Consider the following 57671-nt stretch of genomic DNA (forward strand, 5'->3'; position numbering starts at 1 on the left):
TATACTACCACATGTTTTTTTCTTTGTCAACACTTTTTTTTATTTTTGTAATGTTTATTATTCCCTTTGTACTGCTTTGTCTCTTCTCGCGTCGACAGCTATTTGATTATAACACCATAAATAAATAAAAGTCAATAGGTTTTTTAATTTTTTTTAATGGTTTTTGCTGGATAAACGCATATCCTAAGTGGTCACTGATATTTGGCTACCATTAGTACAGTTTAGAACTTCCACTACAATATATTTTTTAGCTTCTCCAAGTCTTCATAATAAATGCTTTTAAGTTTTCTATTATAAATAATACTTGCCGGATGGTAGAGCGGAAACAAATTATACTTTTTTTCTTCAATTAAAATATCTTTAAGGTTTCCATGAACCTGACCAATCTTAATTTGCATATCCCCTAAAACGGCTCTTAGAGGAACATTCCCAAGCGAAACAATAATTTCAGGCTGAATAATACTTATTTCATTAAGTAGATATTTTCTGTTTTCTCTAACATCCTTATTGGTAGATGGTTTATTAGATACCCTTCCTGTCTCTGGGTTTACCTTTGACAACCTATATTTTATTACATTAGTTATATATATGTCACTTCTATCAATACCTAATATATCTAAAAATTCACTTAGGTTCTTCCCTGCTGCACCCACAAATGGCTTTTTTTTAAGCACCTCATCTTTCCCAGGTGCTTCACCTATCAATAACAGCTTAGAATCAACACTGCCATCTCCCAAAACAATTTCCCTTTCATTAAATACACTTTTATATGTATCGTATAAAATATTTAACTGTTCTGATTTTGACATATGATATCCAACCTTTGTTTAACTTTTTTAAAATCTTCCCACATTAAAACCTTTTTAGACTCATCTCTTAAAAGTGCTGCCGGATGAAAAACAGGCATAATCCAGTACCCTTTTCTTTCAATCCAATTACCTCTAATCTTTGTTATCCTAGCATCTTTATCTATTATATGTCTCATAGCAGTAGCACCTAAACATACTATTATTTTAGGTTTTACCAAGAAAACTTGATTCCTTAAGTAAGGCAAACAGGTCCTTGCTTCATCATCATTGGGAACTCTGTTTCTAGGAGGTCTGCACTTCACTATATTGGTAACATAATACTGATCTTCCTTAATTCTTAATGCTTCCAACAGCAAATCAAAAAGCTTGCCTGCTCGTCCCACAAATGGTGTTCCCTGAATATCCTCCTGCTCTCCCGGCCCTTCACCAATAAACATTAAGGAAGCATTTCTGTTTCCCTTTTCTATTACTATGTTTTTTCTTGTATCACCTAAAATGCACTTCTTACAGTTAGTACATTCCATTATTAGTTCTTCCCAATTATACATAATCACTAAACCCCTGTCATGTCTGGTTCCCAAATAAGCTTGTGAAGCTGCAATTGAAATCGAACATTTAATCTGTCTTCAAGTATCCACCTTACTATTTTAGCATAATCAACTTTGCCAAAAACAGGCGAAAATGTTAAAACTCCTTTTTTATGATACTTGAAAATAATATCTTTAGACCATTCATAATCAGCTCTGTCTTCAATTACAAATTTTATTTCATCTTTTTCTTCAAGAAATTCAAAGTTATTTAACACCATTTTTTCACTACATCTTGAAGAAGGTGTTTTAATATCTAACACAAAGGAGTACTTTCTATTTAAAAGATCCAAACATTCAAGTTTAACAGAACCATTTGTTTCAATGGAAACAATATAACCCTCTAACATTTTTAAAAGTTTGTCTAAATCCTTTTGTAAAAGAGGTTCTCCCCCTGTCAAACATACTCTGTTATAATGAAACTTTTTTATTTTTTTCATTATACTCTCCGGTGTCATGTCTATTCCATCATTATATGAATATGTTGTATCACAGTAACTACATCTTAAATTACAACCTGTGAATCGAACAAAAATTGTTGGAAAACCAGAAGATAAACTCTCACCTTGAATGCTTAAAAAAATCTCATTTACTTTCACACTTTCCCACTCCCATTATTCCATATCTTTTCTGTCAATGGTTATAAAGGATGTGGGCGTTTCCCATAAAACAAGTTTTTCAAGAACAGGGTCTAGTTTTGATATCTTTTTTAAAATTTCATCCCACAACCATAGTCCAATCATTTCGCAAGTCGGATTAAACTCAAACAACTCATTTAGATATTTATGATCTATTTTTGAAAGAATTTCATCTTCTATAATGCTATCTAAATCATGAAAATCAATTACAAACCCCTTCTCGTCAGGTGTTCCCTTTAATGTGATTTCCAATTTATAAGTATGACCATGTATATTTTTACACTTTCCTTGATAATCTTTTAAATGATGAGCACTATCAAAGGTAAATACCTTGCTAATACCAATCTTACCAATTTTCATAAACATATTCCTTTCAACCTGTTAATCTATTATTAATAAACTTTTTTAGCATATTCAACAGTATCTACAATTCCAGCTTCCTTAAAACCCCTTAGTCTCAAAGAACAACTGTCACAAACTCCACAGGCTTTTTCGCCTCCCTTATAACAGCTTGTAGTCAAATGAATAGGTGCATTATTCTCACAGGCCAATTTTATTATTTCTGCTTTTGAAAGCTCAATAATAGGCGTTAGAATTTTTATCGGTTTCCCATTCACGCCTCCCTTTGTTCCAACTTTTATTACATTTCTAAAAGCTTCAATAAATTCCGGCCTGCAATCAGGATATCCACTATAATCAACAGCATTAACACCTATGTATATAGCCTCTGCACCAACAGCTTCAGCATAACCTACTGCATAACTTAAAAAAATAATATTTCTAGCTGGAACGTAAGTCACAGGAATATTGGGTAGACCCTGATAGTCAGGAACTTCTATATCCTGATCTGTCAATGCACTCCCGCCTACATTTCCAGTCTTTATAATCTTGTGTGGCTTTATCGAATAATATTCCACTACATTTTTAGCACTTAAAATTTCTTTATGGTGCTTTTGACCATAATCAAAAGATAAAGGATATGCCTCATAGCCTTCTTTTATTGCAACTGACAAACATGTTGTGCTATCCAATCCACCTGAAAGCAAAACTACAGCTCTACTCATATAATTCTCCCACCTATATTCGGATTTTTCAAAAAATTTACTATTACTCATAAATTTCCTCGTTTGTTGCAGCTATAAGTATATCATATAGCAACAACAGCTGCAATCAAGATAATAAGTTCTTTATGCCCACATCTTCATTTTTTTAAATAATAGTAACAACATCCAATAGCCCCATTTAATTGAGGAAAAGAAGGAACAACTACCCGTTTAAAGTCAAGCTCTGTTTTTATATATTTGACAAAAGCTTTATTCTTTGCAACTCCTCCCGTTATAACAATAGAGTCTTCTGGAAATCTTTCTATTAGTGGTCTTATCCTCTTAAAAAGAGAATAGTTGACACCCGCACCTAACTGCTCTATAGAATATCCTTCAGATATTTTCCCTATGAGTTCTGACTCACCAAAAACAGCACATGTTGAATTCAATTGAACTGGATCTTTAAAATACTCAACTAATTCCTCAACACTTATTTCCATAACAACAGCCATATTTTCAAGATACCTTCCACACGATGCGGCACACTTATCGTTTAACATCATATCCACCATTTTGCCGCCTTTTATAGACATAACTTTGCTATCTTGCCCACCAATATCTACTAAAGTAAAATCATGAAGTTTTGTTTGCCACATAGCACCGTATGCATGAGCCTTTAACTCTAAAATAACTTCTGCATTTTCTACATTAACGTTGTTTCTTCCATATCCAGTACTGATGATTTTATCAAACTCACCTAAATTCAAGCTGTCAAAGTCTATGGCAACTTTACCACCTTTAACAAAACAGCAATTTTTATAAAAAAAAGATGTACTAAATATTTTATTTTCAGCAATATTATTTCCTTCAAAAACTACAATTTTAACAGACCTACTACCTAAGTCTATACCTATAATTCTCATATTTCCACCCTTTTACTACTATTTAGCCAATCATGTCTATAAATGACTCTATTCTAAGTTTTGTCCTCGAATCTAAACTCCCAGGTCTGTCGCCTTCTAACGTTAGCACTGGAATGTCTAAGTTTTTTCTTATAACAATATCCTCAATTCCCCTAAAACAAAATGCCTGGGTATAATGTATAACGCCATCTATTTTCCTCTTTTTTATCTGGTTCTTTATATCTTCAAGCCTTGTATATATGTCATAAGGATAAGTAAAATTTTTATAGGTTTCAACAACATCATCTATACCAATAGAATCCGCCATGGTAAATTGTCTTTGAACCTCATTATAAACTATCCTTCCATCTAATGTCTCTACAAAATCATATAAATCAGAAATTATTGGTGGAACACCAATATAACCTATTCTCACCTTTTCATGAAATTCATCTCTTTTTTCAATTTGTAATATTTCAGCCTCTAATTTAGATTTAAATACATTGTAATCGCCATTAAAGTCGCTACTTGAAACCTGCCATATATGGTTTTCCAGTCCACTTGCCTTATTATATTTCCATGTTAACTCATCTAAATACACAAGTTTTTTTCTTATATTGTCTAACTTTTTCTTTATATGTACACACTGCTCTATATTTATTCCAAAATAATTGCACAAATTTAATATTTCAGATTTTAGTAAGTTATAGTCTCTTGAATTTGGATAAGAAAAAGGAACGCTTTTAACTCCATTTAATTCAAGCACCTCTCTAAGTGCCCTAGTATTTGAACAGTCCCCCTCAACAACACCTATTATCATATCAAGATCTGCACTGCTCATTATACACGAGTACATACCTTTTATCCATGCACATGAATTTCTGGGAAAGCCGATTTTTTCAGCATTTTCCAAAAGTTTTTCGGCATTACGTTCATTCACGAAAATATTGTTTATATCTACAGGCTTACAGTCTGCAGCAAATACCGTTTCCACAGGTATACTTGTTGTAAAACCTACTTTTTTCAAAAAAACACTCCTTAAAATTTCATCTTATTTTAAGTCTCCACTTCTATAATGCGAAGTTGCTCTTATAATTATAATACACAAATAAAAAGCTTTAAAGCTTTTTTATTAAAAAAATAACTGCTGCAAACTAACTTGTTTAGTATGCAACAGTACCAAATATATTATTTGCTTTTAAATATTTTTTAAACTCCTCTAAGCCTTGTGAAAAAATTATTTTTTGGGTTTTCAATTTCCTCAGGAATATCACTTGCTCTATTTATTGAATATGGATTAAAACTCGATGTTATAATGCGGCCGCTTTTATCCACCTCTAATATTGCATGATGAAGAAAATCATTACGCATGTAATATCTCATGTCAATAAATGTATATCGAGTTATTCCACCTATTAATTGTCTGTTTACATGAAATACAGGGGTAAACTCAGCAAAAAATTTACCAACACTTGAATCTGAAACTGTTTCTAAAAGTTCATCCTGTATCTTATTTAACTTTTCTATAATCTTTATATTTCGTCTAAAAATATTCTTTTCTCCAAATATACTGCATGTATCTTCTTCAAGTATAAAATGCCACCTAAATAATCCCGTCATTGCAGGAACTAGAAAAATTTCTTCAGAGCCTTTTTTAAACTTCTTTTTTAAATGTTTGAACACACACATTCTCATAACAACCCTAGACAAAAGGTAAACTAAAAAGCTAATAATAAACACCTTTTGAACAACTCCAGAAGTAAATATATATCCTAACATGGAAATTAAAAATATAGGGTCAAATACGAGAAGCAATCCAAAAGAATATTTTTTGTTAATAAATGGCCATAATAGTTTTGCACCATAAGAATTAAATAAGTCGAAAAAAGTGTGGGAAATTCCTCCCAACAAAGCCCAGAACACAAGACTCATAAAACTAGCATTTGAATAAAAAGAATTTAGTAAAAATGCTATAAATACTGAAGAAGTCAAAAGTCCTATTATCGAATGAGTAACACCTCTGTGATTTTTTAAATATGAACAATCTCCCCACTTTTGGAACACTATGTCAATATCTGGGAAAACTGAACCAACAACCACAGCTGCTGTAGCTGCATCAGTTACAGATATCTCATTACCTGTAACCTTCGATAAAGTCATACCAATGACTCCATGGGTAATCGGATCCATCAATCATCCTCCTGTTTACTACTTACATGTTTTTTTAAATACATCAAATATTATACCACTATTTTTTTCAAAAGTCATGAGAAATATATCTCAATTTAAGAAAATATATCCGGATTTAAGAAAATTAGTTATCCCCCATTAATGTTCCTGTTTTCAAATAGATTAATTAAAATTATTATTTATTATATCTCTAGTTTTTGATTCATCATTTATATAATAATATTGATTATTAATATATTCAGAATGCCCTGGTAGCGTAAAGACCTTTAACTCATCTATATTAATATCTTTTATTACATTTAAATAATAGTTAACATCAGCCAGCTCTATATTTGTAGTTACATTATTTTTAATAATAAAAAAAATATCATTTGCCTTATGAAAATACTTAAGTTTTAATTTTTGATTTATAAATTCACCTATAAACTTTTGCTGTGCTTTTATTCTCCCTATATCGCCATCCTCATAACCCTCTCCTGCTCTATTTCCTTTTCTATACCTTAAATATTTTTCTGCTTTTTCTCCATCTAAAATTTGCTTTCCTTTATCAATTCGAATATAAAGATTTTGATATGGATCATCATATTCCATATTAAATGGTACGTCTATTTCCACTCCTCCTAATAAATCAATTATCTCCCTAAAACCTTCAAAATTCATTGTCAAATAATAGTGAACAGGCATATCAGTTAGCTCTTCTACTTTTTCAATAATTTTTGACTCTCCCCCCAGCCCAATAAGAGCATTTATTTTTAATGTTCTTCCACTATTTAATTTAATCATAGTATCTCTTGCTATTGATAACATGTTAATATTTCCATTTTGGGGCTGGAAATTTATTAATGTAATTCCATCTGACCTTTTTTCAGATTCATCCAGCCCCATTAAGAGTAGATTTATGTACTCCGGGTAATCTTCTTTTTCTCCAAAAATATCTCGCATAATTTGTGTTTTTTCATAATTATTTGTTCTTTCTCTTTTGAAATTTGTTTTACTATTTTCATCAAAATTATAGAGTGTAAAAATTCCCTCAAAGAACAAAACAAAAGAAAACACTATACAAATATAAAAAATATTTCTTCTAAAACGCATATTTCCACCTATTTTTATTACCATCCATCTCCCATCGTCCAAAACCTTTTAAATTATCGAGATTTTGTCCTTAAGAAACAGACATATTAATAATAATTATCTTTTAGTTAGTATGTGTTTATTATTCTTTTTAATACGAGATAAGTGGATAAACTACATTTAAAGACTAAAGTTTTTGAAACCTCTCCACTGCTTCTTCAGTGTTTTCTCTGCTTCCAAAAGCAGTTAGTCTGAAATACCCTTCTCCGCTAGGTCCAAAACCCGAACCTGGAGTTCCAACAATATTAACCTCATTTAATAATTTGTCAAAAAACTGCCAAGAAGTTAAGTTATTTGGAGTTTTAAGCCATATATAAGGGGCATTTACACCTCCAAAAACTTTAAGCCCGGCTTTTTCTAAACCTTCCTTTATAATGCGAGCATTTGTCATATAATAATTAATGGTTTCCTTTATTTGCTTTTGTCCCTCCGGAGTATATAAAGCTTCTGCACCTTTTTGAATAACATATGGCACACCGTTAAACTTTGTTGTCTGCCTTCTGTTCCAGAATTTATTCACCTGATAAGGTTCTCCACTTTCAGTATATGCAACCAACTCTTTTGGAACAACGGTATATGCACACCTTGTTCCTGTAAATCCAGCCGTCTTTGAAAAGCTTTTAAATTCAATTGCAACTTCTTTTGCCCCTTCTATTTCATATACACTGTGAGGAACATCCTCTTCTCTGATAAATGCCTCATAAGCAGAATCATACAAAATTATTGACTTGTTTTTTCTTGCATAGTCAATCCATTTTTTCACTTCCCCTTTTGTAAGTGTCGTCCCTGTGGGGTTATTTGGTAAACACAAATATATTAAATCTACTTTTTTATCAGGAATTTTAGGGTTAAAATTATTTTCAGCATTACATACAAGATATGTTATTTTCTCAAAATGTCCAGTATCTTTAAAATCTCCTGTCCTCCCAGCCATAACATTGCTGTCTACATAAACAGGATATACTGGATCTGTAACAGCCACTATATTATCTACCCCAAATATTTCTTGTATATTTGAACTGTCACTTTTTGAACCATCACTTATAAATATTTCATCTGTTTCAAATTTTATGCCACGAGAACTATAATCATTCTCAATTATTTTTTCTGCTAAAAACTGATACCCTTGCTCAGGACCGTAGCCTTTAAATGTCTCAGCATCAGCCATCTCATCAACAGCCTGATGTAGTTTTTCAATAACAGCAGGGGCAAGTGGCTTTGTAACATCTCCTATACCTAACTTGATTATCCCCGCATCAGGATTTTCTTTTTTAAAATTGTTTACTCTCTTAGAAATTTCTGCAAATAAATAACTTCCTTGAAGTTTTAAATAATTCTCATTAATTTTTGCCATGTCTCATCTTCCTTCCTTTATATTATTCTAAGACTTCACCTGAAGCCTCGATGTTTAGCTTTATCTAAACGAGTTCACTCTTTTAAATATTCATCTTGTTCTAAAACCTCACCTCTTATAAGGTTAATCTTGTCCAAACACCCCATCAAACACTTTTGTCGCACCTCCAGTTAGGTAAATATGATTATCATCTTCATTCCACTCAACTATGAGCTCGCCTCCTAAGAGCCTTATGTTTGCTTTTCTTTCAGAAATATCGTTTAGTGCTGAGGCTACCAAAACAGCACAAGCTCCAGTACCACATGCTAAAGTTTCTCCAGCACCTCTTTCCCAAACTCTCATTTTAAGGGTAGATCGGTCGATTACTTCAACAAACTCTGCATTAATTCTATTTGGAAAAAGTTTATGCGTTTCTATCAAAGAACCAACTTTTTTAAGTGGAAAATTTTCAACATCATCAACATATGTTACTGCATGAGGATTCCCCATAGATACACATGTAATTTTATACTGGCTTCCATCAATATAAACAGGTTCCTGTACAAAGAGCTTTTTATCACTTGTAACAGGAATTTTAGAAGGTTCAAAAATTGGCTCACCCATATCAACTTTAACCAATTCAACTACATCATTCTTTGTCTTAAGTTCAAGCACTTTAATTCCTGCCAAAGTTTCAATACTTACAACTTCCTTGTCTGTCAAACGGTTGTCGTAAACATACTTACCCACACACCTTATTGCATTACCACACATTTCTGCTTCTGACCCATCTGAATTAAACATTCTCATTTTAAAATCCGCTATATCAGATGGCATTATAAGTACCAATCCATCTGACCCTATTCCAAAATTTCTGTCGCTAACTGTTTTGGCAATTTCCGAAGGATTATTTACCTTCTCCAAAAAGCAATTTACATATACATAATCATTTCCCAATCCGTGCATTTTTGTGAATTTCATATTTGCAACCTCCAAACTTAAAACTTGCACTTTTCTTATTTTTAATTATATCACACTCATCTCATATTACAACTAAAATAATTAATTTTTTTTAAAAAAATTGTTTTTATTAAATTTCCATTTTAACTACATGCCTATTTTCTCAACGCTTTTATCCAGTTTAATTTTTAGTTTTCCCCTTTAAATATATGCTTTTTCCATTTAATATTAAATTAATTAGCATATTAGTAAAGGAATTTTCTGTCTGCATTTTTTACAAGTTACTAATATTTAAGTTGCATTTTTCGTTTGACTCAATGCATATCAACCATTAAATGCAACTTAGGTTTTTCAATAACTAACATCCCTCATTATTAAATGGTGTATGCAATAAACTTGAAGAAAGATATTCCATAAAAGAAACACAAGTTACTTAGTTAAGATGTATTAAATGGGTGCATGTTATTTAAGTGAATGAAAATATGGAAGAAACATTGTTTTTTACCTTTAACATATACTAAATTATAAATTGCATTTACACACCATAACTGCTATAATAAATCTACAAACCAAGCAAATTCACCTTTAAAATGCTGGTTTTTTAGTTCTTTTTTGTAATTAATAGTAAATTGACTTGAAAGGAATGTGAAAGGTTTCAATGAATACAACATCTCATATGGAGTTTATTAGATCCAGCGGAATATCTTTTATGTATTTTTATGCATTAGTGTTTTTTATTGTTGGTTTATTCCTTTTTATGGCAATTAAAAAGGGTGCTTTAAAAGTTCATCCCGATAATACAAAAGTCCATCTATTTGCCCTTTTAACTATTGGATTTATATTGCGTCTAATATTGGCTCCTGTTATTGAGGGTTTTTCTTCAGATATATCTTGTTTTCAATCTTGGGCTCAGCATGCAGCAAATGATTTGCCCAATATATATAATTTAGATATTTTTATGGACTATCCACCATTTTATTTGTATATTCTTGCAATCATAGGTAAGGTTGTTGATATTTTTAATATCGATTATGGCTCTTCTGCACATATGCTTTTAATAAAACTTCCTTCTATTATTGCCGATGTTGTAACTGCTTACATAATATTTAAACTAGCATATAAAGAACTCAAACCAGAATTCAGCCTGCTTTTGTCAGGATTATTTTTGTTTAACCCTGCAATCCTTATTAATTCTACATTGTGGGGACAGGTTGATTCATTTTTCATGTTAATGGTTATAATATTCCTAATGTTTATAAAAGCTGAAAAAAAGCCAGAAGCCACTGCTGCTTTAGCAGCTGCAACTCTTATGAAGCCACATGGGGTTTTTTTCATCCCAATTCTTATATATGAGTTATGTATTGAATTGTTTAGAAGAAAAAATATAAAAAATTTTTTAATGTCTGTAGTATACGGACTAATAACATGTATAGTTATTCTTCTGCCATTTTCTTTTACCCAACATCCTCTGTGGATTTTTGACCTTTTCTTAGAAACCAGTGAAGGCTATAAACACGCATCATTAAATGCTTTTAATTTCTTTGCACTATTAGGTCAAAATCTCACAAAAGACACTGAAACTTTCTTTATATTTAGCTACAACATATGGGGGCATATATTCTTTGGGATAATATGCTTTGTCATAACTCCATTTTTTTACTTTAAATCCAAGAGCTCAAACGTCCTATATTTAGCTTCACTTATACAGACAATAGGTATTTTTGTATTCTGGTCTAGAATGCATGAAAGGTATATGTATCCTGCTGTTGCGTTGGCACTTATTGCTTTTATTTATATAAAAGATATAAGACTTATGGGGATTTTTGCCCTGTCGTCTTTGACAATATTTGTGAATTGTCAAATAGTTTTAGAGAGAATGATGGCAATCGGAAACCCTCATATTCCACCAGACAATACAATACTTCTTATAGTGTCTTTTCTAAATGTTATGCTTTTTGCATTTCTTCTTTGGACATCTATAGATATTGTATTGAGAAATAAATTGATTTTTGCAGATCTTAAATTTAATAAAAATAATAAATCATCAAAAAAGATAAAAAGGAATAAAAAACGCTGATTTATTACGATATAAAATATAGTATTAATTTTTTTAATATAGTTAAATTTTATTACAAACTATCGCGGGGGTGCTTAAAAGGTGTCAAAAAAAAATTTTAAATTTTTTTTAATAGCAATTGTATTTTGTATGTATATTGCATCTTCTAATGGGTTTGCCCAAACAGAAAATCTTTTAGAAAATCCAACTTTTGAACTATCAGAAAAAGATGCTGAATTTTGGGATATATATACTTGGTTTGATGGTTCTGAAACAACTGAATTTGGCCTTGATGAAACTGTAAATCATACTGATTCAAGAAGTGCTTACATTAAAAATATTTCTTCAAACGATGCAAGGTATATTCAACATATTCCTGTAAAAGGAAATACCCTTTACAAATTTTCCTGCTGGATTAAAACAGAAAATGTGTCTGATGATTCTATAGGAGCAAATCTCTCAATATTATATACTCACACTCATTCTCGCAGCATTACAGGAACAACCGAGGATTGGGAATATGTTGAGTTTTATGGTAAAACCAGCCCGAATCAAGAGACAGTGACTCTTTCACTTTCTTTAGGCGGGCACAATAATTTAAGCACAGGAAAAGCCTGGTTTGACAATGTGGAAATGGTTGAGATAGATGATTTGCCTTCTGGCAGCACCGCCTTGAATTTAGATCCAGATAATTTATCCCAGTCGGATGCTACAGACGAAAACGGTGATGGTGTTTTTTCTAAAATTCTTTTAATTATTTTAGCTTTTACAATACTGGGCTATATTGCTTTTATTATTTATCAATCAAAAAAATCTACTAAAGATGATAACAGTCAAAAAAATCTTTCAAAAACAAAAAAATCGAAAAAAAACACTAAAAAAACTGGTGTTCCAGATAAACTTGAAATTTTTAAAGTACAATTTGATATAAAAGACTTGATAATAATGGTTGTTATGACAGTTATTTATTTATTTATTGCCCTTTACAACCTTGGTGATTTAGAAGCTCCCACCACTTCTTGGAAGTCTTCTTCACCAGGAGAGAATTTCACCATTGACCTTGGAAAAGATGCAACTTTATCGAGAGTATATTATTTTACAGGTTTAGGCGGTGGCAATATTCATGTGGAGTATTTGGACGAAGACCAAACATTTTCCAGTCTTGTCACCATCGAAAAAGAACATCCTGGTGACACTTTTAAATGGGATTATGAGATTGTACAATCAGTCACTACCCGCAAACTTAGATTTACTTTTGAAAGCTCCAATATAACTTTAAATGAAATCGCAATAGTTGAAAGAGAAAGCGAGGAACCTTTGCCAAACATAACAATAGTGGACAAGGATGTTAACCCTCAAAATGAAGGCAACTTAGATAATCTTTTTGATGAGCAAGACAAATTTGTCTACAGACCCTCTTTTATGAACAGTATGTATTTAGATGAAATATACCATGGTCGAACAGCCTTTGAACACGTACACGCAATATATCCTTACGAAACAACTCATCCTCCTTTAGGAAAAGTATTTATGTCATTAGGTGTACTTATTTTTGGAATGGTGCCTTTTGGATGGAGAATCATGGGAACTCTTTTTGGTGCTGCTATGATTCCAGCTATGTATGCTTTTGGTAAAAAAGTTTTCCATAGCAGATTTTTTGCATTTTCCGCGGCTTTTCTTATAATGTTTGATTTAATGCATTTTGCACAAACCCGGATAGCAACTATAGATAGTTATGTTACATTCTTTGTAATACTCATGTACTATTATATGTATGATTATTTTGTAAACAAATCCTATGCATTAGGATTTAAAACCTCTTTAAAACCATTGTTTTTAAGTGGTCTATTTTTTGGGTTTGGAGCTGCAAGTAAGTGGATTGCTTTTTATGGTGCAGCTGGACTTGCACTGCTATTTTTCATCAACAAATCCATAGAATACAAAGACTACTGGCAACTATCTCAGAAAAAACAGAGAAAGCCTGACTGGTTTTACAAATACAAACCTTTGCATTTATATGGAACCATGGGGCTTTGTGTAATATTCTTTGTTATAATACCGGGAATAATATATTCACTTTCATATATTCCCCTTGTTCGAGTTCCTAGCGTAGATGGTTTTGGAATAGTCATAGATAATTTTAAAGAAATGCTAAGCTACCACTCCGGCTTAGAAGCTGATCACGTGTATGAATCTCCTTGGTGGGAATGGCCTTTTATGACAACCCCTATGGCCTTTTATTTTGGAAACGGTCTTCCTAGTGGAGTTGTATCTAGAATTTACACATTGGGGAATCCTGCTATTTGGTGGACTGGAATAGTGGCATTTGTGTCAATTACAGTTATGTCTCTTACAAAGGTTACAAAACCCATTATACTATTATTTATTCTCTCAGTATTTTCTTTTGGCTATATCTCTATACCGGAAGACTTTATTCCTTCAGCTATTTGGATTATGTTTTTTATATTATTAACATCATCAGTGCTTATATTTTCTAACTTTGGTAAAAAACTTGTTATTTCTTCCATAGCTTCTGCAGGTATATTCTCTACAATTGTATATACTTTTAGTGGTGTTGAAAAAACTCGAGACTACTACACAAGTTCTAATGTACAGACATTGATGTGGATGTTCATGCTCACAGCTATAGCCATTTTATTAATCGGACTGTTTAAATTTGACCGAAAATTTTTCCCAATAGTTGTAGCTATGATTTTTCAGTACGTTCCATGGGTAGGCGTTCCCAGATGTACATTTATATATCACTATTTTACCATAGTACCATTTTTAATATTATGTATTTTGTATGTAATTAAGAAAATTACAGATAAATGGCCCAATTTTAAATACTTTACCTATATTTATTTAACATTGGTTTTAATAACTTTCATACTGTTTTATCCAATTGTTTCAGGTATGCATATAAATGATTCTTATTTAAATCTTATAAATTGGGTTTGGAATTTTTAAAATAACTGCTTTGGAGGGAAAAACATGCATGATAAAATAATTTGCTCAGTAGTAGTTCCTCTTTACAATGAAGAAGAAGTTCTTCTAGAGACATATAAAAGACTAAAAAAAGTTATGGACTCGTTAAAAGATTCTTATGAAATTATATTTGTTAACGATGGCAGCAGGGACAAAACTGCACCTATGGCATATGAAATATGTGCTAATGACAAAAAGATTAAACTAATTGATTTTGCAAGAAACTTTGGACATCAAACTGCTATCACTGCGGGTATGGACTATTCTGAAGGACAGGCTATTGTGGTTATAGATGCAGATTTACAAGATCCTCCAGAACTAATTCCAAAAATGCTGAAAAAGTGGAAAGAAGGCTACGACGTTGTGTATGGAAAAAGACTCGCAAGAAAAGGCGAAACTTTTTTTAAAAAGTTTACAGCTAAACTATTCTATCGTTTTTTAAGGAGAATGACTGAAGTGGAAATACCTGTAGATACCGGAGATTTTAGATTAATTGATAGAAAAGTTGCAGAAGCTCTCAAGCTTGTTAATGAGCGTAGCAGATATATACGTGGAATAATAAGCTGGCTTGGTTTTAAACAAATAGGAATTGAATTTAACAGGGATAAACGTTTTGCTGGCGAAACCAAGTATCCTTTAAAAAAGATGTTCAAGTTTGCTTTCGATGCCATAACATCTTTTTCATATAAACCTTTAAAATTGGCATCATACACAGGCTTTCTATTATCTTTTTGTAGCTTTATATACCTTTTAGTTGTACTTTATACAAAACTTTTTTCATCTGAAATTACACAGCCTGGCTGGGCCTCTACGCTGGCTGTAAACCTGTTTTTTAACGGTATTACACTTATGATACTTGGTATAATCGGAGAGTATATAGGAAGAATCTATGACGAAGCAAAAGGCAGACCTTTATACATTATAAGACAGACTAAAAACTTCTCTGAAGATAAGTCAAATAAGATAACAATGAGATAAGCATTCATCCGTTACCTTAAAAGGATAACGGTTTTCTGCTAAGTCTTTATAAAAAAACTCCACCTTACGGGGTGGAGTTTTAAAGTGAATAAAAAAAGCCTTGTACACTACTTAATGCAGTTATACAAGGCTTTTTGGTGGAGGGAGATGGATTCGAACCATCGAAGTCGTTGACAACAGATTTACAGTCTGCTCCCTTTGGCCACTCGGGAACCCCTCCATATGGAGCTGGTGGACGGACTCGAACCCCCGACCTGCTGATTACAAGTCAGCTGCTCTACCAACTGAGCTACACCAGCTTATTAAGTTTTAATGGCGACCCGGAAGGGACTCGAACCCTCGACCTCCAGCGTGACAGGCTGGCATTCTAACCAACTGAACTACCGGGCCATATTAGACCTGCTAACTGATCTGTCAGCGATAATTTGCTTCTGACAGATCAGCTACTTATAACAGGTTATTCTGGTGACCCATAGGGGACTCGAACCCCTGTTACCGCCGTGAAAGGGCGGTGTCTTAACCGCTTGACCAATGGGCCATATTAAATATAAATAGCAACCTTTTCTCTGTCTCTATAAACATAATGTTTTTTTACCGACAAAATATATTGTAACTACATCTGCACAAAAAGTCAAGCAAAAAACCAAACTTTTTTAAAATTTTTTTTAAGTTCTTCAAAACCTACTAGTTAGAGGCTTTCCACCATAATAAAAAAAGACCCTGCATTAACATTGTCTGCAAAATCTTTTTTGGTGAGCCATGAAGGAATCGAACCTTCGACAGCTTGATTAAAAGTCAAGTGCTCTACCGACTGAGCTAATGGCCCACATGTTTTTGTCGCACAATTATGTATTCTACAGCAAGACACTTCCTCTTGTCAACTATTTTTTTAAAATTGGGTGCATAAATTAAAGGTCAAGGACAATCTTTCTTACATATTTTTTCACTTAAAAAACATACACCCTTTAAAAACTCAAAAGGGTGTATGTTTTTTTGACTCCTTGCGACTCGGCTCACTCTACGAGCTCTTAAGTTCAATAACTCCTGTTTCACCATTTACTTTGACTATCTGTCCATCTTTTAACATAGAAGTAGCCTCAGCAACTCCAACTACTGCTGGAACTCCATATTCTCTTGCTACAACAGAACCATGAGATATTGGACCTCCTGTTTCCATTATCAATGCTCCTATTTTTAAGAAAAGAGGTGTCCATGCAGGATTTGTTGCGGCAGTAACCAATATATCACCTTTCTCAAGTTTTTGTCCTTGCACCGGGCTATTTAAAACCTTTATCCTACCTTCATAAACTCCTGGTGATACTGCTACCCCTGCAAAAGCATTTTCTCCTGCCTTTTCAACCACTGAATATATACTTTCACCAGTGCTGGTAATAACCCTTGGAGGCATAGGTCTATTCGTTTCTCTAATATATTCTTCTTTATTTACTTTTACTATTTCCTTAAGATCTTTTTTTGATCTAATATCCTCTATGTTTACATAAAAGACATCCATTTTATCTTCTAACCTTCCTGCCTTTACAAGTTTTTCTCCTATGTCTATCAATACAAATCTAACAATACTTAAAACCTTTGTTAAATAATATTTTGGAAGTTCTCTTAATCCAAACATTTCTCTATAATGAGTTAAAATTTTTACAATCTTCTTAGCCTTTCTTTTTCCAGCTTCTTTCTCCATATTTTCTTTTATTCTTTCTATAGCTTTTTGAGCTTCTTCTCTGTCTTTGTGAAACTTTTCCATTTCTTCATTGTAGCTTTTATTTTCAATGAATGAATTAATTAAATCTAATACATATTCAGGTTCTTCACTCCATGTTGTACTGGCTACATCTGCTTCTACATAAGAACTTTTATCTCCATATTGTTTTAAAAATTTTCTTATGTCCTTGTCTTTTTCGCTAGCTTTCATACCTTTTCCATCTAGTTTTTTAGCTATATTAAGCATACTCATACCCATTTCTGTAGTCACATTATAAGGAACGGATTTTTCTATATACTGCAAATCAGAAACATCATCTAAGTACTTTTTCATTATTTTCTCTGCTTTGTCCATATAAGTTAGAGTGATAGCTGTATAAAATGTTGCGTCCCATGCAGCTATTATGCCTCCATGGCTGTTTTTTTCAACAAAACTTAATTTTTCTTCGAGTGTTTTAAGCTTTTCTTTTTCTTTTTTAAGTTCCTCTATTTTGTTATCTCCTGAACTAAATGATCTCCTTCTTGCCTCTTTGGGATTAATAGTTGCATATATAGACTTGTAGGATGCTTCTATTAATACCTTGAACAATCTTAAATTTAACTTACTTAAAACTTTTATTCCAGCCTTACTTTTGTCCATAATCTCATCTTTATTTCTTTCTATAACTTGGATCAATGCCTTAGTAGTTAGTGGATCTTTATCATTTCTTTTATTGTTTTTAAGTTTATCTACATTTTTTTTACTTCTTAAAAGATTGGTTACATCTGCATAGGCTCTTCCTCCAAAATTATGGAACCACCATAGTTTATCCCCTTTATAATTCTTTGTTCCAAATTTATTTAATAAGTTGGCATAGGCCTGTTTTACCAGATTAAAACCCATAGGAGTAAAGGGCTCTTTCATTGACTGTGAATATAAAAATAAATTTACATATATTCTAAAATCATCCTCATTTTTTTGAGTTTTATACATTGGATAAAGTGTAGTAACAGGTCTTGTTTGAACTAAGTAGAATTTGCCCGATTCAAATGCCCATTCTACATCTTGAGGGGAATTAAAGTATTCTTCTACTTTTACTGATAGTCTGGTGAGTTCCTGTATTTCCTCGTCATTTAATGTACTAATTTCTTGCTTTTCTTTTGGAACTGGTACAAGCTCAATCCCTTTTTCTCTTCTTACTGTCTTAACTTTTTTTGTAGTTATATCTTTATTTGTCACCTTAAAAGTTTTTTTGCTTATAACCCATTGATCTGGATTTACCTCACCACCAACTATTGCCTCACCTAATCCCCAAGATGAATTGATTAATACTTCATCCCTTTTTCCATTTACAGGATTTGCAGTAAATATGATTCCAGATTTTTCTGATTTTATTAGTTTTTGCACCACTATTCCATGAGCTAAATCAGAATTTACCATATTCTGCTTTGATCTGTAGGACACTGCCCTTTCATTCCATAAAGAAGCCCAGCATTTCTTTATATATTTATAAACATCTTCTAGTCCCTTTACATTTAGATAGGTACTATACTGACCTGCAAAGGACATGCCCGGCATGTCTTCTGCTGTAGCTGAGGAGCGAATAGCTACCGTTGGACTTCCTATTTTTTTGTAAGTTTCATCAATTTCTTTTTTAATATCTTCAGGTATTTCTCCCATTTCAAAAAGATTTTTTATTTTTTTGACTGCTTTATTTATATCAGAATCATTGCATTTAACTTTATTAATAAGAACTTTAATATCTTTTTCTAAATTGTTTTTTTCTAAAAATCTCTTATATGAGTCAGTTAATACTACAAAACCTCCTGGTACAGGAAAACCTGCATCAATCATTTCTCCTAAATTTGCTGCTTTGCCTCCTCCTTTTAAAACATCATCTTTACGAATTTCTGCTATGTTACATACATATTTACCCATTTTATTTTTCTCCTTTCATTGCTTTTTCAACTTGTAAAGACAGTAGATTTATGCCTGAATCCCTCAATTTTAGGATTAAACCATATACGGCTGATATATCTGCCCTTTCTCCTGTCAAAATAGAGCTGCCATCTTTTTTGTGACTGATACTAACTCCTCCAAAATAATCTTCAATCCACAAATCAACATGTCCTTCTATACATATCCGAATTTGCCACATACACTTTCCAGAAAATGTCTCACTATTTCTCATTTCTCTCTCCTCCTACTTACAAAGGTTTTATTTAAGTGAATTTCTCTTTATGTTATTATTATAACGGAAACTTTTTAGTAAGAAACTAGACTAAAGTTAGGTTTGGTATAAAAGCTTCTATTCTGAAAGTATTTTTGCAAATAGAAGGATTACACATATATAATATGGAATAATTACACCTGTAAGGAGGGTTTAATAATGGTTAATAATTTTCTTAAAATAAAAGTCAATATTCCACCTTTAAGGCCAGGAATATTTTCGCGAAAGCAGATTATAAAATAAGTACAGACACCCCTCTGTAGAAAATGGGATTCTTGAATACATAAGTAAAATTTATCACGAGATTTGTCCCAATAAAAGACATTTAAATAAAAAAGCTATAAATTCTACCAAAGAATCTTATCAAGTTTTGATTGAGGAACTAGGTCCTCGAGAACTTGAAATATTAGACTTAATCAGCAAAGGGTTATCTAATCAAGACATATGCGAAAAACTTTTTGTTTCTTTGGGAACTGTAAAGTGGCACACCATCAATATATACGGAAAGCTAGGAGTAAAGGGAAGGACTCAGGCTATAGCCCTATCTCGAAAATCAAATATTCTTTCCTTCTAAGACTATTAAATTGAATGTTGGAATCTTACAACAATATCCCTCATTGAGCAACTGCCAAATGAGGGATAAACATGTTTCAATATTCAAACTCTATTTAAAGCTATTTTTAAACAACTATAGTTTGCTCTCTTTCTTTTCCTACACCAATAAGCTTAATCTTTACTCCAACAATCTCTTCTATCCTTTTTAGGTACCTTTTTGCGTTAACAGGAAGGTCTTCAAATGTTTTTACATTTGAGATATCAACATCTCCCCATCCTTCAAACTCTTCATATACAGGAATACATTTTTCAAGTTTTTTTAGGCTGCATGGAAAACCACTTATTGTATTGCCATCTTTTTTGTAGGCTACACAAAGCTTGATGTTCTTTAACTTTCCAATTGTATCAACATGATTAATTGCAAGCCCTGTAAGTCCGTTTACCCTTGCAGCATACTTTATCATAACAGCATCCAGCCAGCCACAACGCCTTGGTCTTTTAGTTGTGGTACCATATTCAGCTCCAAGTTCTCTTATTGTATCACCAATATCATTGTCCTGTTCAGTAGGGAATGGTCCAGCTCCAACCCTTGATGTATAAGCTTTAAGCACTCCATATACTTCATCAATATAAACAGGCCCAATTCCTGCCCCTGTACAAACTCCACCTGCAATTGGATTTGAAGATGTAACATAAGGATAGGTTCCAAAATCAAGGTCAAGAAATGTGGCTTGAGCCCCTTCAAACAATATGTTCTTTTTGTTATCCATAGCATCAAAAATAACACTGTTTATATCACATACCTGATCTTTTAATAGCCTTCCATACTCTAAATACTCTGATATTATTTCTTCCTCACTAAGTTTCTGACCTTCGTATACTTTTTCAATAATTAAATTTTTAATCTCCAAATTCTCTTTTACTTTTTCAATAAAAGTTTCTTCATCTATAAGATCACACATCCTAATTCCTGATCTTTCAGTTTTATCAGAATAACATGGTCCAATCCCTCTTTTAGTTGTTCCAATAGAATTAGCACCTCTAAGCTTTTCCTGCAATTCATCTAGTAATTTATGATATGGCATTATAACATGAGCTCTGTCACTGATTAAAAGCTTGTCAGTACTTACACCCTTGTTGTTTAAATCCCTCATCTCTTTTAAAAGTACTTTTGGGTCAACCACAACTCCATTACCAATAATACAAGTTTTTCCTCCATGTAATATCCCTGATGGTATAAGATGTAATGAATACTTTGTACCATCTGCCACTATTGTGTGTCCAGCATTATTCCCTCCAGAAAATCTCGCCACTAAATCAGAGCTTTTAGCCAGCATATCAATATACTTACCTTTTCCTTCATCTCCCCACTGAGTACCCACCACTATTCTGGTAGCCATTTTACCAATCCCCCTATTCTCTAAAACAGACCAAAAAAATTCTCATTGCTCTGTATATTTTCACTTTACCATGTTTATTTAACGTTCTCCTCTCCCTAAAGAAAGAAGGTTTCTTGCTTTAGGGAGCTACTTAATGCAAACTTTCTAAAAGAGCACAGTCGGTATTCCCAACCGAATTCTTAATAAAACCTCGTCTTATATCACCCACTTTAAAGAAGGTGCTCTACGGCGAAGCTGATAATAAAATCACAAATGACACTAACTGTAAACAGCAAAATAAGACATCAATATTTCTTATTGCTGTCTATAACCAGATGTCTTATTTTTAAACAAAGTTAACATTTTTTATTATATAATTATTCACCTTTTTTAGCAAAGTAATCATTTAACTCTTCAACAAGCTTGTCAGCATCTATTCCATGAACTACACATGCCTGTGCAATGCTCTCTCCTGAAGCAGCTGGACAACCCAAGCAGTGCATTCCATTTTTGTTAAATATAGGTGCCGTACCTTTGTCTAACTTTAAAACATCTGAAATTATCATATCCTTATTAACTTTACTCATATATATCCCTCCAAATTTTATTTTCTTTTTTTCTAATACAACTTAAACTTTTATTGCACTTTAAGCCGACATGTACAATTAAATTGCAACAGTGTTTATTATACACTAATATGTAGAAAAAATATACCCCTTAATTTCAAATACAAAGTTCCATCTCTAAAGTAATATGCGTGCCTAGCTAACTGGTTTTGTTAAAACTAAAAACTTTTTTAAAATTATTCAATTATAAGTTCTATACTTTTTCTTTCCAATTTCATACATGTCATTTCCATTGCTATCAATTATAACAACTGCTGGGAAGTCTTTTACAGTCAATTTCCTTATGGCTTCAGCCCCTAATTCAGGAAAAGCAATTATTTCTTCTTTAATTATTGTTTGAGCAATTAAAGCCCCCGCTCCTCCTATTGCTCCTAAATATACTGCTCCATACCTTTTCATAGCATCTATTACCTTTTCACTTCTCAAACCCTTTCCAATCATCCCTTTAAGACCTAGCTTTATCAATTCTGGTGCATATGCATCCATTCTGCTACTGGTTGTTGGACCAGCTGAACCTATAATTTCACCAGGCTTTGCCGGGCAAGGGCCTACATAGTATATAACTTGATTTTTTATATCAAAGGGCAAGCTCTTTTTTTCATTTAGGAGAGTTATCATTTTTTTATGAGCAGCATCCCTTGCAGTATAAACAACTCCACTAATATTAATTATATCTCCTGCCTTTAATTTTTTTACAGTTTCCATGGTTAATGGGGTTTTTATAGAGTACTTCATAATTTCTCCCTTCATAAAAACACAATTTTTATCATTTAGAGTTCACTCACTGTGGTATGCACAAATACTTTCTAAATTGTAGCTTCTGCATGTCTTGTTGCATGACAGCTCATATTTACTGCCACTGGAAGACCTGCAATGTGAGTTGAAAAAACTTCTATATTAACTGCCAGTGCAGTGACAATGCCACCAAGACCTGATGGCCCAATTCCCAGTGAATTGATTTTATTTAATATATCCTTCTCAACACATCTTATATGTTCTAATTCACTACTCCTATTAACAGGGCGAAGCAAGGCTTTTTTGGCCAAAATAGCTGCTTTTTCCATAGTTCCTCCAATACCCACTCCTACAACAACAGGAGGACATGGATTTGGCCCTGCTTTATCAACTGTCTCAATTATAAATTTTTTTATTCCTTCTATGCCATCAGAAGGTTTTAGCATTTTTAAACTGCTCATATTTTCACTTCCAAAGCCCTTAGGAGCCATGGAAATTTTTATTTTATCACCATCAACAATATTATAGTAAATTATAGCTGGAGTATTGTCTCCAGTATTTATCCTTTCAACAGGATCTTTTACTACAGACTTTCTCAAAAAACCTTTTTCATATCCCCTTCTTACACCTTCATTTATCGAATTCTCCAAATTTCCTCCAACTATATGAACATCCTGACCGATATCCAAAAAAATCACAGCCATCCCTGTGTCTTGACATATGGCCATTTTTCTTTCTGCAGCCAGTTTAGCATTTTCAATAAGTTTTTTTAAAACATCAATACCTGTTTGAGATTTTTCAACCTTCAAAGAATTTTCAAACTCATTTATAACATCATCGTTTAAATAATAATTTGAATGGATACATAGTTTTTCTACTTCCTCAGCAATTTGATTAACATGAATAGTTCTCATCTTATCCTCCAGCCTTTTAAATACTTTAACTTTACTAACAACATTATTTTATTATATCAAGTCCAATTATGCAATATATAGGTGTATATATTAACGGCAAAGAACAGATGTGTAAATAATATTTATCCAATATACAATGTAATCTTATGTATTATTTAATAATCTTCATGCTAGTCAAGAGTTTTTTAACAAATGTTTTATATTTTAATTTTAATTGAGTTTATACAACTTTACTCTTTACAATAAATATGTTAATATTACTTTTGAGTTTTCACATTAATATTTTAATACATACTACGATTAGATTAGATGTTTCTCTTAAAAACTTGCTTTAAACTTTTTTTTAAGGGAAAATCTCTATATAGAAAGGGGTTTTAAAGTTGGGTTCTCCTCAAAACATAATGGTTTGTGTTACACAACAAATCACATGTGAACGATTAATTTTAAAAGCGGCAGATTTAAGAAATGAATTAAAGGGTGACCTTTTTGTAATACATGTTGCCAAAAATGAATGGAATTTTTTAGATAATAGCCAAGAAGGAGAGGCACTAGAATATCTTTTTAAAATTTCAAAATCAGTAGGTGCTAATCTCTCTGTCTTGAAATCTGATAGTATAACCGAGTCTATAGTGAATTTTGCAAAAGAAAATAAGATAACTTATATTGTAATGGGGGAATCCCCAAATGATCATAAGGAAAACAAATTTTTTACCGAACTAAAAGCTTTACTTCCTGACATCGAAATTTATGTCGTTCCTCAAATGTAGCATGGTTTTTAATTGATTTATATTCAAGGATTTTGTTGTTTTTTGTTTTATATGTAAATTGCAGTTGTTTTCACATTGGAATGACACATTATTTCATAAAAATATCGCCAAAAGCCTTGACTTTATGCTGTTTTCATTATAAAATAATGTCGAATTCCAAAATTAGGAGGTTGTGTATATGAACAAAACAGATTTAGTGAACTCAATTGCTTCTAAATCAGGTTTAAGCAAAAAGGATAGTGAAGCTGCTTTAAATGCATTTATTTCTTCTGTTGAAGGAGCATTACAAGATGGTGAAAAAATTGTTCTTGTTGGTTTCGGTTCTTTTGAGGTGAGAGACAGGGCTGCTAGAAAGGGAAGGAATCCTCAAACAAAAGAAGAAATCACAATCCCCGCATCTAAAGCTCCTGTATTTAAAGCAGGAAAAGGATTGAAAGATATTATTAACAAGTAAAATGTTAAGATATTAAATGTTAAAGACCTGCTCAAAAGAGCAGGTCTTTAACATTTCCCCATTGCAATTCTTATTTTGTCAGCCATCATGGCTATACACTCAGAATTAGTAGGCTTACCTTTGTTATAGTTAATGGTATAGCCAAACAGGGAATCCATTGTATCAGGATTACCTCTTGCCCATGCACTTTCAATTGCATTGCGTATTCCTCTTTCCACTTTTTGTGGAGAAATATTGTGCTTTTTTGCAACTGCTGGATAAAGTGTTTTAGTAATGGCTCCAAATCCCTTTGGATTTTCAACAGCTTTAATGATAGCTTCTCGCAAATACTGATATCCTGCCATATGTGGTGGGATACCAACTTCATGCATTAAATTTGTAACTTCAACTTCAACATTAAAAGAGCGATCGTTTTCATTAGCACAGGTTAATTCAGAATTTCTTACAACAGGCTTATAAGAAAAAGCTGTCATATATTTTTCTTCATACAGTTGTCTGACTCTTGTTATTAAAACCTCTATATCAAAAGGTTTGATTATGTAATATTCTGCACCAAGGGAAACAGCTTTTTGTATAAAAACATCCTTTCCTATTGCAGAGAGCATTATATATATTGGTTTGCGTTCTATTTCCATAGTAGATAATCGCTCTAAAACTGCCAGACCGTCTAAATTGGGCATTATAACATCCAGTATAACAACTGCAGGCTTTAAAGAAACTATCATATCAATAGCTTTCAAACCATCTTTTGCAATACCAACTACGTCTATATCATCATGCTGATTCATATACTCTTTTAATAATTCTGCAAACTCTACATTATCGTCAGCAATTACAACAGTAATTTTACCCTTCATTTTCCTTCCGCCTTCTAGTATATATAATCTTTATTACTCCCTAAAAAATAATCTTAAAATAATTTTCAAGACTTTTTTCTCCTCTTTATACTATTATAATATAATATTCAATAAAATAATACTATTATTTGCATTTTTAAGTGACAAACTCCATATCTGCACCTGAACTGTTCATTAGTTGAACGTACTCAGGAAAAGTAACTTTAATTGCCTCAGCAGTATCTATAACCGTTTCATCAACAGCATTTAACCCTGCTAAACTAAGTGCCATAACAATTCTATGATCGTCATATCCATTTACTCTACAGCCCTTAAGATCACTTTTTTTAATAACAAGCCCATCTTCTAATTCCTTTATATCAGCTCCCATTTTAGTCAGTTGCTCACACATAACTTTTATTCTATCAGTTTCTTTCAATCTTGCCTGAGGCACATTAACAAGCCTTGTCTCTCCTTCTGCAAAACAGCCTGCAACAGCCATTGCTGGAAGGGCATCAGGAATTGCATTCATGTCTATTTCCCTTCCCTTTAAACCATTACCCTTCATACTAATGCTTTGACCTTTAACTTTTACACAGGCTCCCATATCTTCAAGTATTGAAAACACCTCTTTATCTCCTTGAGGATCATTAATATCCAAATTATCAAGAACAAACTCGCCACCTGATATAGCTGCCTGTACAGCAAAAAAAGTGGCTGAAGAAAAATCTCCCGGAATGGTGATATTTATTGGACGATACCGTTGCCCACCCTTTAAATAAAAAGATCTATAATTGTTGTTTTCATACTTTATTCCAAGCTTATCTAGCCACCACAGTGTAATGTCCACATATGGAATTTCATTTAGCCTTGTAATTTTAATTTCTGTATCTTTTTCAAAAACAGGTGCGTTTATAAGTAATGCTGAAAGGTACTGAGATGTAACAGAATCTAAATTTGTAACTCCTCCCTTGATTTTTCCCTTTACAACAACTGGTGCCATTTCATTATTCCTAGTTGAAAAAGCCTGTGCTCCTAAATTATTTACAGCAGACAATAATGGGCCTAGAGGCCTTTTTCTTATCTGATAGTCCCCTGTAAAAACTGAATACCCTTCACTTAAGGCAGCTGCAACTGTTCCAAATCTCAATGTTGTACCTGAGTTTCCTACATTTATAACATCTTCAGGTGTAAAAGGCTTTGAATCAAAACCTTCTATAATATATTTGTCTTCAAATATTTGGATTTTAGCACCTAACGCCGTGCAAACATCAACTGCAGATGCTGAATCGCTTGAACTCAATGGATTCTTAATTTCTGACCTACCTCCTGCAAGAGAAGCAAAAAACAATGCCCTTATTGTATGAGATTTTGAACCAGGTATTTTAACCTTTCCGCCTGCATTTGATTTTCTCACCTTTAGTATCATACTACGTTCTCTCCTTTCTACCATCCTACTATCTATTACTCTGCCTTAAAATACTTAAAGCTTTTTATATTCTAAAGCAGTTAAGATGTTCACTTTTATTTGTTATTGTAAAAGTAATTTTTTTATCTCCAATATATATTCTAATATAATAAATGGTTATAGACAAACTTTTATTATTATATATTATATCACTTACTAAAAATATGTGTTAAAATATTACTATAGTATGTTTTAAAATTATACTTAAAATCATAAAATAAGGGTATATATAACCTGTAAAAAATAATAAGTAAGGATGTAATTTATATGGATGGAACTATATTGATTATCGATTATTACGAATATGAAAGAGAAAAAATAAAAATTACTTTTGACACTATTGGAGAATTTGATTTTATTGAAGTAAAAAACTCAAATGAATTTTATAATCTTAAGGAAATTCAATCCGATATTTCTCTTATAATTTTAGATATAGAATTTCCAGTAGCAGAAGAGGGATTTGAAATTCTGTCTTCGATAAAGTCAAAATCAGCTACTTCTGATATTCCTGTAATTATAGTGACAAAAGCAGACAATAGAAATCATCGCAAAGCTTCATTAAAATTCAATGTGCGAGATTATATAATAAAACCATATAGAACACAGCGCCTTAGAAACTCAATTAGAAGCGTTTTGAAAATTGATCAAAGCTTCAGGTATAACATAGACAGCGCAAATGTTATAACATTATCTATTGAAGACTATATAACCAAAGAATTTAAAATTGCATCCCGTGCTAATAAAAGTCTTTCAATAATCCTTATTACTCCAATACACAGTGACAAGAAAGACACAGTTACGCAGGTTAATTCAGAATTTATGAGCAATGTGTATAATTCTGTTATTGAAAGGGTAAAACTCTCTTCAAGGTATACAGATACAGTTATACTAAATGAAAATAAGGATATTTTAGTGATACTGCCCTTTACAAATGCATCTGGATCATCAAAAGTGGTTGAAAAAATAAAAATTAGCATTTCTGAAGGCTTAAAGCAATTACATGCCGACTTCAATGAGCTTTTTTATACTGTATATTCAACTTTCCCTGATGACGGCAAAAACTTTCAAGAATTAATTAAAAAAGCAATTAAACAGATAGAAGATAAAATAATGCTTGAAAAAATAACCTCAATTGGAGAAAATGCATTAGATGAAGCTAGAAATAAGTATAATAAATTTAAAATATAAAATAGAAAGGAAGTACTATGAAAGAAATTGAACTTATTGCTACATGTGCCGCTGGTATAGAAGCTATGGTAAAAAAAGAAGTAACAAACTTAGGTTTTAAGGATATAATAACTGAAAATGGAAAAATCTCTTTCAAGGGAAATCTCTCCAGCATTGCTAAAGCTAATCTTAACCTAAGATGTGCTGACAGGGTGCTACTTAAAATAGGAGAATTCAAAGCACTCTCCTTTGAAGAACTTTTTGAAAAGACAAAATCACTCCCTTGGGATGAATGGATAACTGCAGACGGCAAATTTACAGTTTTAGGCAAGTCAGTGAAATCAAAGCTTTTTAGCATATCAGACAGTCAGGCTATTGTAAAAAAAGCTGTTGTTGAAAAACTAAAATCAAAATATAATGTGGATTGGTTTAAAGAAACAGGCCCTGAATATACAATTCAGGTATCACTTTTAAAAGATATTGCAACTTTGACTATAGACACAAGTGGTACAGCACTTCACAAAAGGGGATATAGAGAAAAAATTGTGACGGCACCTATTAAAGAGACTCTTGCCTGTGCAATGATTATGATAAGTTATTGGAACAAAAGCAAGCCTTTACTGGACTGTTTTTGCGGTTCAGGCACCATTCCCATTGAAGCTGCACTTATAGGAAAAAACATTGCTCCAGGTCTTAATAGAAGCTTTGCTTCTCAACAATGGCCTGTTATAGGTAAGGATATATGGAAAGAAGAAAGGCGTATTGCCTTTAGTGCAATTGACCAAGATTTAGATTTAAAAATCTATGCATCGGATATTAGTCCTGAAGCTATAGAATTGTCAAAAGAAAATGCCTTTGAAGCTGGTGTTGATGATTGTATAGAGTTTTTTACCAGCGATTTTAAAGATGTCAAATTAAAAGATAAGTACGGTGTAATAATATCTAATCCCCCATATGGAGAGCGAATTAGTCAAAAGAAAGAAGTAGACAATTTATATAAAGAATTGGGCAAGACTTTTGAAACTTACAGCACTTGGTCAAAGTACATCTTAAGCTCTGTAGAAGAATTTGAAAATTTATATGGCAAAAAGGCAAACAAGAAAAGAAAATTTTATAATGGTAATATAAAAGTTGATTACTATCAATTTTTTGGACCAAAACCACCAAGATGATTTGTGTTAAGTTTAATCACACAATATGCGTAAAAAGCTAGCACTAACAAACTTGCTAGCTTTTTCTTTATTCACAGATTTCTCCCTATATGATTTTTTGCTACATAATTATAATTTATAGTTTACTAAAATTTAAAAAGGTATTTTCCAAGTACATGATTAAGTGGAACGCAGCCTATTTCTCTACTGTCATCGCTGTAATTTCTATTATCACCCATTACAAAAACATGATCTTCTGGTATTGTAATAATCATATTAGGAGCACTATATTCACACATAGGTTCATTAATATATGGCTCATCTAAAATCTTGCCATTTAATAACACCTGACCATCTTTAAATTCTAATGTATCTCCAGATTTTGCTATAACTCTTTTAATCCATAGAATTTGTTCTGGTTCATCTTTTAAAAGGTTTGAAATAGCATTATGTTTGATGCTGTCCATAATATCATCTTTTATTGAACGTGCTCTTTCAACACGACTGTCAATTATAACAATGTCTCCATAATCAGGCTCATTTCCCAAAGTATGCATAAGCTTGTTTACAATTACTCTATCGTTTTGAGTTAATGTGGATTCCATTGATATTCCTTTAACTTGGGTAGGTTGAAGAATAAAAATGTTTATTGCAAGGCCGAATATAACTGCTAGAACTATATAGGATGACCAACTTAGTACTTCTTTAAAAACTTTTTTCATAAATTGTTACCCCCTTAAATTTTGTTAATATGTTGGTATTATACCATAATAATATGAATAATTTGTAAACAGAAAAAAATTAACTTGGAAATTCATTTTATTAAGTCTCATTAAATTTTTCTAGTACAACATATAGTAATAATTTAAATACTGGCTATACTATTTTATGAGGTGATTAAATTGCTAAATAATTTATTAATGGAAAAACTCATATCAAGAGATGCAAGTGTAACAATGGAAAACGTTCTATGTAATTCAAAATCAAGCAGTGGTGGTGAAGAAGACCTTAACTTTCTTAAATGTCTTATTGACAACAAACTGCTTGAACAGGAAGAAAAAATTTTAAAAAGAACAAATATAGACTTCAATGAGGCACTGTACGAAGAAAAATATCCAAAAATGAAATATGAAAGCTCTAGACATTATTTTTGTCGTGCCATAATTCAAGATGAATTGCAAAAATTAGGGATTAGCACTACCTATGGCTCAGAAGCAGGTAACTTAAATATTCTTCGTACAAGTAGCAACTATGATATAACAGCAGAGGATTTAAGCTTCCTTATTGATATAGGTCTAACACCTGCTCGAAATTATTTTAAAGGTCTTACAGATTTTAAAGTTAAAAATTATCTTATTTCTACTTATTTTGATGACTACATGGATGAAATAATATTTTGCAGCCTTAAAAGAAATGATGATGAATCATTTCTTGAAGCAGTTAAAAATTATACTGCTATTAATTAATTTTTCAAAGTTTTAAATTTCTTCTTTAAAACTTTTGTCCTAATTAAATAAAAGCTCGAAACTCCTTTATTTCAAAGGTTTTCAAGCTTTTTATTTTCATCAAGTGTCAAAAATGAAATTATATATATATAAACTCTGTACTTTTCTAAATTTAACTGCTTTTATTCCGCATCTATTGCATTTTGGGCAAACTCTGTGTCTACTATATCTTCAAATGGAACTTCTTTTGTTAACTCCCCTGCCTCTTTCATTACTTCTTGCAAAAGATCAAAAGCTTCTTTTTTCATAACTGGATCACTGCTCCATGCATCATTTTCTTTGTACCTCTGTGCAACTTTTATTAAAATATCCTCATCTGCATCTGGAAAAGAAGGCATTATAGCCTCTGCTATTTCCTCAGGAGTATGATTTTGAACCCACTGTTGTCCTTTATATACTGCATTTGTGAATTTTTGAATCAAATCTTTATTTTCTTCTATGTAACTCTTTTTTGCAAAGTACGCTGTATAGGGTATCTCTCCACTTTCCCTACCAATAGACGCTAAAACATATCCTCTTTCTTCTTTTTCAAGCATAGATGCTGTAGGTTCAAACAAAGTTACATAATCTCCCTGTCCGCCAGTAAAGGCTCCCGCCATCAATGCAAACTGCACGTTGGTATCAACAACTAAATCTTTTTCAGGATTTAATCCATTCTTTTTAAGTACATATTCTAATGTCATATAAGGTACGCCGCCTTTTCTGCCACCAATTACAACACTGTCTTTAAGATTTTCCCATTTAAAATCATCTTCAGGCTCTCGCCCCACAAGAAATGAACCATCTCGTTTGGTAAGCTGAGCAAAGACCTTTGCAAAATCTTCACTGCCTTCATTGTATACATATATTGCAGCTTCTGGTCCAGCAAATCCAATGTCTGCCTGGTCTGACAAAACCGATGTCATAACTTTGTCTGCTCCCTGACCTGTTGTAAGTTCTATTTCCAATCCTTCCTCCTCAAAGAAACCTAAATTTAAAGCCACATATTGGGGAGCATAAAAAACTGAATGGGTAACTTCATTTAAACGCACCTTTTCATAATCATTTTCGCCACATGCACAAAATGAAAGCACCATTCCTGAAATCAAGCCAAAAATCAATAGCAATTTTGGTTTGTCAGCTTTTCGACCTGTCTTTCTAAATAAAAAAAACTTTTTCATACTAACACACCTCCAAAATCAGTATATTCTTTCTCTTAGTAATAGGTGAATTATAAATGCATTGAAGTATTTACAGCCTCTAGACTGCGAAACTTTAGTTTCTGGGGTTTTTATCCTTTCATTAAATACACCCTTTTACTTGGATTTGACAATAAATCTTTCAAATAAAGCTACCATCTGATACATTAATGTTGCCGCTATAGATAGAATTAATACACTGGTCATAACCAAATCAAGCTGAAATACCTGACCACCATAGACAATAAGATAACCTATTCCTGATCTAGATACTAAAAATTCTCCTACTATTACACCAACCCAAGATAATCCTACATTGACTTTAAGAGCATTGACAATAACAGGCATAGAAGAGGGCAGTACAACTTTAGAAAGTACTTGGAGCTTGCTTGCACCAAAAGTTTTAACAAGCTTTATTTTATCCATATCTACTGACTGTAATCCATTTAAAACTTCAAGTATAGTCACAACTATAGATATAGACATGGCTATCACTACTATTGCAGCAGGTCCGGCCCCTATCCAAACTATAAAAATAGGTCCTAACGCTATTTTAGGTAAACTGTTTAGTACAATAAGATATGGCTCCATAACCTTTGAGAGAAAATCCGACCACCACAGAATAATAGCTATCGTAGTACCAAGCAATGTACCTAACAAAAATCCTATAACTGTCTCTGTACAAGTGACTCCAATATGTTTAAAAAGCTGTCCCTCATTATAAAGATTTAAAAAAGTTCTCATAATCCTTGACGGCTGGCTTGTTATAAATGGATCTATAATCTTAAAATTTGCAGCTACTTCCCATAATACAAACAGCAATACTACCAGAGCAATTTGTGTAAATAATATAAATAGTTTACGAAGCTTTATTTTTCTTAAATATTCTCTGTGATCCTCTGATATCAATAACTTTTTGGAACTAAACATGAACATCAAGCTCCTTCCATATCCTATTAAAGTAATCTTTAAATTCTGGTGCATCTCTTGATGCTAATGGACTTTTCTCTTTTGTTGAAAGTACAATATCATGTATACTTTTTACAGTGCCTGGTCTTTTTGAAAGAACCATAACTCTGTCTGACAAGCTTATACTTTCAGCTATATCATGAGTAACAAGTATTGCTGTTTTGTTTTCTTTTTTTATTATTTTAAATATGTCATCAGCAACAGAAAGCCTTGTTTGATAATCCAATGCAGAAAAGGCCTCATCTAAAAGAAGTATTTCTGGTTTTGAAGCAAGTGTTCTTATGAGGGCAGCCCTTTGTCTCATGCCACCTGATAACTGTGATGGATATTTGTCTTTAAATTCACCAAGACCATAGGTATCTAAAAGATTTAATACATATTTTTTGTTTTCTTGTGAAATATTTTTTCTGATTTCAAGTCCTAAAAGTACATTTTTCACAATATTTCTCCATTCAAAAAGATGGTCTTTTTGAAGCATGTAGCCAACCTTTTCTGACATCCCTGAAACAGGACGGTCATTTAATAGAATTTCGCCAGAAGATGGTTTGATAAGACCTGCTATAAGAGAAAGCAACGTTGATTTTCCACATCCACTAGGTCCTACAATACTAAAAAACTCACCTTTGTTTACAGAAAAATTAATATCAACTAAAGCATCTGTCTCTCCATTTAATGAATGATACTTCATAGAGACATCCTTAAGTTTTACAATACTGTTCACTTTAAGCACCCCAATTTTAGGCCTTTATAACAGTATATTATTTATTTTATTTAAAGGTTCTCATAAAACCTAATGAATTATAACTTATAGGAATTATAAATATTTTGTTAGATGCTACAAAAATTGATTTGATGGTTTTTAACTCCACATATCTGAAAATTACCAAAGAATTTTATCTTGTAAATAAAAGTTAAATCATTTTATAAATCTTTTATCGATAAACCTGCCTGTAAGAATTCCTAAACATACTCCAAAAACAACACACATTACAGGTGAAAAACTATTCCAAATTATAAATTCTGTTACTGCAAGCATTCCTCCAATTGCAGTTCCAGCCAGCATTCCTATTTCTGTATAATTATATCCCTCCATCATTAACTTGCCCCTTCCAAAAACTTTAGTTCAATGAATTCGATAAAAGATATAATTTAGACGATATATTTCTGTAAAAAGTTCATTTTTTCTTATAACAATAAAAGCTCTTACATATACCTAAGTTGCATATACTATAAGTTCTTTTAACCAGACGGAATACATATGCTAAGAATTTTTTTTAGCTGATTATTATCAATATTTGTAGGCACGCCCTTTTTATGCCAATGTTTTTTACATCCGCAATAATTTAGCAATACACATTGTGGAAAAACGCCTCTTTCTCTTAGCATCCATCCTCCTGAAATTAAGTTTAGCACACAGGCAACTCCAATGACTCCTGTGTCCTCTTTTAGAAAAATATCTCTTTTATTATGATTAGATAGTGAAGATTGATGTGGAATGACTAGGACTTTAAAACCATATTGATTCCCCATTTTGGTCAGGTAGTTTACGCTACATCTTGAGCTACACCCGGTGCAAAAATATCCTTTGTCAGTCTTTTTTGTTTTACATCCTGATTTTAAATTAAGACACATGCAGGCAGGTAAAACTAAAACTTTATATCTAGTATTTAAAAACTCTTTATTAAAAGCTCTGTTCATCATCTCTGCTCCAACCATGTTTAAATGATACTCAACTCTTCCCCTGCCACAAAAGATTACATCTTCATGCCAATAATGTTTTCCATGAGATCCTTTTAAAAACTTTTCAACATTATAGGTGTATTTCCCCAATGCCTCTTTACTTCTCGTTTCAAACCAAGAAGCAAAAGCAATGGATTTTTCAATAATTTCTATCATTTCTTTAGTGGAAATCTGAGACAAATAAACACGGCATTTTTCTAATCTTTTTACCTCCTGATTAAATTCTCCAGATGCTCTTAGCCAATCAATTAGTTTATTCATACTATGGCTACTTGGTTTTAAAACATTAATCCTATCTTTTTTTATTAGAAAAGCAGTTGACATGATACCTCTCAAAAAATCAACCCCAGGCTTTATTTTGTTTGATTTATTACGAAGTTTAGAAAGAAACTCAAGAATTTTTGTAGGTGATTTTTTAAGAATTACTGCGTTTTTTCCATATTCATTCCATAACACCCCTAGAATTAAGAATTCTAGGATGCTTTCTTCTCTTGTAGTATTGTGCTTTTCATAGACTCTCATGGGTAATTCATCAATATAAAAGCTGACTTTCTCAATTACCTCATCAGTAAATCCTTTTATATCTTCATAGTATAAATCGGAATCTTCTACACCTTTTTTATTAAGCGAGTAAACTTTTTTCTCCATAATGACTTCCCCTTATAAATAATTCTACTTTTCAAAATATTCTCTTTATTAAATAATATTATATGCGATGTTATGAAAAAATTCAACTTCAAAACCCTTTGCTCACGGCTGAAGCATCATTTTTTTTAAAAAGGAGACTGTAAGTAGAAATGTGTAAATTAACAATCCACCTACAATCTCTTCAATATCTCTATGAATATATATCAGAATTAACATATACAAAATTTACATTATATCACCACTCAATCAGGTCAATATATATGCTAAAACTTCCTTCTCCTATTGTCACACACTGAATACCTATTTGTTGTTCTAAAGTCATATCTAAATCCGTCGGCAGATTAATAGTAAATTCATTCCATGCATCTTTTTTTATATTTCCATATCTTTTCCATGATGAATACCACTTTATGTTTTCATAATCACCTTCAAAAGGCATAACATATGGTTGTATAGCTCTTATTGGAGCCCCTGATGGTACCCATATCCTAAAAGTCACCTTTGAACCAGATGGTATGATAGTATACAAATCTTTTCCTATACCCAATGTTTCACTTTCAGAAGCTGTTATATCCCATTTTAAAGATCTATTTCCATCATAATATTTTTTTGTTGTGTTAGATATACTAGATAAATTATTATTTGTTATAAACCCTTCAGTACTACCATCTTCCCAGTTAATTTTGACATTGTTACTTGAACAAAGTTTAACAGTAACCTTTTTTTTATAAGTAGTTGTTAGCCCTAATTTGTTAGTAACACTTAATTTTACTAAATAATCTCCAGGTTCTGTATATTTGTGTGCTACAACTTCCCCAAATCCGTTAACTCCGTCTCCAAAATCCCACGAATATTGTATAATATCTCCATCAAAATCATGTGAATTTGTCGCATCAAAATTCACAATATCACCTATTGTCACTTCCTTAGGTGTATAACTAAAAGAAGCTGTAGGTTTGATTTTTTCTTTTGTGTTGTCTTCTCCTCTTTTGGTCAATTTGTTTATCATGTACGTTATATCCTTACTTTTTATATCTTCAATATTATAGTTAAGCCCTCTTTTTTCCAACTCTTCAAACAACACATACTTTGACATAGAAATATTGTTTTGTCTAGCATTTTTATAAACTTCAGATGAAACCATTATAGTATGGAAGTTAATTTGAGAATCTTGGTATTTTGATGTCCATGTTTTCAAATTATCTAAAATTCTTTTTAAATTTTTTTCCTCTTTTTTTTCATTTACATATCTTTCTGCTAAACAAGCTGTAATAATAACCTCATTTGATTTATAACTAATTAAATCCATGTTAATTGACTTTTCTAAAATTTCTTCCATAGCTCTATCTAAAGACTTATTCTTAATGTTTAAGTTTTTTAAAAATTCTTTTGCATTGTCATTAAACGACATTGTTTTTATTACTATATTATTTGAGTCAACTATCATTTCAAAGCTTGGATTAATATCTACATCTATATATGCATATATGTCCTCGTCAGGAATAACACTATGTAATAAAAATATTAAAATAAAAATAGAACTTGCAACCGTTAAAAACTGTACAAACTTAATAATCGTTTTTTTATGAGTAGCTTTTTTAAACATTCTTCCTGCTTTTCTATTATCTATTAAGTCTAGTTCTTCAAGAACCTTTTCCTTAGTACAAACAACTAGCTCCTCAGAAGGCAATATTTCTTTCGAATTGATTTTCTTTAGTAGTTTTTCTAGTTTTTCATGATTCATAACTATATCCTCCTTTCTCCATCAATTCTTTTAGTTTCCGTATTCCTCTGTTTAAACGGGATTTCACTGTGCCTAAAGGAATATCCAATACTCTTGATATCTGATTATAGTTCATTTCCTTATAATAATATAAAATAATTGGTATTCTATAAGTGTCTGGCAAGCCACTCACAAATTTCTCTAGTTCTTTTGTTGACTCTTCATCTATCAAATGTGTTTCTGGATGGAATTTGCTTTCAGGAACATTTGAAAACACACTTTCCTTTTTTTCATTTGTAAAAAAATCTTTTATTATATTTAGCCATCGTTTTTGTTTTCTATATCTATCTCTATATAAGTTAATAGTAATAGTATAAAGCCATGTATCAAAAGATTTGTTTTCATTATAACAATCAAGGTTCCTTACAACTCTTACCCATATGTCCTGAAAAAGATCCTCAGCATCAAACCTGTTATTAGTAAGTTGACAGCACAATTTGTAAATCTGATTTTTATGTATATCTATTAGATTTAATAATTTATTACGTTTATCGAAACATCCAGCATCCTGAAAATCAGTAATCTCCAAATACTCACACCTGCCTCTCAAGTTTTTTGCTTGTACATAATTTAAATCCTTAATATATATCGCAATGTTTTATTATATACTTAATTTTTTAAGTAGTCTTTAAATGCTTAAAAAATTATGGTCATATATCTATATAGTACAACCCCTCATAATACATTTACGTTTGTATTCTTGAAAAGTTCCATAAAATTTCTTAAGAATTTTGAAACCAAGATTTTATCTCTTATGATAGGCACACATAAAATAATGCTGCCCCTTAGTGGGCAGCATTACACAAAAAACTATAAACTAAATACAAAAATCACTTTTTATATATTCTTTAGTTTGTATGAGGAAGTTCTTGTATTTGTTCAAGTAGGTATCTTTTTAGAATTGCACAGTCGGTAGAGTCAATTATTCCATCACGGTTTAAATCAGCAACTATCAACTCATCCTTTACAGGAAGATCCAATGTTATCCGTAAAATATATCTTTTCATTAGGGTATAGTCTGTAGAATCAACTTTACCATCACCATTCAAATCTCCAACTAATTGATTATTTTGCGAAGTTTCTATACTGTCAGCAAATGCAACCATAAACACAAGAAGAGCATTCCAAGCAATAGTGTGCTCATTTGTGGTAAAGTTAGAAGCACTATCTAGATAACATTTGGCTGGGAATATTGATAATCCTTCACCTTCATATTTATTAGGACCTCCTGGCATAATCCCCTTGGGAATACCTGGTAGTCCATCTTCACTCCATGTAGCAAATATTTCTTTAATAGAATCATCTCCATATCCAGATACAAAACTCTTTCTCATAGGATTTGCTCCTAATATCCAGTTTAATGAAGAAAATGCCATCCTTTTAATGTCATCGTTGTTTGTTCCAAGAATTACAGAACCAATCAAAGCTTCCCTCGGCAAACCGAGTATTATACTGTTGCTACCCCAGTAATAATTACCGTATTGAATCACATTACCCCATGGGTTGTTTTTGTACCTGTTTATTGTATTGTTTGTCCATGTAGCAAATTTATCCCTGTACCAAATCTCAATTTCACTACTGGGGTTTTGAGATTTCATGTAATGAAAAAATCCATTATTCCACGGAATAGACCAATCCCCGCTTGTACCCTCTAAAGTACTAGCTGCATTCATATAATTTGCCTCTATGTAATCATTATAACTTGAATCATCAGTAACTCTATACATAGATCCAGCAGCCCAAAACCTTTCACATTCATCAGAATCTGTGGTATAAGGTCCATCTGGAGAGCTAATATTATCGGGATTTTCAAGAAGAAACTGCCATCCTTCCTTAGCAGCATCTAAGCATTTTTGAGCAAACACTGAATCATATTTTTCATATATTATTGAAGCATGAGCTAAAACTGCAACTGCACTTGCAGTATCGACTGTAGATCTTATATTTGTAGTATCACCTTGTTTATCCATTATAACTCTTTCGCCACTTGTAAAGTTATCTGTAAATGTGACCCGTGGGTAGAAACCACCGCTTATTGAATCTTGCATTTTTAAAATCCACTCAAGCTCCCACCTTACCTCGTCAAGTATATCAGGAACACCATTTCCGCTTTCAGGAATATTATTCTGATTATCAGAAAATACCTCAGGGAACATTTCATAAGCCCACAATAGAGTAGATATCGCCTCCGCTCCAGTACTTACATACTTATTAGGATCACCTGCATCATACCATCCCTTTGATACATCTTTTGTAATAGAAGAATCAGAGGCAAAAGGACAATTAAAATCCTGAGGTGTTCTATCTTCTCTAGGGTAATCTGTGCAATAGGGAGCCACTAGGTCTATATTTGCACGTTGATAATAAAAGTATCTTGTTGCATCAGTCAATAGATTCTCATAAATGTCATTTCCTATCTTAAATCTAGGAGAATTATCTATGCCATCTGCACTAACTGTAATGTAATAAAGACCAGATTCTTCTAGATCCGTAAATATAGCTTTTAAAACCTTTTCTCCAGAATCATATTCGTCATACTCTGTAACTAGATCCAATTGACCACTATAAGCAACTGAGTTGTCAGAAACCCTCTTTACTTGAAACTCTGTTCCCACAGTAGCATTAAAATCATCCTGGAATCCTGTAACAAAGGCATATTTTTCAGAAGATTCCAAAAAACCTACTTGATTTACTTTAATAGCAGGAAATGCATTTTCTTTGTCAGGAGATGTTAATTTAAGTTGATTTATCCAAACACAAAATGGCTCCTCACCCACTCTGTCCAAGACGATAGCCTTTGCATTGTATGGATCCATATCCAGTGATGGATCTAAAATATCCTTTAAAGGTATCTTTACGTGTTGCCACTCAGTAGTAACTGTGCAGTAATCTGTTATTGGTTTTGTTATTCTATTCTCTACTCCAGATGAACGCTCGGTCACATTATCAATTGCACCAATTAAAAACTCTTCTCCTCCATTTTCGCCTTTTACATAAAATTCTAGATGTCCATTTGGAACATAGCGAGATACATCATGGCTATTCCATTCTGCCAATGTAAGTATCACCGTCATCCACCCAGATGTAAGCGTACTTGTAAGATTAAATCTCAAAGAAGGTAAATTTTCATATGTTACTTCAGAATCAACAGGTAAATTACCATTTACAGTTTCCAATTCATCTGCACCAGACCCAGACCACCCGCTGACATTGTCTTTAAATACATAAAAGTCTGGAAGATCCCTCCATCCTTCAGGTGCACTTGCACTTGCATTAACTACCGTCATTATAGTAGTTAGAGACGTACATAATATTACAACACACATAATCAAAGCAAATAGATTCCTAATTTTCATACCTATACCCTCCCATAAACATTTTAAAAAACAATACATAAGGTTTTACTGTAATTCTTCTCTCAATAGTTTTATACGCCTCATAATTATTTATGTTCCAAAATTATATTGTTTTCATATCTGAAAATAATTTAGATATTAGAATGAATTAATCTATATCTCAAGTTGTCGCACCTTGAAAAATCAAGCAAGAAATTAACTTTAAAAACAAGTTATTTGCTTGATAAGCAACATTTTTAAGCTTTTAAAAATAAAAAATGCCTACTAAACAAAAATTTTTCTCTTTAACTATTGGCAAATATTATATATATATAATATTAAACAGAAAGGTTTGATAACTATATATTAGTGTCCATTGTATAGTTATCTTTTAATGCTTTTTTGAATAAATAATTACATAAAAAGTTTGCCATGGCTAAAGTATACGCTTTTTACGTAATTAGAGGTATCCTTAACACCCAAAGCAAGTTCATTTAATTTCAAAAAAGCACTATTAAGCAAAGGAACAAAATCTATTTTAGCTTTTGTTCCTTTGTTCTCTATTGTTAGTTTGATAACTATACTATTATTTAATATAATAGTATATGTAATTTTTTTATAATTTAGAGGTTAAAACAATGAGACAAAAAATAGTGGTAGTAGTCATATTTTTATTATTTATTGCTTTATCTAGCACCTTGTATTACCAATACAAAGAAAACCAAAAATACATAAGTTATTTATCATCTACTACATTTACTGATTTTTCTTCAAGGATACATTCACCAATACAATACAATAGAGAAATGTACAGTGATATTATAGAATCCGAAACCATTTCAATCTATCAGTTGGAACAATTGTTAAGGTATAATTCTGCTATATCTAGGAAAATTCATAAATACGATAAATTAGCTTTAAATACCTTAAATCGCATAGACGATATTGATGATTCTTTTTTTAGAAATCCTGAAAGTATTGGGAATTTTTTTATTTTATTTGCCAAAAGCTTATCTCAAGAGGATGGTTATAAAAACTATCAAGCATGGCTTTTAGAGACAGATGACTCAAAAGAATATCCTTTGAATCAATCCCAATTAGAAAAAATATTAATAATTCAATCTGTAAATGAATTGTGGAAACAGTCCTTTTTAGAACACCTTGGTGATGTGCTTTATCCAGATAAAGGAGGTGTAAGAACAAGCAGTACTGCTAAGTATCACAAAAACGGAATAAAAGATGATTATTGGGTGAATATTATTCTTTCTATGAAGGAAAAAACAAATGAATTCTTAAAATCCTATGAATCAGCCGATACCTTGGGCGATATTTTGCTTGATTATTGATATACGCCAATGCTAAATATTAGGGCTTTAGAATATGATTAACATTCACGTGTTTACCAAAGATTTGAATAATTATGTAATTAACAAGCAGTATTAGTTTAATAAATTGTCTCTTTAAGTAATAATTAATGAGTCTAGATATAAATAATTATTTTGGAAACCACATTTTAGCCTATTATAACCCTCAGGTGGAGATTATACTCCACCCGAGTTCCATATATTTAACTTAAGCTAACAGTTTACTTTTTCACTATAGACTCTCCTGTCATTTCGTTAGGTTTGTCAACGCCCATAATATCAAGCATTGTAGGAGCAAGATCTGCTAATCGACCTTCTTTTAGAGAAGCATCACCTAAACCTATTGCAATTAAGGGAACAGGATTTGTTGTATGTGCTGTAAAAGCACCTCCACTATGGTAATCCTTCATTTGCTCAGAGTTACCATGGTCTGCAGTAATTAACGCTACCCCACCCTGATTTAGTATTGCAGGTATAACTCTTCCAAGACACTCATCAATAGCTTCTATAGCAGATTTAGCTGCATCAAAATCACCTGTATGTCCAACCATATCAGGATTTGCATAGTTTAATACTATTACATCATAAGCTTTTTTATCTATTCTCTTTACAACCTCATCAGTTACTTCATATGCACTCATTTCAGGCTGCATATCATAAGTTGCAACTTTAGGAGATGGTATTAAAGCTCTGTCTTCTCCCTCATACACAGCTTCCACTCCTCCATTAAAGAAGAATGTTACATGTGCATATTTTTCAGTTTCTGCAATTCTAAGCTGCTTATAACCTAACTTACTGATGTACTCTCCAAAAGTATTTTTAAGGCTTTCTGGCTTAAATGCCACCTGCACATTTTCAAAAGTTTTATCATACTGTGTCATACATACAAAGTGTACAGGAAAATATCCTTTTTCTCTTTCAAAGCCTTTAAAATCAGCATCTGTAAATGTTCTTGTTATTTCTCTTGCCCTATCAGGTCTGAAATTAAAAAATATGATTGAGTCATTTTCGCCTATAGCTGCTACAGGAGTATCATTGTCTTTAATTACAGTAGGCTTTACAAATTCATCATATTCTTCACGTTTATATGACTCTTCAACAGCTTCAACTGAACTTTGAGCCTCTAACCCTTTAGATAGTACCATAGCATCATAGGCAAGCTGAACTCTTTCCCATCTGTTATCTCTGTCCATTGCATAGTACCTTCCCATTACAGAAGCAATTTTACCTACACCTATTTCTTTTAGCTTTTCCTCTAATTCTTCAACATATCCCTTTGCACTGTCTGGCGGCACATCTCTTCCATCAAAGAAACAGTGCACATATACATCGTTGAGATTTTTTTTCTTAGCCAATTCCAATAATCCATACAAATGGGTATTATGGCTATGTACACCTCCATCAGATAAAAGACCAAACAAATGAAGCTTGGAATTGTGTTTTTTGCAATTTTCTATAGCATCAATAAACTCTTTCTTTTCAAAGAAATCGCCGTCTTTAATAGATTTTGTGATACGGGTAAGTTCCTGATATACAATTCTTCCTGCCCCAATATTTGTATGCCCTACTTCCGAGTTACCCATCTGTCCATCAGGAAGTCCTACATCCATTCCACTTGTCTTAATAACGGTGTTGGGATACTCTTTCATAAGCCTGTCAATGTTAGGTTTGTTGGCAGCTTTTATAGCATTTCCATCATCTTTTGGATTTAATCCAAAACCATCTAAAATAATTAACGCAACCAATTTATCTTTCATACTATAACCTTCCTTTCTTTTCATAGTTGAAAAAACAAGATTTCAAAATTTAAACCCCCTTATGTCAATTAAAAGGGGGTTTAAAATATTAACATATGTTTCATTACTATTTATTGTAATTAACTATTTTTTCAAACTCGTCTAGCTTGAGGCTTGCACCACCTACAAGTCCTCCATCTATATCAGGCATATTGAAAAGTTCTGCTGCATTTGCAGCCTTGACACTTCCACCATACTGTATTCTAACAGCCTCTGCCACGTCTTTTCCATAAAGTTCCTCTACAACTTTTCTTATTACAGCACAAACTTCCTGTGCCTGCTGGCTTGTAGCTGTCTTACCTGTTCCAATAGCCCATATAGGTTCGTAAGCTATAACAGTTTCTTTAACTTGATCTGCACTAAGACCTAAAAGAGCTATTTTTACTTGATATCTTACCAACTCAGAAGTTATGCCCTGCTCTCTTTGTGTCAATGACTCTCCAACACAAATAATAGGCTTTAGTCCATATTTAAACGCTGCGTGAGCTTTTTTGTTTACTGTCTCATCAGTTTCTGCAAAGTACTGCCTTCTTTCAGAGTGCCCTATTATAACATAGTCCACTTCCAAATCAGCTAACATAGGACCGGATACTTCACCTGTAAAAGCCCCATTTTCTTCCCAATGCATATTTTGTGCTGCCACTTTTATATTTGAACCTTCAACAGTTTTTTTAACTAATGGAATACACACGAAAGGCACCCCTGCAACAACTTCCGTATCAGCACCCGCAACTTTTTCTTTTAAATCCTGAACAAATTCAACTGCTTCTTTAGCTGTTTTGTTCATTTTCCAGTTTCCTGCTGCAATCTTTTTTCTACTCACTATATTTTCCCCCTTATTTGTCCATTAAAACATCTATTCCTGGAAGTACCTTTCCTTCAAGGAACTCTAAAGAAGCTCCTCCTCCAGTAGATATATGAGTTATTTTATCGGCATAACCAAGTTGCTCAACAGCTGCTGCTGAATCACCGCCGCCAATAATAGAAGTTGCACCTGACTCTGCAACTGCCTTTGCAATTGCTTTTGATCCATTTGCAAAATTAGGAAATTCAAAAACTCCCATAGGTCCATTCCAAACAGTTACTTTTGCATTTTTTAATTCATTTGAAAATAATTCTATAGTCTTAGGGCCTATATCCATACCCATCCAACCATCAGGAATTTTACTTGACTCAACTACCTGGCTTTCTGAATCATTTTTAAATTCAGTTGCTATAACGTTGTCTACTGGAAGTAGCATTTTAACACCTTTTTTCTCTGCCTTTTCCAATAAACTTTTAGCCAATTCAACTTTATCGTCTTCACATATGGAAGTACCTACTCCATATCCTTTAGCTTTAAAGAATGTATACGCCATTCCCCCACCAATTATAAGAGTATCTACTTTTTCAATAAGATTTTCTATAACAGCTATTTTATCTGATACTTTAGCTCCACCTAATATTGCTACAAAAGGCCTTTCTGGATTTGAAAGAGCTTTTCCCATAAAGTCAATTTCTTTCTTTATAAGATATCCACAAGCTGCCGGAAGATTATCTGCAAGACCTGCTGTTGAAGCATGTGCTCTATGAGCAGTTCCAAATGCATCGTTTACATATATTTCTGCCATACTTGCCAATTCTTTAGCAAAAGCAGCATCATTTTTAGTTTCTTCTTTATGAAATCTTACATTTTCAAGTATAAGAACTTCACCTTCTTTTAAAGAAGCTGCCTTTTCTTTTGCATCTTCTCCAATTACATCTTTAGCCATTATTATTTCTTTTCCTAAAAGCTCTCCTAATCTGTCAGCCGTCGGCTTCATACTGAATTTGTCTTCAAAGCCATTTTTAGGTCTTCCCAAATGTGACACAAGTATTGTTTTTGCACCATTGTCAACCAAGTATTTGATGGTAGGAAGTGCACCAACAATTCTCTTGTCATCTGTGATTTTTTTGTTTTCATCTAAAGGCACATTAAAATCAACTCTTACAATAACTTTTTTGCCTTTAACATCTATATCTTCAATAGTTTTTTTATTCATCATTCCCATAAGTTCACTCTCCTTAACATACTGTAATTTTATATCCCCTTAATTTTTGATAACATCAAACTTAAAATATGTATATTTTACCACATTTATTTTTAAAAAGGCTCGGTTATATAACCGAACCTTTTAATGCAATCTTATAAGTCTAAATCAATTACTTTGCATCAACTGAAGCCATATAAGCAACAAGGTCAACAACTTTACTTGAATAACCCCATTCATTGTCATACCATGCGACAAGCTTAACAAAGTTATCATTTAAAGCTATACCCGCTTTAGCATCAAATACTGAAGTCTGTGCCTCACCAATAAAATCTGATGATACTACATCATCTTCAGTATATCCTAATATACCATTTAATTCATTATCTGAAGCTTTCTTAACTGCTGCTTTAATATCATCGTAACTAGCTGCTTTTTCTAAACGGCAAGTCAAGTCTACAACAGACACATCAAGAGTTGGTACTCTAAAAGCCATTCCTGTAAGTTTTCCATTTAATTCAGGAATAACCTTACCAACAGCCTTTGCTGCACCAGTGGATGAAGGAATAATATTCCCTGCTGCTGCACGTCCACCTCTCCAGTCTTTCTGTGAAGGACCATCAACTGTCTTTTGTGTAGCAGTTGTAGCGTGTACAGTTGTCATTAAACCTTCAACTATACCAAAATTGTCATGCATTACTTTAGCAATAGGTGCTAAACAGTTTGTTGTACATGAAGCATTAGATACAACAGTCATATCCTTTGTATATTTTTCATTGTTAACTCCCATAACAAACATTGGAGCATCTGCTGATGGAGCACTGATAACAACTTTTTTAGCTCCAGCTTTTATATGAGCTGATGCTGTGTCAATTGTTTTAAATACACCTGTTGATTCTACTACATACTCTGCTCCACATTTACTCCATGGGATTTCTGCTGGATCTTTACTTCCATAAACACTTATTTTCTTTCCGTTAACAACTAACTTATCGTTATCAACTGAAATTTCACCTTTAAATTGACCATGTACAGTGTCATACTTTAACATATACTTCATGTAATCAAGATCAATAAATGGGTCATTGATACCAACAACCTCAACATCTGGATTGTCGATAGAAGCTCTGAAAACCAAACGTCCTATACGACCAAAACCATTAATTCCAACTTTTACTGCCATAATTTATTCCTCCTATGTAATTATTAGTACTTATTATAAGCTACATGGTAGCATAAATGCAAAAATATATTCATAAACTGCAAATATATAATACACCATGAATATTTTATATTATTTCTTTTTGATTTTCAATACCTATATCAAAAAAATAATTAATTTTTTAACAAAGTTCATATAGTATTTAATAAAAGTAGTATACCCACCTATTTTATTTTTAATCATTCAAATAGGGGACGGTTAATCATTCAAATAGGGGACGGTTAATCATTCAAATAGGGGACGGTTAATCATTCAAATAGGGGACGGTTAATCATTCAAATAGGGGACGGTTCTTGAATTGAATTTTTACAAAAATTCAATTCAAGAACCGTCCCCTATTTGAGTCCCCTATTTGAGTCCCCCTATTTGAGTCAGTCCCCAAATTGAGTCATTAGTTCCATTGTGTGATCATATGAATCAGAAGCTTTTTCTCTGTTATTATCGTTGATAAAGTTTTTTTCCATATTCTCCTTTAAAACTGGAAGTATTTTATGAACTGATCTGCCATTTTCATAAAACTTGTCAACCCATGTGGGAATATGCTTCACACTTTTTATTATAGTTTGCTCTTCTCCATTTTCATTACGTTTTTCTAAAGTGATACGAACAATAACCCCATCTTCTGTATATATTTTGTTTGGTCTTTCTGCCTGATCCTCCCTGCGAAAATTTGATATAAAATTGCCCATTGAATATATAATATACCTGTCTTTACCCTCAACTTCCAGCACCTCTGATTTTTGAATAACATGAGGGTGAGTCCCCAATATAATGTCAGCTCCCCAGTCGAATATCTTGCTTGCTAATTCCTCCTGATGGACATTTGGCGTCCTATGATATTCATTCCCCCAATGCATGTAAGCAATTATAACATCAGAATCAATTTCCTTAGCACTTTTAATATCTTCCTTTATTTTTTCTTCATCTATTAAATTTAGCATATATTTGCGTTCTTCCTCACTTAGAAAAGGGGAATTTCCGTTACAACTGTAAGAATACGCAATAATACTAACTTTAAATCCTTTAACGTCAACAGTTATAAATCTTTCATCCTCTGGTTTTGCCAAGGTTCCTACATGTATCATACCATTTTCATTTATCTTTTCTATCGTTCTTAAAACCCCATCTTTCTTTCTGTCTAGGGCATGATTATTTGCAGTAACAAGCACATCAAACCCTGCATATTTTAATGCTTCCAGTATAGAATCAGGAGTGTTAAAATAGGGGAAGCTTGTGTACTTTTCTTCTTCCCCTGCCGTAACCGTTTCAAGATTTGCAATGGCTAAATCTCCATGTTCTATGTATTCCTTAACATGTTCAAAAGCCTTAGTGAAATCATATTTGCCTGTCTCAGGATTAAATGCACTCTCCAAATTGGAATTATGACACATTATGTCCCCCACCGCAGTTATTGTAATGGTCTGTGGCTCTTCTAACTGAACTTCTTCTGTTGGAATGGTTTCTCCTGTTGGACTAACTTCTTCATGCTGTTTCTGATTAGTACCTTCTTTGTCTTCCCATTCAGGAATTTCATTTTCAATCTCTGAAGAAGTGTTAACATCATCAGGCTGGTTTATGGGTTCACAACCTAATGGTGCAATAAGAAAAAGAGCTATAGTAACTATGGCAACATATTTATAATGTTTTCTCATGCCTACACCTCACTTTTTAGTTTTAGATAATTAATAAAACAAAACTGTTCTTTTACAATTTACAAGCTTATAGTCATACGTTACCATTTTATTATCCATATTTCAATGTTAATTAAGGTGTTATCTTTAGTAATTCAATTCAAGAACCGTCCCCAAATTGAATCCGAAGAACCGTCCCCAATTTGAATTGCTAAAGATAGGCAGCAATCAGAAAATTCAAATGAAAAAAGACTTATTTTATAATTGCCTATCTTTAATTCATTATCTACAGTGTCCAATTCTTTAAAATTCATTTTCATTCCCAGCCTTAAAAATTTAGAAACTGCTTCTTTTCTGGTCCAATATTTTATTGCTTGTACATTGCGTTGATGTGGGTCAGTTATTTTAGACAAAAGACTCTTTTCTCTGTCTGAAAAAAAGAAATCAATTAAAGAATCCTCCACAGTAAAAAACTTTTCAATATCCACACCCACCTTGCTTTCTGATATTACACCAACACAATATGGAAATGAGTGTGTAATGGATACATTTATATTTGGATACTGCAAGATATAAGGGGCAGAATCTGCCCCTTTCAAAACATCTACACAACTTAAATCTACAATACTCTTCCTTGAAATTTTATATTTAAAAAAGGCTTTTTTCACTGCATATCTGCCACATATCCACTGAATCTTTTTTTTGTAAATTTTAAATGCTTTTAAGTATTCTATCTCTTTTTTTGACAGAAAAGATAAATGCTCATCATTATTAACTTCCATTTTCTCATTCATGTCTACTAAGGCATAATTTAAGCTACTATTTTTTTTTAACCTTTCAACATTCCGTTCAAATAAATATTTTGTTTCTTTTAATATCATAAGCTAATTTGCCTCATTACTACATTTTTTGCATAATAGCAAACTTCATCATATTGATTTAGCATTATCACATCATACTTTTTATACTCATCCCCCTCTTCTTTTAACCTTGAGTAAACTTTATATCCACAGTATTCTCTTGGAACCTGTACAACCCCAACTTCTTCTACTTTCCATGGCAAAAACACTCTGTCATTATTGTAAGCAGTATGTACGCCACACACTTGAAAAATTGAATCCATAAAGGCTGGATTAATTAATAATTCCTCTAGATTATATTTTTCATTATTAATTTCTTCCTCTGGAAGTGTCATAGAGAACATTGCACCTTTACTATTTCTCATACACTTATTGTTTTCAATCTCTTCATCTATAAATAAGGGACCTAACACTATAGAGTTTGGATTCTTTTCATGATAATTTTCAAGATTTGCTCTTGTAAACCCTTCTTCCATAGGTTCATTTTCAATACCCCTTATATTGAGTAAATCACTGTAATCTGAAATTGAAGAACTTATCTCCATACTATTTAAATTAATAAGTTTTGAAATACCATATTTAGAATCTAAATATGTGTATATCTCTCCTTTAAAACCCTCTTTTTCTTCTCCTCTTTTTGCATCTAAAATAATCTCCTGAGGTCTTTCATAAAAAAGCTTACAGGGCTTATAGAGTATCAGGTTTTTAAAACAATACTGATCTTTTCTTCCAAAAACCAGACTGTGATATTGGGCAAACATTTCCATAAACGCAACTGCTGGCATTAATGGTGTTTCCCCTAATCTATGTTGATTTATAATTGGATCTTTTTTTACTGAAAAAACCTTAAAAGCTTTTTCAATTAAACCATTTCTTTTACTTATCCAGTCAATAAATAAAGTTTTGGGAGGATTTTCATAAGCTATCTTTTCTGGCATAATAAACTCAAGGCCTTTGCTTACAATAACCTCATTTGAACTTGTTTTCCCCTCTAAAAGATTAACAAACTCTAAAGCTCCTCTTTCTGGCTCGATAAGATTTAGCCCTATTTCTTCAAAGTTTTCTTTTAAATATTCGTTTCTCCAAGCTATTCCTAAATCTTTCCACCCAGACCAAGCTATACTCAGTCCATGGATGTTTTGATATTTTGACTTAAATGAAGAGATAAACCCATTAATAAAACTGTTGGCTGCACAATAGTCTAACTGTGCTTCATTTCCAAACCTTCCAGATATGGATGAGAACCCAATAATTGCTTTTAGCTCTTTTTTCTCTAACAATCTGTAAAGATTTAAAAAACCTTTAACCTTTACAGAGAAAACATCTTTGAATTCCTCAACCCTCTTATCTTTTAAAAGTTTACTTCTTTCAATTCCTGCTCCATGAATTAGTATATGAACAGATCCATTCTTTTTAATTGATTTTTTTATATTTTTTTCTAGTTGTTCATGATTTCTAACATCACAGGATATATACACAGCCTCGTTTCCATCACTTTTAATCTCATTTACCAATTTATACACTGATATAGCCTTTTTAATCTTTTCAAGTTTGTCCTTTACCATTACAGGTGTAACTTTTGAATGTTCTTTTTGTAACTGTTCTTTTATTTCTATTTTTTTATCTTCCAGTTGTTCATCGCTAAGCAGTGAAAGACTTTCAATATTATCCTCCAGCTTAGTACGACCTATAATGGTAAACTTGCCCCTGTATTTTTTTGATAATTTCCTTATTATCTCAGAGGTAATTCCATTTCCTCCTCCTGAAATTAAAAAGTGAATATTTTCAGGGTAATTAACTTTTTGTAATTCTACTTTATCCAGATAATCAATTCTAAGCACCATACGTTTATTGTCCTTATAACCAATTTCATAGTCAAAAGAAGAACATTCTATCTCAGTTTTAAGTTTAGATGCAATTTCTTGAAATCCTCCCTCTCTTTCAACAGCACCTACATCTATTATTTTTACTTTTGAATTTGACCACTCTTTTCTAAGACCTTTGTAAAAACCACTCAAAGCTCCAAAGAATGGATCTAAATTTTCACATCCACCTTTTAAATATCCATGGCATCCATCCATTGAAACTGCACACACAATTCTTATTTCAGGTTGTGAAACCTTTTCTCCAAGCTTTTTATAAAATAAAAATCTTGCTTCACCATTTAAAAAATTTAAAACCTCTTCTTTGTCTGTTGAAATATTGTCAATATCAAAACTTTTGCCTATATGGCTACAATCAACTATCACATCAACACTATCTTTCATAAATTTTAAAATACCATCCTCAAGCTCTTTAGATCCTTTGTATCTATCAAATGTAAATTCTTCCACAAGTTTTGACTGCTCTTTAAAATAATTGGATATTTCACCTACAACTTCTTCTTCATCTCCAATAACCCATATCCTTTTTTCTTTTAAATCAAAATCTTTTGACCCTAAATTTTCTTCCACAAAGACAGGCACTTGGAGGCTAAGATCTCTTTCAATTTCGTAATCCTTTTCTTCTTTGACTGACTCTATATTTTTATTTGAGTCTATATCTCTACCTTTTACTTCCGATACATCAGATTTATTTTTTACAAAATCAATAACATCCCCTATTGTTTTGTACTCTGATATATTTAAATCTTCATCTTCATCCATTTTAAAATCTTTTGCTATCATAGAAAATATAGTAGCCTGTTTAACTGTATCAATGCCAAGGTCTGCTTCCATTTCCATGTCTTTTTCAAGCATCTCTACTGGATATTTTGTTACCTCTGATACAATTTTTAATACCTCTTCTTCTGCACCATGCTTTGATTTTGCTTCCTGCTTTATTTCTGTTTTTTTCTCTTTTACTTTTTCTTCCATATGTAATCCACTGTCTTTTTGCATATCCTTTACAAAATCAATAACATCCCCTATTGTTTTATAGCTGGACATATTTATATTTTCCTCATCTGACATTCCATACTTTTCTCCTATAAGTGAAAATATGGTAGCCTGTTTAACTGTGTCTATACCTAAGTCCGCTTCCATCTCCATGTCCTTTTCAAGCATTTCTGTTGGATATTTTGTTACCTCTGATATAATGCCAAGTACATCTGATAAATAACTGCTTTCAGATTTAACTTTAGAAGGCTGCTCTTTTTCTGATTCTCTATTTAATTTATCATCTTTTTTAACGCTCTCATCAAAATCAGTTTTTTGAGAACTATTTTTTGATATTTCTTCATTTGCATCTCCTTCTGCAACAAGAATTCTTCCCTGATTTTTTAATCGTGCATTTTTAAAACCGGAAACTTCTCTAAGCCAGTTATCATAAATACCACTGTCAAAAATTCTGGCATCTTCAGAAGATATTTTCTCTAAAAGATGAAAATTTCCCTGTCCTCCATAACCGATTACCATTCTTAAAGCATATTTAAAATTGTGCCGTCCTCCACTGGATATATTAAGTCCTTCTAGAGAAGGATCCACATTCTTAAAGTTTGCCACAGGAGGTATCTCCTGTTTTAAAAGTGCTTTTGCAGCAACAGCCTCTTCTAAAGACGCTCCCATTGTGTGTCCTGTCATTGCTTTTGTATTTACAATTTTTATTTCTCCATACTTTTCTTTAAACACTTTTTCAAGTACCATCTTTTCAGCTTCAGCACAACCACCTTTTTTAGGCGAACATGTCTCATGGGAAAAATATACTGTCTCTTTTGCATTTTCAATTCTATTAAATCCATGTTCTTTCTCCATTTTTGAAATAAATCTATCTAATTCATCACAGTACTTTTTACTTTCTATTTTTACCTGATGTCCTGCAGCGTTAAACATATGGGTTCCTAAAATACGACAAATCCCATTCATACCTCTTTTACCTACATCTTCTTCTTTTTCCATTACAAGTCCTACAGCTCCAGCTCCAATTATCATTCCATTTCTTCTGTTGTCAAAAGGCACAGAGCTTTCAAACACATCGTCAGAATCTGAGGCCGCTCCCATACTTAAGAAGCTTCCCCCTATCCATGGCAACAATTTTTTTGAACTTGCATTATCGGCACCTACCACTATCATTCTTTTAGCGTGTCCCCCTCTTATTAAGTCCTCTGCAACCGTTACTGCAGATGCAGTGGAAGAACATGCAGCTCTTATATGAAAATTTGGTCCCATAGCTCCAATAAACTGAGCAAGCCTGTTGTTTGCCAGAGAGGAAATTTGAATTAAAAACTCATGATTGAACTCATAAATATCTTCCTCACCAGAATTGTTTAATAATTTTGAGTAGTGAAAATTAAACCAGTCAGATAAAATCTTTCTTGTTCCATCATCTTTTATTTTTGAAATTACTTCCTGATAAAAATCTATTAAATCCCTTCTTGTTTTGCTTCCAAATTTGCTTGCAATATACTTTGACACTTCACATATGAAGGGTTCAAATGCAGGAAAACCACAGGCATATATTATTCCCGTATCCCTTTGCATCTCTTTAGGAAGAACCAGTCTTCCTTCTAAACTAGAGCCAGAAGATGTAAAAATCTTTTCTCTCATAAGAGGTATTTTAGCATCTTTTAATGCTTCGTACCCTGCAGCTACTCCTGCACAAACATCCAAAGTCATCTGACTTAACGTTTTTTCATCAATTTGATAGTCATTTAACATATCAAATTCACCAAACTTACCTGCTATTTGAATAACTTCATTAATTAAAGATAGTTTTTTAAATACAACTTTTTGTTCATTTTTTACAAGCCTTGTTATATTTAAATCCAAAAGACTTTCCATTTCATCATCAGTGAGCTTTTCAATAAAATTTCTTCCTTCAAAGATGTGATTAAAATTATCATTTGAAAAAGCCTTTTTAAAAGTTCCAGGCAAGCCTACTGAAACTCCACTGTAAACAATATTTTCTTTTAATACACTTGTTTTTTTAATTGTTTTAATCTCATTGTCCACTTTTATAGAATCATTGCAACAATTGCTTTTTAAATTTTCTCTTGACGGAACATGTGTAACATCAACACCTAAAGTAAAAAGCTGTCCTAAAAGCTTTTTATAAGTTTTTACGTCACTTTCTCCTCTTTTATTTGAGGATAAAACTATAACATCTTTATCCCTTAAAATATTCTTCACAAGGTTTGTAAGAACTGTTGAAGGACCTGATTCAATAAATACTCTTACCCCTTTATCATAAAGTGATAAAATCGCATCCTTAAAATTTACTTTTGAAATTATTTGCTCTTTTAAAATATCAGGTATATCCTTTAGTTCTCCCCTTCTATCTGGGTAAAATTTATTTAAATGACATGACATAACCTTCTCTTTTGGACTATAGAAATCAAAGTCTTTAATTTTATTATAAAAACTCTCTGCTGCCTCATTCATTAATGCTGTATGAAATCCGTGTGAGACATTTAGCACTTTATTATAAATATTCATACCTTTTAAGTATTTTGATGCTTTTTCTATTTCTTCAGCCTGTCCACCTATGACAGTTTGCTCAGGAGAATTTATGTTGGATATACTTACATTAAATCCTTCATTTTCTATAATACTCTCAAGTTTTGACCTATCTTCCTTTACACCCATTAAAATTCCTCTGTCTTTTTCTGGTATGGCGTCAAATGAAAAGCCTCTCTCCCCAACAAGATTCAAAGCCTCTCTCAAATTCAGCATTCCACTTGCAAAAAGAGCTGTTATTTCACCTAAGCTGTGTCCTATCATATAATCTGCTCTTATTCCAGACTCAATTAACAACTTATACATTCCTATATTACTTAAAAACATTGTAGGATGAGTGTTTTTTGTATCTTTTAAAACTTCTTCTAATACTTCTTCATCTTCTCTAAATATAAAAGAGGTAATGTCATAGTCATATTTTCCTCTCCACAAAGCATCAGCCTGAGTGTATAACGACTCAACACAGGTATAATTTTCATATAGCTGCTTTAACATATTAGGATATTGAGATGCCTGTCCTGGAAACATCCATGCCATTTCATCAGAACTTATGATTTTTCCTTCCTTAAAGTAAATTCCTCTTTTACTCATAGAATAAAACTCTTTATTTTCCATGCATTTTTCAAAATAACTCCATTTATCTTTTAATTCTTCTAAGAAATCAAAGACAATAGCCAATCTATACTTATCTTTAGCACAATTTGAAGAGTTGTTTATTAATACAGTCTCTTCTATAGACTTATTTCCCTGTTTTATTATATCTATAAATTTAAAATAGCAATCCTTTATACTTTCAACTGTATTGCCTGAAAACAATACCACTTCTGATAATTTTCTAGGTTCATTTTGATGTATTGAACTAGTATTATCATCACTTTTTACTTGAAAAGCATATGACTTTTTCACAAATTCTGGTCTAAATTCTTCCATACAAATATGAAAATCAGCTCCCCCAAACCCATAGGCACTGACATTTGCCCGTCTTGGATGCCAGCTCTTTTGCTCCCACTTTTTTGACTCATTAAGTATGTAAAATGGAGAATCTTCAATTCTAAGCTTAGGGTTTACCTCCTGAACATTTGCAGTTGGAGGAAGAATTTTATTGTAAAGAGCCATACAACCCTTTATCATTCCTGGAGCTCCTGAAGCATACCTTAAATGTCCAATGTTTGATTTAACAGAACCTATACCACAATAATTTTTTCTTTCTGCACCTAAATTTAAAAAGGCCTCTTTGAGTGCCTCCACTTCAACTTGATCTCCCACAGGTGTTCCAGTTCCATGAGCTTCAACAAGCTCAATGGTATCCACAGGATATCCTGCCATTTTACAAGAATTCTCTACCACTCTTATTTGCCCGCCTTTATTTGGAGCAGCAACCCCTTTACCTTTTCCATCACTTCCTTGACCAAATCCTGATATTACACCAAAAATCTCATCCTTATCCCGTAGTGCATCTTCCAACCGTTTTAAAATCAACACTCCTCCGCCAAGTCCAATTACAAAACCATTTGCCCTTTTGTCAAATGGAAATGAACCATCTGGAGATAAGGCATTTATTGCAGAAAAGGCTGACATAGGAATTTCACTCATTGTTACATCAATGCCGCCCACAAATGCAACATCAAAATCCCTTCTTAATAGACCTGTTACCCCGCAAACAGAAGCTGCAAGCCCTGATGCACACGCTGCATCAACTGTATAGGCTGGTCCTAAAAAATCAAATACATTGGATATTCTTCCTGCATTAATGCTTTGAAGCATTCCAGGTGCACTATCTTCTGTTACTGGAAGTATGCCTTCAAGGGACTTTTCTGATATACAATCAATTAATTCTTCCATTTCTTCAGATGTAAAAGTGGATTTTAATTTAGAATTATTCATTAAATGATTTTTAACTCTATAATAGTATGTTCTTCTTGTAACATTGTCATACCGGGTCCCAGGTGCTCCTGTACCAAAAATTACTGCCGCTCTTTCTTTGGGAATGCTAGATTTCATACATTGCAATGCCTGATCCACACAGTATATTGCCGTGTGTTGATTTGGATCCATTTGTTCAGCTACAGTAGGAGGTATTCTATATTTATTACTTAAAAAATTAAGCTTATCGGTATCAATTAAAGCCCCAATTTTTGTATACGACATATCCTGCTTATTAACCTGTCCATACATTTCAGGTCTGTAAAAAACTTTACTGTTAAAAATGTGATTTGGCACATCTTTAATGGATACCTTTTTATTTAAAATGTTTTCCCAAAAAACATCTTTATTTGATGCATCCGGAAACAATCCTCCCATACCAACAATTGCAACTCTTTCTTCAGAATAATAATACTTGTTCATTTTAACCCCTCCCCAAAATAATTGAAAAGTGCCTGATACTTCTCTAAAAGAAAATTCCTAATTTTAAAAAACACATTAATTAACTTCTAAGAAAAAATCATAAATATCTCTAGAAAGTTTTGGTACTCTTAAAATGTTCAGATGACCTGCATGATAAATATTAATATTTTCAATATCTGTTTTTTGAACAAAGCTTTTATATTTTTTTTCTTCAATAAGCTGATCATAAATTGAATATGCAAGTGCAACAGGTCTAAAAT

46 protein-coding genes and 5 tRNA genes (1 of these 51 running past the window's edge) are annotated in these 57671 nt (G+C 32.3%); 10 read left to right on the plus strand and 41 right to left on the minus strand.

Annotated features, from left to right (window positions below):
- Positions 1–233: 233 nt before the first annotated feature.
- The 11 genes from RBH29_RS06440 to dapF all read right to left on the minus strand — a co-directional run bounded on the left by RBH29_RS06440 (position 234) and on the right by dapF (position 9614).
- Positions 234–809: a uracil-DNA glycosylase gene (locus tag RBH29_RS06440; protein WP_306695952.1), complete on the minus strand. Its 576-nt coding sequence runs from the start codon at positions 807–809 to the stop codon at positions 234–236.
- Positions 788–1357 carry a uracil-DNA glycosylase gene (locus RBH29_RS06445; RefSeq protein WP_306695953.1) on the minus strand — a complete coding sequence of 190 codons (570 nt, stop codon included), beginning with the start codon at positions 1355–1357 and terminating at the stop codon, positions 788–790. Before RBH29_RS06445 ends, RBH29_RS06440 begins: the two co-directional genes overlap by 22 nt.
- 5 nt (positions 1358–1362) lie before the next feature.
- Positions 1363–1995: a radical SAM protein gene (locus RBH29_RS06450; RefSeq protein WP_306695954.1), complete on the minus strand. Its 633-nt coding sequence runs from the start codon at positions 1993–1995 to the stop codon at positions 1363–1365.
- A 15-nt stretch (positions 1996–2010) separates the two neighbouring features.
- Entirely contained in the window at positions 2011–2394 is a 384-nt protein-coding gene (queD, locus tag RBH29_RS06455; protein WP_306695955.1) for a 6-carboxytetrahydropterin synthase QueD, read from the minus strand.
- A 32-nt stretch (positions 2395–2426) separates the two neighbouring features.
- A complete protein-coding gene (gene queC, locus RBH29_RS06460; protein ID WP_306696019.1) occupies positions 2427–3098 on the minus strand; it encodes a 7-cyano-7-deazaguanine synthase QueC in 672 nt (223 codons plus the stop codon).
- Positions 3099–3235: 137 nt separating this feature from the next.
- The gene (locus tag RBH29_RS06465; RefSeq protein ID WP_306695956.1) at positions 3236–4000 is read right to left on the minus strand and encodes an acyl-CoA dehydratase activase; all 765 of its coding nucleotides are present in this window, start codon (positions 3998–4000) and stop codon (positions 3236–3238) included.
- Positions 4001–4022: 22 nt separating this feature from the next.
- A complete protein-coding gene (locus tag RBH29_RS06470; RefSeq protein ID WP_306695957.1) occupies positions 4023–5006 on the minus strand; it encodes a 2-hydroxyacyl-CoA dehydratase family protein in 984 nt (327 codons plus the stop codon).
- 182 nt (positions 5007–5188) lie between these two features.
- Positions 5189–6169, minus strand: a complete 981-nt coding sequence (locus RBH29_RS06475; protein WP_306695958.1) for a metal-dependent hydrolase — start codon at positions 6167–6169, stop codon at positions 5189–5191.
- Positions 6170–6331: 162 nt separating this feature from the next.
- Positions 6332–7261 (minus strand): LCP family protein, encoded by a 930-nt coding sequence (locus RBH29_RS06480; RefSeq protein ID WP_306695959.1) that lies wholly within the window; start codon positions 7259–7261, stop codon positions 6332–6334.
- A gap of 166 nt (positions 7262–7427) precedes the next feature.
- Positions 7428–8654, minus strand: a complete 1227-nt coding sequence (locus tag RBH29_RS06485) for an LL-diaminopimelate aminotransferase (RefSeq protein ID WP_306695960.1) — start codon at positions 8652–8654, stop codon at positions 7428–7430.
- Positions 8655–8777: 123 nt separating this feature from the next.
- Positions 8778–9614 (minus strand): diaminopimelate epimerase, encoded by an 837-nt coding sequence (dapF, locus tag RBH29_RS06490; RefSeq protein WP_306695961.1) that lies wholly within the window; start codon positions 9612–9614, stop codon positions 8778–8780.
- 655 nt (positions 9615–10269) lie between these two features.
- Here dapF and RBH29_RS06495 point away from each other — a divergent pair.
- The 3 genes from RBH29_RS06495 to RBH29_RS06505 all read left to right on the plus strand — a co-directional run bounded on the left by RBH29_RS06495 (position 10270) and on the right by RBH29_RS06505 (position 15615).
- Positions 10270–11670: a glycosyltransferase 87 family protein gene (locus tag RBH29_RS06495; RefSeq protein WP_306695962.1), complete on the plus strand. Its 1401-nt coding sequence runs from the start codon at positions 10270–10272 to the stop codon at positions 11668–11670.
- 81 nt (positions 11671–11751) lie between these two features.
- Positions 11752–14619 (plus strand): glycosyltransferase family 39 protein, encoded by a 2868-nt coding sequence (locus RBH29_RS06500; RefSeq protein ID WP_306695963.1) that lies wholly within the window; start codon positions 11752–11754, stop codon positions 14617–14619.
- Positions 14620–14643: 24 nt separating this feature from the next.
- Complete coding sequence (locus tag RBH29_RS06505) at positions 14644–15615, plus strand: glycosyltransferase family 2 protein (RefSeq protein WP_306695964.1); 972 nt, start codon at positions 14644–14646, stop codon at positions 15613–15615.
- 135 nt (positions 15616–15750) lie between these two features.
- Here RBH29_RS06505 and RBH29_RS06510 read toward each other — a convergent pair.
- From RBH29_RS06510 to RBH29_RS06540, 7 genes are all read right to left on the minus strand, one after another.
- Positions 15751–15835: transfer RNA gene (locus tag RBH29_RS06510), tRNA-Tyr, on the minus strand.
- A 3-nt stretch (positions 15836–15838) separates the two neighbouring features.
- Positions 15839–15914, minus strand: a tRNA-Thr gene (locus RBH29_RS06515).
- Between the two features lie 14 nt (positions 15915–15928).
- Positions 15929–16005: transfer RNA gene (locus RBH29_RS06520), tRNA-Asp, on the minus strand.
- Positions 16006–16078: 73 nt separating this feature from the next.
- Positions 16079–16153 (minus strand) — tRNA-Glu (locus RBH29_RS06525).
- A gap of 212 nt (positions 16154–16365) precedes the next feature.
- Positions 16366–16441: transfer RNA gene (locus RBH29_RS06530), tRNA-Lys, on the minus strand.
- Positions 16442–16633: 192 nt separating this feature from the next.
- Entirely contained in the window at positions 16634–19249 is a 2616-nt protein-coding gene (locus tag RBH29_RS06535) for a PEP/pyruvate-binding domain-containing protein (RefSeq protein ID WP_306695965.1), read from the minus strand.
- A 1-nt stretch (position 19250) separates the two neighbouring features.
- Positions 19251–19502 carry a hypothetical protein gene (locus RBH29_RS06540; RefSeq protein WP_306695966.1) on the minus strand — a complete coding sequence of 84 codons (252 nt, stop codon included), beginning with the start codon at positions 19500–19502 and terminating at the stop codon, positions 19251–19253.
- 409 nt (positions 19503–19911) lie between these two features.
- Between RBH29_RS06540 and RBH29_RS06545 the strand changes: the two genes are divergently transcribed.
- The gene (locus tag RBH29_RS06545) at positions 19912–20115 is read left to right on the plus strand and encodes a response regulator transcription factor (RefSeq protein WP_306695967.1); all 204 of its coding nucleotides are present in this window, start codon (positions 19912–19914) and stop codon (positions 20113–20115) included.
- A gap of 106 nt (positions 20116–20221) precedes the next feature.
- On the opposite strand, the gene RBH29_RS06550 is transcribed toward RBH29_RS06545, so the two are convergent.
- From RBH29_RS06550 to RBH29_RS06565, 4 genes are all read right to left on the minus strand, one after another.
- Positions 20222–21496: an adenylosuccinate synthase gene (locus RBH29_RS06550; protein WP_306695968.1), complete on the minus strand. Its 1275-nt coding sequence runs from the start codon at positions 21494–21496 to the stop codon at positions 20222–20224.
- 356 nt (positions 21497–21852) lie between these two features.
- Positions 21853–22062 (minus strand): DUF1858 domain-containing protein, encoded by a 210-nt coding sequence (locus tag RBH29_RS06555; protein ID WP_306695969.1) that lies wholly within the window; start codon positions 22060–22062, stop codon positions 21853–21855.
- A gap of 219 nt (positions 22063–22281) precedes the next feature.
- On the minus strand, positions 22282–22836 hold the full coding sequence (locus tag RBH29_RS06560) for a Fe-S-containing hydro-lyase (RefSeq protein ID WP_306695970.1): 555 nt from the start codon (positions 22834–22836) through the stop codon (positions 22282–22284).
- A 71-nt stretch (positions 22837–22907) separates the two neighbouring features.
- Entirely contained in the window at positions 22908–23750 is an 843-nt protein-coding gene (locus tag RBH29_RS06565; protein ID WP_306695971.1) for a fumarate hydratase, read from the minus strand.
- Positions 23751–24151: 401 nt separating this feature from the next.
- Here RBH29_RS06565 and RBH29_RS06570 point away from each other — a divergent pair, with 401 nt between their 5' ends.
- Positions 24152–24517: an adenine nucleotide alpha hydrolase family protein gene (locus RBH29_RS06570; protein WP_306695972.1), complete on the plus strand. Its 366-nt coding sequence runs from the start codon at positions 24152–24154 to the stop codon at positions 24515–24517.
- Positions 24518–24695: 178 nt separating this feature from the next.
- Positions 24696–24971, plus strand: coding sequence for an HU family DNA-binding protein (locus RBH29_RS06575; protein WP_306695973.1), 276 nt, complete (start codon positions 24696–24698; stop codon positions 24969–24971).
- A 47-nt stretch (positions 24972–25018) separates the two neighbouring features.
- Here RBH29_RS06575 and spo0A read toward each other — a convergent pair whose 3' ends face one another.
- Together spo0A and aroA are read right to left on the minus strand one after the other, a co-directional pair.
- A complete protein-coding gene (gene spo0A / locus RBH29_RS06580) occupies positions 25019–25828 on the minus strand; it encodes a sporulation transcription factor Spo0A (RefSeq protein WP_306695974.1) in 810 nt (269 codons plus the stop codon).
- Positions 25829–25964: 136 nt separating this feature from the next.
- Complete coding sequence (aroA, locus tag RBH29_RS06585; RefSeq protein WP_306695975.1) at positions 25965–27236, minus strand: 3-phosphoshikimate 1-carboxyvinyltransferase; 1272 nt, start codon at positions 27234–27236, stop codon at positions 25965–25967.
- Positions 27237–27542: 306 nt separating this feature from the next.
- Here aroA and RBH29_RS06590 point away from each other — a divergent pair, with 306 nt between their 5' ends.
- Together RBH29_RS06590 and RBH29_RS06595 are read left to right on the plus strand one after the other, a co-directional pair.
- The gene (locus RBH29_RS06590) at positions 27543–28463 is read left to right on the plus strand and encodes a response regulator (protein WP_306695976.1); all 921 of its coding nucleotides are present in this window, start codon (positions 27543–27545) and stop codon (positions 28461–28463) included.
- 17 nt (positions 28464–28480) lie between these two features.
- Positions 28481–29614, plus strand: a complete 1134-nt coding sequence (locus tag RBH29_RS06595) for a THUMP domain-containing class I SAM-dependent RNA methyltransferase (RefSeq protein ID WP_306695977.1) — start codon at positions 28481–28483, stop codon at positions 29612–29614.
- A 125-nt stretch (positions 29615–29739) separates the two neighbouring features.
- On the opposite strand, the gene lepB is transcribed toward RBH29_RS06595, so the two are convergent.
- Positions 29740–30315: a signal peptidase I gene (gene lepB, locus RBH29_RS06600; RefSeq protein WP_306695978.1), complete on the minus strand. Its 576-nt coding sequence runs from the start codon at positions 30313–30315 to the stop codon at positions 29740–29742.
- Between the two features lie 180 nt (positions 30316–30495).
- Here lepB and RBH29_RS06605 point away from each other — a divergent pair, with 180 nt between their 5' ends.
- On the plus strand, positions 30496–31059 hold the full coding sequence (locus RBH29_RS06605; protein ID WP_306695979.1) for a hypothetical protein: 564 nt from the start codon (positions 30496–30498) through the stop codon (positions 31057–31059).
- A gap of 161 nt (positions 31060–31220) precedes the next feature.
- Here RBH29_RS06605 and RBH29_RS06610 read toward each other — a convergent pair whose 3' ends face one another.
- The 8 genes from RBH29_RS06610 to RBH29_RS06645 form a co-directional block, all read right to left on the minus strand.
- The gene (locus tag RBH29_RS06610; RefSeq protein WP_306695980.1) at positions 31221–32258 is read right to left on the minus strand and encodes an ABC transporter substrate-binding protein; all 1038 of its coding nucleotides are present in this window, start codon (positions 32256–32258) and stop codon (positions 31221–31223) included.
- 135 nt (positions 32259–32393) lie between these two features.
- Entirely contained in the window at positions 32394–33206 is an 813-nt protein-coding gene (locus RBH29_RS06615) for an ABC transporter permease (protein ID WP_306695981.1), read from the minus strand.
- Positions 33199–33966, minus strand: coding sequence for an ABC transporter ATP-binding protein (locus RBH29_RS06620; protein WP_306695982.1), 768 nt, complete (start codon positions 33964–33966; stop codon positions 33199–33201). Before RBH29_RS06620 ends, RBH29_RS06615 begins: the two co-directional genes overlap by 8 nt.
- 195 nt (positions 33967–34161) lie before the next feature.
- On the minus strand, positions 34162–34341 hold the full coding sequence (locus RBH29_RS06625) for a hypothetical protein (protein ID WP_306695983.1): 180 nt from the start codon (positions 34339–34341) through the stop codon (positions 34162–34164).
- Positions 34342–34484: 143 nt separating this feature from the next.
- Positions 34485–35633, minus strand: coding sequence for a DUF116 domain-containing protein (locus RBH29_RS06630; RefSeq protein ID WP_306695984.1), 1149 nt, complete (start codon positions 35631–35633; stop codon positions 34485–34487).
- A gap of 235 nt (positions 35634–35868) precedes the next feature.
- On the minus strand, positions 35869–37377 hold the full coding sequence (locus tag RBH29_RS06635; protein ID WP_306695985.1) for a PKD domain-containing protein: 1509 nt from the start codon (positions 37375–37377) through the stop codon (positions 35869–35871).
- The gene (locus RBH29_RS06640; protein ID WP_306695986.1) at positions 37367–37945 is read right to left on the minus strand and encodes an RNA polymerase sigma factor; all 579 of its coding nucleotides are present in this window, start codon (positions 37943–37945) and stop codon (positions 37367–37369) included. The genes RBH29_RS06635 and RBH29_RS06640 overlap by 11 nt, the downstream gene beginning before the upstream one ends.
- Positions 37946–38264: 319 nt before the next feature.
- Entirely contained in the window at positions 38265–40772 is a 2508-nt protein-coding gene (locus RBH29_RS06645) for a glycoside hydrolase family 9 protein (protein ID WP_306695987.1), read from the minus strand.
- Between the two features lie 617 nt (positions 40773–41389).
- Between RBH29_RS06645 and RBH29_RS06650 the strand changes: the two genes are divergently transcribed.
- Positions 41390–42097 carry a hypothetical protein gene (locus RBH29_RS06650; protein WP_306695988.1) on the plus strand — a complete coding sequence of 236 codons (708 nt, stop codon included), beginning with the start codon at positions 41390–41392 and terminating at the stop codon, positions 42095–42097.
- Between the two features lie 239 nt (positions 42098–42336).
- On the opposite strand, the gene gpmI is transcribed toward RBH29_RS06650, so the two are convergent.
- From gpmI to RBH29_RS06690, 8 genes are all read right to left on the minus strand, one after another.
- A complete protein-coding gene (gene gpmI / locus RBH29_RS06655; protein WP_306695989.1) occupies positions 42337–43872 on the minus strand; it encodes a 2,3-bisphosphoglycerate-independent phosphoglycerate mutase in 1536 nt (511 codons plus the stop codon).
- 106 nt (positions 43873–43978) lie between these two features.
- On the minus strand, positions 43979–44734 hold the full coding sequence (gene tpiA / locus RBH29_RS06660; RefSeq protein ID WP_306695990.1) for a triose-phosphate isomerase: 756 nt from the start codon (positions 44732–44734) through the stop codon (positions 43979–43981).
- Positions 44735–44747: 13 nt separating this feature from the next.
- Entirely contained in the window at positions 44748–45941 is a 1194-nt protein-coding gene (locus RBH29_RS06665) for a phosphoglycerate kinase (RefSeq protein ID WP_306695991.1), read from the minus strand.
- A 151-nt stretch (positions 45942–46092) separates the two neighbouring features.
- Positions 46093–47103: a type I glyceraldehyde-3-phosphate dehydrogenase gene (gene gap, locus RBH29_RS06670; RefSeq protein ID WP_306695992.1), complete on the minus strand. Its 1011-nt coding sequence runs from the start codon at positions 47101–47103 to the stop codon at positions 46093–46095.
- 410 nt (positions 47104–47513) lie between these two features.
- Positions 47514–48794, minus strand: coding sequence for a CapA family protein (locus RBH29_RS06675; RefSeq protein WP_306695993.1), 1281 nt, complete (start codon positions 48792–48794; stop codon positions 47514–47516).
- Between the two features lie 134 nt (positions 48795–48928).
- Positions 48929–49654: a 4'-phosphopantetheinyl transferase family protein gene (locus tag RBH29_RS06680; protein WP_306695994.1), complete on the minus strand. Its 726-nt coding sequence runs from the start codon at positions 49652–49654 to the stop codon at positions 48929–48931.
- Positions 49651–57411, minus strand: coding sequence for an SDR family NAD(P)-dependent oxidoreductase (locus tag RBH29_RS06685; RefSeq protein WP_306695995.1), 7761 nt, complete (start codon positions 57409–57411; stop codon positions 49651–49653). The genes RBH29_RS06680 and RBH29_RS06685 overlap by 4 nt, the downstream gene beginning before the upstream one ends.
- Before the next feature lie 75 nt (positions 57412–57486).
- Positions 57487–57671: the end of an alpha/beta hydrolase gene (locus RBH29_RS06690; protein WP_306695996.1), read on the minus strand. It continues 781 nt past the right edge of the window; the window shows 185 of its 966 coding nt (coding positions 782–966); its start codon lies off the right edge, out of view; its stop codon occupies positions 57487–57489.

Origin of the sequence: Herbivorax alkaliphila (assembly GCF_030848475.1) — a bacterium.
Taxonomy (GTDB): Bacteria; Bacillota; Clostridia; order Acetivibrionales; family Acetivibrionaceae; genus Herbivorax.

Bases quoted from the DNA above. Each gene is read 5' to 3' on its own strand.
- RBH29_RS06445 (WP_306695953.1), bottom strand. From the start codon at position 1,357: ATGTATAATTGGGAAGAACTAATAATGGAATGTACTAACTGTAAGAAG.
- RBH29_RS06540 (WP_306695966.1), bottom strand. From the start codon at position 19,502: ATGAGAAATAGTGAGACATTTTCTGGAAAGTGTATGTGGCAAATTCGG.
- RBH29_RS06565 (WP_306695971.1), bottom strand. From the start codon at position 23,750: ATGAGAACTATTCATGTTAATCAAATTGCTGAGGAAGTAGAAAAACTA.
- RBH29_RS06550 (WP_306695968.1), bottom strand. From the start codon at position 21,496: ATGGCTACCAGAATAGTGGTGGGTACTCAGTGGGGAGATGAAGGAAAA.
- RBH29_RS06615 (WP_306695981.1), bottom strand. From the start codon at position 33,206: ATGTTTAGTTCCAAAAAGTTATTGATATCAGAGGATCACAGAGAATAT.
- RBH29_RS06485 (WP_306695960.1), bottom strand. From the start codon at position 8,654: ATGGCAAAAATTAATGAGAATTATTTAAAACTTCAAGGAAGTTATTTA.
- RBH29_RS06475 (WP_306695958.1), bottom strand. From the start codon at position 6,169: ATGGATCCGATTACCCATGGAGTCATTGGTATGACTTTATCGAAGGTT.
- RBH29_RS06590 (WP_306695976.1), top strand. From the start codon at position 27,543: ATGGATGGAACTATATTGATTATCGATTATTACGAATATGAAAGAGAA.
- RBH29_RS06595 (WP_306695977.1), top strand. From the start codon at position 28,481: ATGAAAGAAATTGAACTTATTGCTACATGTGCCGCTGGTATAGAAGCT.
- RBH29_RS06570 (WP_306695972.1), top strand. From the start codon at position 24,152: ATGGTTTGTGTTACACAACAAATCACATGTGAACGATTAATTTTAAAA.
- dapF (WP_306695961.1), bottom strand. From the start codon at position 9,614: ATGAAATTCACAAAAATGCACGGATTGGGAAATGATTATGTATATGTA.
- RBH29_RS06665 (WP_306695991.1), bottom strand. From the start codon at position 45,941: ATGGGAATGATGAATAAAAAAACTATTGAAGATATAGATGTTAAAGGC.
- RBH29_RS06650 (WP_306695988.1), top strand. From the start codon at position 41,390: ATGAGACAAAAAATAGTGGTAGTAGTCATATTTTTATTATTTATTGCT.
- RBH29_RS06575 (WP_306695973.1), top strand. From the start codon at position 24,696: ATGAACAAAACAGATTTAGTGAACTCAATTGCTTCTAAATCAGGTTTA.
- RBH29_RS06505 (WP_306695964.1), top strand. From the start codon at position 14,644: ATGCATGATAAAATAATTTGCTCAGTAGTAGTTCCTCTTTACAATGAA.
- queC (WP_306696019.1), bottom strand. From the start codon at position 3,098: ATGAGTAGAGCTGTAGTTTTGCTTTCAGGTGGATTGGATAGCACAACA.
- aroA (WP_306695975.1), bottom strand. From the start codon at position 27,236: ATGATACTAAAGGTGAGAAAATCAAATGCAGGCGGAAAGGTTAAAATA.
- RBH29_RS06610 (WP_306695980.1), bottom strand. From the start codon at position 32,258: ATGAAAAAGTTTTTTTTATTTAGAAAGACAGGTCGAAAAGCTGACAAA.
- RBH29_RS06635 (WP_306695985.1), bottom strand. From the start codon at position 37,377: ATGAATCATGAAAAACTAGAAAAACTACTAAAGAAAATCAATTCGAAA.
- RBH29_RS06675 (WP_306695993.1), bottom strand. From the start codon at position 48,794: ATGAGAAAACATTATAAATATGTTGCCATAGTTACTATAGCTCTTTTT.
- RBH29_RS06630 (WP_306695984.1), bottom strand. From the start codon at position 35,633: ATGGAGAAAAAAGTTTACTCGCTTAATAAAAAAGGTGTAGAAGATTCC.
- RBH29_RS06440 (WP_306695952.1), bottom strand. From the start codon at position 809: ATGTCAAAATCAGAACAGTTAAATATTTTATACGATACATATAAAAGT.
- RBH29_RS06680 (WP_306695994.1), bottom strand. From the start codon at position 49,654: ATGATATTAAAAGAAACAAAATATTTATTTGAACGGAATGTTGAAAGG.
- RBH29_RS06495 (WP_306695962.1), top strand. From the start codon at position 10,270: ATGGAGTTTATTAGATCCAGCGGAATATCTTTTATGTATTTTTATGCA.
- RBH29_RS06685 (WP_306695995.1), bottom strand. From the start codon at position 57,411: ATGAACAAGTATTATTATTCTGAAGAAAGAGTTGCAATTGTTGGTATG.
- RBH29_RS06645 (WP_306695987.1), bottom strand. From the start codon at position 40,772: ATGAAAATTAGGAATCTATTTGCTTTGATTATGTGTGTTGTAATATTA.
- lepB (WP_306695978.1), bottom strand. From the start codon at position 30,315: ATGAAAAAAGTTTTTAAAGAAGTACTAAGTTGGTCATCCTATATAGTT.
- queD (WP_306695955.1), bottom strand. From the start codon at position 2,394: ATGAAAATTGGTAAGATTGGTATTAGCAAGGTATTTACCTTTGATAGT.
- RBH29_RS06480 (WP_306695959.1), bottom strand. From the start codon at position 7,261: ATGCGTTTTAGAAGAAATATTTTTTATATTTGTATAGTGTTTTCTTTT.
- RBH29_RS06555 (WP_306695969.1), bottom strand. From the start codon at position 22,062: ATGAGTAAAGTTAATAAGGATATGATAATTTCAGATGTTTTAAAGTTA.
- RBH29_RS06465 (WP_306695956.1), bottom strand. From the start codon at position 4,000: ATGAGAATTATAGGTATAGACTTAGGTAGTAGGTCTGTTAAAATTGTA.
- spo0A (WP_306695974.1), bottom strand. From the start codon at position 25,828: ATGAAGGGTAAAATTACTGTTGTAATTGCTGACGATAATGTAGAGTTT.
- RBH29_RS06560 (WP_306695970.1), bottom strand. From the start codon at position 22,836: ATGAAGTACTCTATAAAAACCCCATTAACCATGGAAACTGTAAAAAAA.
- gap (WP_306695992.1), bottom strand. From the start codon at position 47,103: ATGGCAGTAAAAGTTGGAATTAATGGTTTTGGTCGTATAGGACGTTTG.
- RBH29_RS06625 (WP_306695983.1), bottom strand. From the start codon at position 34,341: ATGATGGAGGGATATAATTATACAGAAATAGGAATGCTGGCTGGAACT.
- gpmI (WP_306695989.1), bottom strand. From the start codon at position 43,872: ATGAAAGATAAATTGGTTGCGTTAATTATTTTAGATGGTTTTGGATTA.
- RBH29_RS06535 (WP_306695965.1), bottom strand. From the start codon at position 19,249: ATGGGTAAATATGTATGTAACATAGCAGAAATTCGTAAAGATGATGTT.